Here is a 54638-nt window from a genome sequence, read left to right as displayed (position 1 = left end):
TCCCGTCCGGCCCGGCGGCGATACCGGTCGGGAGGCTGGCAATGTTCGGCAGGGTGTACTGGGTGATGACCCCGGCCGTGGTGATCTTCCCGATCCGGTTGCCGCTGACCTCGGTGAACCACAGGTTCCCGTCCGGCCCGGCGGTGATGAAGGCCACCGCGCTGTTCGCGTTGGGCAGGGGGTACTCCGTGATGGCCCCGGCCGTGGTGATCTTGCCGATCCGGTTGCCCATGTTCTCGGCGAACCACATGTTCCCGTCGGGCCCGGCAGTGATACCGACCGGCCTGCTGTTCGCGTTGGGCAGGGGGTACTCGGTGATGGCCCCGGCCGTGGTGATCTTCCCGATCCGGTTGCCGTCCTGCTCGGTGAACCACAGGTTCCCGTCGGGCCCGGCCGCCACGTCGATCGGCGTGCTGTTCAGGTTGGGCAGGACGTACTCCGTGATGTCTCCGACCGCGGCCCGGGCAGGGGCCACGGCCATGGACAGGCCGATCAGGGCGCCGACGAGAACGGAAGCCAGTCGGCGTGCCAGGCGGGGGCGGGGCCATCGGCGTGGAAGCGTTCCTGGCAGGGGATCGCGCAGCGTGGTCACGGGCATGGCAGCGGCACCTTCCGGGAGGACAGGGAGGACGTGGGCCGCGGACGGGGTGGCGGATCCGAGCACAGCCCGGGCATCGCCAAGCGACCCGCGGTCGTGGCAGTGGGGGCCGCGTGCGACGCTCGTGCAGCCATGACAGTCGTACCAAATCCCTGACGAACCATCAGCTCTCGGCGCGGGAGTCCGGCACACGCCCCGGCCATCTTCCGTCGTCCGGCGTACTCGCGTGCGCGCCACGCGTCCGGCTGCGGGCGGCCACGTGTCGCTGGGTTGCGGGGGCATCGGCCACCGTTGGGACACGGCGGCGACATGCGGGCCCAGGCCGAGCTCTTCACCGGCCAGGTCGACCTCGACGACGAGGGCTACATCAAGGTGGAATCCCTCTCCGCCCGTACCGACATCCCAGCGGCTTCGCCGCCGGGGACGTCGTCGGCCAACACCTACCGCCAGGCCCTCACCGCCGCTGCCAGCGACTGCCGGGCGGCACTGGACACCGAACGTCAGCCGGCTGCGCCGGCACGCGAAGCAGTGTCGGCAAAGGTGTGACACTCAGCGGGGAGACCGTGCCACAACGTGCCAGTAGAGGCGGTAAACACGGTCAACAAGGGTGAGTCAGAGGTGCCCGGAAGTGGGCCCTCAATAGGCGTTCTTGCAGGTCAGATGCCATACGCAGGCCCAAGTACCGGGTGATTCCCAAGCTTATAGCGCGGGTTCGATTCCCGTCATCCGCTCTTCTACGAAGCCCCAGGTCAGTGACCTGGGGCTTCGTCGTTTCCCGGATACCTCGCCTACTTCGCTGGGTGGAAGACCACGACCTGGGCCATGATCCGGTGCGTCGGGTCACCGGACCGGGCGGCGATGGACGGCGCGGCGCATGCGCACGGCGATGTAGACGAGGTCCGCCACGAGCAGCAGGATGCCGATGATCAGCAGGTAGAGCAGTCCGTCGGCGGTGGCACCGATGATGCCCAGCACCATCGCGATGATGATCAGGGTCAGGAAGAGTGTCATGAGACTGCCCCCTCGCTCGGTTCTGGGGGTTCAGCGGCGGGCCAGCTGCCTCTCACCGTTCGCCCCGGGCTGGTACGGGAGGTCGTAGTGCCGGAAGACCGCCTCTTCGTCCCCGGCGGGAAGTACGTCGTCGGTACCGAGCGAAGGGCACCGCTTCACCAGCGCCTTGTCGTGGGCGACCTTCACGTAGCCCGGTCCCGCCGTCGCGCCGTCCAGAGGAACGAACACCAGACGGTGTCGGGTGGGTAGGCCGACGCGGACCGTGGCCATGGCCGGCTCGTCGGTGCTGGTGTCGACGTAGACCGCTTCCAGCTCACCGATCCTGCGGCCCCGCGCGTCCACCACGTCATGGGTTCGCCACTCACGGATGTCCGCCATGTGGATCATGTCGGCTCCTGGCGGTCCGCCGCTCGTCCGGGAAGCGCGGCGACGAGGATCTCGTCCCGAAGCTTCTGAGGAGTGGGAGCGTCACATACGGCCATGGTGGTCCGCCTGCCTACGCGGGGACGCCGACACCTCATGGTCGGCGAGATACCGCCGTGGTCTCACGGTACTCCGCGCCTGCGGTCATGCCCGACTCCGCGCGCACTCGCCGGCCTCTCGGGCCGCGCCCGGTGACCTCGTTCACGTGACCTCACCGCCGAACTTCCGCCCCGGGCCGACGCGCTGGAGGAGTACGGACCTGACCCCCCGTCGCCTGGGAACCAGGCAAGCACACCCGCGATGGTCTCCCTCACCCCCAGGGAATCGGGCGCATGGAGGCCGACGAAGAACGCGGCTGAGCCGGAATGCCGGATGGGTCTGCTGGTCCGCTCGCGTCATGTCGCCGGCCGGTGCTGGTGACCCACCTCGCGCGCGAGGTCCAGTCCGAGGACGCGGTCGAGAAATGCGAACGTCTCGAACTTGGCACCGGCCGGTACGTCGGCGCGCGTCGCCACGGTGGCCAGCGCATCCAGGACGGCGGGGACGCCGAGATCATCAGCCAGCGCGGCATGAGCATGTCGCAGCACATCGGCAGGGATCGGCCTGGACGGCTCTTGTGCCCAGTCGGCCACCAGCTGCCGCCAGTGTCCCAGCGTCCGCCGGGCCTCTTCGAGCGCAGCACCGGTGACCGTGACCGGCGTGCGGTAAGCGTGGCCGAGCATCAGCACCCTCACAGCCAGCGGATCGGTCCCCTCCGGGACGACGGCGTCCAGGAGCCCCGGGGCCAGGAGGTGGGCACGGCCCGGGACGCCCCTCACCCGGGATGCCGGGCCGACCTGGCCCACCTCGATGCCGACCCCGGCGACGGCGTCTTGTGCCGCGGTCCCGTACGCGTAGACGTGCACGTCGGCAGCGGCGCAGAGCGTTCCGTTCGGATGGTGGACATCGACGGCGGCGGGCGGGTGGACGCCAAGAGCGGACATGGCGCGATCAAGCGCCTGGGCCTGCTCAAGCGGCAGGTCCGGCGTGGTGAGGAACGTGCGGGACGGCAGGCCGTGCAGCTCCGCTGTGCGCGCCAGTACGTCACCGATCAGGAGCGTCCTCAGATCCACCATGCCGATCCCGGCGTCGCTGACCGGCAGGTGGACGCAGATGCTCAGCAGATGGCGGTGGACGGAGGGAATCTCCACGAAGTGGCCGGTACGGGCATCGACGATACGCAGCATGATGCGGAGGCTAGTCGTGGAAACCTCGGGCACCGGGGAGGACCTGACCGGTCGCTCGACATCGGCAAGGCAGCGGGCGCGTGCCCCATCCGTGCCCTCAGCAGCGGTGAACAGCGGTCGATACGGGCGCGGCAGAAGCCTCGCCACGAGTCCCCTGACTGGCGATATGCGCAGGTCAGACGTCATATCAATGCCCTGGGCGGCGGTGGTTCCCAAGCGTGTGACGCGGGTTCGATTCCCGTCGTCCGCTCTTCCACGAAGCCGAAGGCCCAGGTCAGTGACCTGGGCCTTCGTCGTTGTCCAGACCTGCCTGAGCGTCTTGCACCGCCTCTGCACTGGCATGACCTTCTCGGCCGCCGAGGCGTCCCGGGCCTTCCGCCCGGGTTGTGCGGCGGGCGGGCTTTCCGGCGGGCTTCCATGCTGGAGGGAAGTTCTGTCGATGGCACCGCGGAGTCAGCGGTCGGAACCTGCTGGAGGCCGGAATGCGCCGAACCGTGGACGTCTCGGCCCGGAGGGCGGAGCGTCGCGAGCATGCCGACTACACCGGCGCCGTCTACGGGTCCATGCTCGCGGCCTCCGTGATCGTCGGTGCCGGCAGCCTGGGCCGATTTCCGCGCCTGGAGCTCATCGCGCTCCTTCTGCTCACCGGCGCGGTGTTCTGGATCGCGCACGTGCACGCGACGCTGTTCGGGGAGCGGCTGGCGCAGCGGTCCCCGACCCGCCGGATCGTGCTGCGCGCCTGCCGCGACGAGTGGCCGATCCTCAAGGCGGCGGTCCCGCCCGCCGTGGCAGTGGCCGTCAGTCCGCTCCTGGGTCTGGACATGGCCGGCACCCTCTGGCTGGCGCTCGGAGTCGCGATCGCCGGTCAGATCGGCTGGTCCGCGGCAGCCGCCCACCGGGTCGGAGCCTCATGGCGCCAGGTATCCGTCACCGCCACGGTCAACTTGCTGCTCGGCCTGCTGATCGTCGCCTTCAAGCTGCTGCTGAAGCACTGACGCCGACTGGGACCCGATCGAGCGCACTGTGCCAAGCGGCGAGCCGGTGCACATCTCCCGCAACGCCTCACACTCGGTGGTGCCTCCCATGCCGACGGAGTGGTGGTTGCGGCCGGTCAGCAGCGCCGCGCGGCTCGGCGAACACAGGGCGGTCGTGTGGAAGCGGGTGCAGCGCAGGCCATTCTGCGCAAGACGGTCGGAGACGGGGGTCGCTCAGGGGTCGCCGAAGGTGCTCGTGGCACCGCTTCCCCCTCCCTCCAGACTGGGACCGGGGGCGCGCATCAGCAGCACAGGGAACGTCGGTCGTGCCGGCCGGGAGCGGTCGTGCCGCTACATTCCGCAACGAGGACGCACTCGGAAGCCCAGTGGTCGTGGGGCTGATCGGCATGGGTCGATTGAGCCCATCGGCCCCCTGATTCGTCCTTCCGGCATCTGCGGCCCCGAGTGCGCCGGCGGAAACCCCGGGTCGGACGGCTCGGACTTCCAAGCGGACACCGGCCCTGGCGGCTGGATCCTGTTCGGCACCTTGATCTTTGCAAGCGGAGCCATTTACCACTTGGTGTCCGGTGCCAGGACGGTCGCCAAGGAGATCGTGCACGTAACGGCCCGGTGACCGGGCCCGACTCGACGCGGGCGACACGAAGCCCGGAAAGCCTCGCGCCCGAGTACGGCCGGATCACCACCAGGCCGCCGATGAGAGCGTTCTCCCAGGTCAAATAGCTGACGACCCCACCGAGCAACGGTGATTCCGAAGCTTATAGCGCGGGTTCGATTCCCGTCATCCGCTCTTGAACGAAGCCCCGGGTCAGAGACCTGGGGCTTCGTCGTTGTCCGGGCCTCTCGGAGGTCGCGCGCCATGTGCGCCCTTACCGCGCATCAGGTCAAAGGGCGCGTCACCTCCGACTGGCGACGCTCCGGGCAGTGACGGTCATCGGTCCTGGAGAGCCGGGGCGGCGTGACGTCCTCTGTCCCGCAGCTCGCGGCGGCGTACGTACCACCAGACCGGGGGCAGTAGAACGAGCCAGAGAGCCAGCTGTAGCGAGACACCGATGAGACCGCCCACGATCGCGGCGGGCAGTGCGCACAGCATCGCGCCGAACGCCGCCTTGCCGTGGACCACGAGGAGCCGGGGCAGTCCTCGTTCCCCGTAGCGGCGCGCCCGGATGAGCACCCGGCCTCCGACGTACGCGGTGAAGACACCGGCCGACAGCAGTACCGACCCCACCGCAGTGGCGAACTGCGGCTCACCCAGGGGGGTGTCGAGCGTCTCCTGGGACAGGCCGTCCTTGGCCACGGCGACCACGTAGTCCTGCCACAGCGTGACGGTCACGACATCGCCCGGCCGCAGGTCCTTCAGCAGGGGGTCGGGCGCGCCCATCTCGACATCGCCCGAGACCTCGCGCGGACCCCTGAGACGTACCGAGAACTCGTCGTACTTGATCTCGTCCTTGATCACCGTGCTCACGACGGTCGCCGTAACGTCACGGATGCAGTCCTCGGACGCCTCGGCGGAAGCGGGACACGCAGACGCGGCGGCGAACGCCCGCTCGTCGTCGATCAGTTCCGGTACCACGCCCAGGAGAATTGCCCCCGCCAGAAGCGTCATAGTGATTCCCATAAGCGCCGCGCACGACCCCCAAGCCCGATGCCAGAGCGTGCGCCGGCGCACGGAGGCTGAAGACACGTGCAGGCTGAGACGCTGCGGACCGTCAGACATTCCCTCTCCTCTCCCGGACCGTCCTCGCACGGGCCACCACCATGAAGACCACGACCGCCACCGCAGCAGCCAGCCCGGCGGCGAGCGAGTCCGCCACGGCCCGCCCCATCACCGGTCGCAGGAGCTCCACGGCGCCGAGGACGACGACGGAACCCGCGCAACCGGCGAACACACCTGCCACCCAGTCCGGACGCCGGCTGAACCAGTGCACCAGCACGAGCACCACCAGGAAGGCGACCGGCGGCGACAGTTCGCCGGCGAGGGACAGCAGTGCCCCTCCCAGGCCGCACACCACCCAACACGCCACGAGCACCCGCCCCGCCTCACGCCACGTGGCCGTTCTGCGGACCGTCATCGTCCCGGACCTTCCTCCGCCCCGTCGGCCGCGGCGGAAACAGCCGGCCGCCTTTCACCGCGCCGCCGCGACCCGTGGACGGAGGAGCGCCAGAAGACGAGGAGGTAGAGCATCGGGCCGACGGCACGGCAGAAGCCGACCACCTCGGGCTCCGGAAGTCCGGTCAAGCCGTACACCCCACTGCTCCCCGTGCCGATCCCCAGAAGAACGAAGCCCGCCGTCCAGCAGCGCACCACCCACCGCCCACCACGGTCCACCCACTCAGGAGCCTGCTCGGGGTGACCCCACCACTCCCAGGCGGTCCACGCCATCAAGGGCCCGAAGCCCAGCAGGAAGACATCGCCGAGCACGCCCCACAGCCGGTCCATGCTCCCCTCCCTCGGTTACGTACAGCTCGAACTGCAATGCCACGGGGAAACGCCATCGTCACGCCGCCGGGCCACGAGAAGAGGCCCAAAACTGCCCGTCCTGCGGCGGCCGTCAGGAGGGATGCGCTGATCGACACGCTGGAAGACGCGAGGCCACCTCGCTCCGCGACCTCGCCGCAGCGCACCCCCTCCGCCCGCTGCGGCGCAAGAGCGAGCATGGCATCTCACGCCCGGCGAAACATTGCCTGGATCCGGCAGTATCGGCACGCCCAGACAGCGCAGCCCCTGAGGCGCATCCCCCGACCTCACTCTCGCCTGCACGGCGACCAGGTCGGCCAATGCCGGAAGGCCCCCGGGTGCCACCCTCCGGAAGAGAGCCGTTCCTTTGTCGGCCCCTGAACGGAAGCCCGTGCCACAACGTGCCAATAGGGGCGGTGAACAGCGGTCAACACAGGGGCCGCCAGAACCAACCGCCACAACTCGGCTGGGGAGATTTCCGCAGGTCAGACCCCATACGTAGGCCCAAGTGCCGGGTGATTCCCAAGCTTATAGCGCGGGTTCGATTCCCGTCATCCGCTCTTCTACGAAAGGCCCAGGTCGCTGACCTGGGGCTTTCGTCTTGAACGGGATGCCGGAAGGTCAGGGCGCTCCGAGCAGGCCGTGCTGGTGGGCCAGGGCCAGTCATGCGGGCGATCAGCCAACATGGCCGGCCACAGCCATCACTGACCGCGCCACGGAGCGCTGTCCAGCTGTGCCACGAGCCGACCCGGCCGACCCGGCCGCCCGCCCTGAAGCGACAGGGAACACCTCGGTGACATCGCGGATGCTCCATGCCCACGGCCTGGACTTACCGTGACAACGGCCGGAGTAAGTGTGTCCGTGGCGGAGTTGGAGGAGTACCGGGAAGAGCTGACCGGATACTGCTACCGGATGCTGGGGTCGTACGCGGAGGCCGAGGACGCCGTGCAGCAGGCCCTGGTCCGGGCCTGGCAGAACTCCGAGCGCTTCGAGGGCAGGTCCTCCTTGCGGTCGTGGGTGTACCGCATCGCCACCAACGCGTGCCTTGACGCTCTCGCCGCCGGGAGACGGCGGGCGTTGCCGATGGACCTGGCCGGGCCGGCGGACGGTGCCATGCCGCCGGGGACGCCGGCGGACGACGCGCTGTGGATCGGCCCCCTGCCCGGCACCGATCCGGGGGACGCGGTGTCGGCGGCCGAGTCGGTGCGGCTGGCGTTCGTCGCCGCGCTCCAGCACCTGCCGCCCAAGCAGCGAGCCACGCTGATCCTGCGGAGCGTCCTGGGCTTCTCGGCCCGCGAGGTCGCCGACCTGCACGGCTCCACCGTCGCCTCCGTCAACAGCGCCCTCCAGCGGGCCCGCGCCACACTGGCCGATCGCCGGGAGGGGGTCGACGGGCTCGGCTCCCCGGCACCCGAGGGCGTCCGGAGGGCCCTGGCCGAGCGGTACGCGGCGGCCTTCTCCCGTTACGACATGAAGGAGTTGAACCTCCTGCTCCATGTCGACGCCACCTTGTCCCTGCCGCCGTACACGACGTGGATGCGCGGGGTCGCCGACATCGAGTCGTGGCTGACCGGGCCGGCCGTCGGCTGCCGCGGCTCGCGGCTCGTCCCCACCATGGCGAACGGCTCCCCCGCCTTCGGCCAGTACCGGCCCCGTACCGACGGAACCGGGTACGAGCCCTGGGCGCTCCAGGTCGTCGAGTTCTCCAGCGACCGCATCGCGAACATCACGGCCTTTCGCGACACCGCCCGTCTCTTCCCACTGTTCGGCCTGCCGGGACGCCTGGGTGAGGAGGCCGACCCCGGCGCTCCTTCCTGATCACTTGCCCCTGCTCACTTGCCGGTGTCCTCGGCGAGGGTGTGGGCGACGAGGGCGTTGGCATGGCCGTGGCCGAGGCCGTGCTCGGACTTGAGCCAGTTGACCAGCTCCATGTGCTTGGTCAGCGGGGAGGTGCGGATGAGGTCCTTCCACTCGGCGATCGGACGGCCGTACTTCTTCTCGATGGAGGGGAAGTAGCCGGCAGGACCCTTCACGGCGTCGGTCATGGATGCCCCCGTTTCGTATCGTGATGATCTTGGCCGTATCGATGAAGCCCACCGGAGCGGTGGTCGGCTAGCGGTCGGCCAGACGGGCCGTCAGCGCGCCCAGCCACAGCAGGCCGAGGCCCGCGCCACCGGCCACGGACCACCGCGCGGCGGATCGCGACGCGGGCGCGGCGGAAAGGACGTGGCGGGGCGCGGTGAGCGTGTCGGTCATGGCGGGGCCTTCCTCGCTTCGTTGTGGTCGCCTGTATGACCGACAAGGAGGCGAAGAGTCATCGCTCCCACCGATGTGCACTGGATCACATGCCAGTCGGGGCGGCATCGCCTCGCGCGGCTCGCGTCTGCTCACCTGCCCCCGGGCAGCAGTGCCTCCGCGGCGGCCGTCGCGACTGCCTCGGCGACCGAGGACAGGGCGGGGGAGTCCAGCTTCCACTGCTGCCAGTACAGCGGGACGTCCATGGGCCGGCCGGGGGCGAGTTCCACCAGGCCGCCGGTGTGCAGGAGCGGCGTGGCCTGTGGTTCGGGGACCAGGCCCCAGCCGAGGCCCGCGGCCACCGCGTCCCGGAAGCCGTCCGAGGCCGGCACCATGTGCCGGATCCGTCCGGCCCCCGAACGGCCCCGGGTCAGGGAGCGGACGAAGGCGTCCTGGAGTTCGTCGCGCCGGTCGAACACCACGGTGGGGGCCTCGCTCAGGTCCTCGGCCAGCGAGCCGGTCAGGTGCCGGGCCGCGAACTCCGGGGTGGCCACGGCCAGGTAGCGGGCGAGCCCCAGCAGACGGACCGTGCAGCCGGCCACCGGATCGGGCGAGGAGGTGACGGCCGCCATCACCTGCCCCTCCCTCAGCAGGGCGGTGGTGTGGGACTCGTCCTCCCGGTAGAGCTCGAAGCAGACCGGAGGATCCTGCGGCACGCGGGTGAGCGCGGGCAGGAACCAGGTGGCCAGGGAGTCCGCGTTGACCGCCACCGGGACCCGTGCGGGCCCCCGCTCCGCCGCGAGACCCAGTTCGGCGCGGGCGTCCCGCTCCAGCCGCGCCAGCTGCCGGGCGAAGCGGACCACCACCTCCCCGGACTCGGTGGCCCGTACCGGCTTGGTACGGATCAACAGGACCCGCCCGGTGCGCTGCTCCAGGGCCTTGACCCGCTGGCTGACGGCGGAAGGGGTCACATGCAGAGCGGCCGCCGCGGCGTCGAAGGTGCCCTCGTCGACCACCGCGAGCAGGGTCCTGACCTGGTCCAGAGGAAGCTCGTCCATAAGCATGGCTAAGGGTACGTAAGAATCCTTAGCTGTACTCATTCCCGGGTGCTTCGTACGGTCGACGACATGACCAGCAGCATCGCCGCCGCCGTACTCGCCGGATTCGGTACGGGCCTCTCCCTCATCGTGGCCATCGGGGCCCAGAACGCCTTCGTCCTGCGCCAGGGCGTCCGCCGCCACGCCGTCCTCGCCGTCGTCGCCATCTGCGCCGTCTCGGACGCGGTGCTGATCGCGCTCGGCGTCGCCGGGGTGGGCGCGGTGGTCACGGCCTGGCCGGCGGCGCTGACCGCGGTCGGTCTCGCGGGCGGGGCGTTCCTGCTCTGCTACGGGTTCCTGGCCGCCCGGCGGGTGCTGCGGCCGGACCCGGCGGCCGCGCTCGCGGCCGGCGGCCCGGACGCGGGGTCCGCCCGGCGAGCGGTCCTGACCTGCCTGGCCATGACGTGGCTGAACCCGCACGTGTACCTGGACACCGTCCTCCTGGTGGGCTCGCTCGCCTCCGACCGCGGCGACCTGCGCTGGGCCTTCGGCACGGGCGCGGCCCTGGCCAGCCTGGGCTGGTTCTTCGCCCTGGGCTTCGGCGCCCGCCTGCTCTCCGGCGTACTGTCCCGCCCCAAGGCATGGCGGGTGCTGGACGGCCTGGTCGCCACGACCATGCTGGCGATGGGCGCGATGCTGGTCGCGGGGGCGTAGACCGGGCGCCCGCCGGGGGGTTTGTTTCCGGGGCTTTGTCCGGGGGCTTTGTATCCGGGGTGTATCGGGTGGCGCTCGGGTGCGTGTCGGAACCTGAGGGGCGGGTGGCGGGCGCCGTGGGCTGTCCGCTGTCTGCCGTATCGTTCCGATTGCGGCGTGGTCGCCCGCACGTCGGGGACGTGAAGCCGGGCCGCCCCCCTCCGCCGTCCGAACAGGAGCCGTCCTCTTGTCCTCGCCCGACTCCCCCGCGTCCACCGCGCGCGTGCTGCTGGTCGAGGACGACGATCTGATGCGCCGGTCCTTCTCCGTCGCCCTGGAGCGCTACGGCTACGAGGTGCAGGCAGCCGCCGACGGCCTCACCGGGCTCGAGATCTTCCGCGAGAACGACTTCGACCTGCTGATCCTCGACGTGATGCTGCCCGGCCTCGACGGGATCGGCCTGTGCCGCAGGGTCCGGGAGACCAGCCTGGTGCCGGTCCTGATGATGTCCGCCCGCGGCGACGGGCTCGACGTGGTCGCCGGCCTCGAGGCCGGGGCGGACGACTACGTCGTCAAGCCGGTGGAGACGTACGTCCTGGTGGCCCGCATGCGTTCGCTGCTGCGGCGCGCCACGTACGCGCCCGCCCCCCAGAGCGGCCCGGAGCCGGGCGAGGGCCGTCCGGCCGAGGGCGACGTGCTGGAGTTCGGGGACCTGAGGATCGACACCGCCGGGATGGAGGTGTTCGTCTCCGGTCGCCCGGTCGCGCTGACCCCGACGGAGCTCAAGCTCCTCCTGGAGTTCGCCGCCCACCCCGGGGTCGTACGGGAGCGGCACACCCTCCTGCGGGACGTGTGGGAGTACGGCTGGGACGGCGACAGCCGCGTCGTCGACCTGTGTGTGCAGCGGCTGCGCCGGAAGCTGGGCCGGGACCGGATCGAGACGGTCCGGGGCTTCGGATACAAGCTCAGGCGGTGACCGTGCGCCCCGCCCCCCGGCCCGGTCCTGGCCGGCGCGCCCCGCTGCGCCGGAAGATCGCCGCGCTCGCCGCGGCCACGGCCCTGCTCGTGGTGGCGGCGGTCGGCGTCCTGGTGCACCTGTGGACCGCCCAGGACATCCGCAGCCGAGGCGAGGCCCGGGCGTTGAACACCCTGTACGCGGCCATGGACGTCCACCGGCGCACCGGCGTCCTCACGGACGGCGCCGAGCTCGACCCCGACGACCTGCCGGCCGCGCTGCGCGCCCCGGCCGACGGCGAACGGCACCAGGTCTACGACGGGCACGTCGAGGGAAACGTCGGGCCGAGCGTCTGGGCCGCCCAGCGCACCGGCGGTCCCGGCAGCCCCGTCCTCGCCGTCCAGATCAACCTCAGCCCGGACCACGCCAACCTGTCACGCCTCGACGTGGCCATGGCGGTCGCCTCGCTCCTCGCGCTCGCGGCCGCCGTCCCCCTGGCCTACTACGGCGCCGGGCTCCTGGCCCGACGGCTGGGCCGGGTCGCCGAGACGGCGGCCCGGATCTCCGCGGGGGACCTGGACGCCCGCTCGGGGCCCACGAAGGGCCGCGACGAGGTCGCGGACATCGCCGCGACCGTCGACCGGATGGCCGACAGCCTCGCCCGACGGCTCCGCACCGAGCGCCGGTTCACCGCGGACGTGGCCCACGAGCTGCGTACCCCCGTCGGAGGACTGCTCGCCGCCGCCGACCTCCTGCCGCCCGGTGAGACCGAGGACCTGCTGCGGGCCCGGGTGCGTGACCTGCGCGCCCTGGTCGAGGACCTCCTGGAGATCTCCCGCCTGGACGCCGGGGCCGAGGAACCGGTCCGTGTCCGGGTGCCGCTCGGCGCCGTGGTCGCCGAGGCGGTCTCCCGTACCGGACTCGACACCGAGATCACCGGAGCCATCAAGGTCACCGAAGCCTCCGAGGTCACCCAAGCCACCCAGGTCACCCAAGCCACCGACGACGAGCCGGTGCAGACCGTGGAGACCGACCCGCGCCGCCTGGAACGGATCGTCGGCAACCTCGTCGTCAACGCGCACCGGCACGGCGCCACCCCGGTCCACGTCACCGTCGCCGGACGAACCGTCGTCGTCCGCGACCACGGCCCCGGCTTCCCGCCCGACCTGCTGCTCCACGGCCCGCGCCGCTTCCACACCGGCGCACGCGAACGCGGCACGGGCCACGGCCTGGGGCTCACCATCGCCTTCGGCCAGGCACAGGTCCTCGGCGCCGAACTGCTGCTCGCCAACGCCCCGGACGGAGGAGCGGTCGCCACCCTCCGGCTGCCCGCGTGACGGACCGCCGTACGGTCGGTACACGGTGGAGCGGGCACTGATACACGGCTGCCCAGGCCCCGATACGTTCCCCGGACACCCTTCTCGTGCGCTTTCCGTACGAGAAGAGGAGCCCCATGACCGCCGACCTCCTGTCGCCGTATCCGACGACCGGCATCGCGGCCGCCACCACCGACCTGTCGAAGGTCTACGGCAGCGGCGACACCCGGGTCGTCGCCCTCGACCGGGTCAGCATCGCCTTCCGCGAGGGCGAGTTCACCGCGATCATGGGGCCGTCGGGCTGCGGCAAGTCCACCCTGATGCACTGCGCCGCCGGACTCGACTCGCCCACCTCCGGGTCCGTACGCGTCGGCACCACCGAACTCGGCGGCCTCCGGGACCGGCAGCTCACGCAACTGCGCCGGGACCGGATCGGGTTCGTCTTCCAGGCGTTCAACCTGCTGCCGACCCTGACCGCGCTCGAGAACATCACGCTGCCGATGGACATCGCCGGACGGCGCCCCGACCGCGAGTGGCTGGACCGGGTCGTGTCCATGGTCGGCCTCTCCGAGCGCCTCGCCCACCGTCCCGCCCAGCTGTCCGGCGGACAGCAGCAACGCGTCGCCGTGGCCCGGGCCCTGGCCTCCCGCCCGGCGATCGTCTTCGGCGACGAGCCCACCGGCAACCTCGACTCGCGCGCCGGGGCCGAAGTCCTCGGCTTCCTGCGCGACTCGGTGCGCGAGCTGGGCCAGACCGTCGTCATGGTCACCCACGACCCCGTGGCCGCCGGCTACGCCGACCGCGTCGTGTTCCTCTCCGACGGACGCCTCGTCGAGGAGATGGCCCGGCCCACCCCGGACCGCGTCCTCGACCTGATGAAGAGCCTGGGCTCCCCCTCCCACGCCGGCTGAGCCGCACCGCCGCCGCCCGTTCCGTACCGCCTCTCGGAAAGCCCCGGAAGCCCCATGTTGAAAACAGCCCTGCGCAACCTCCTGGCCCACAGGGCCCGGCTGGCCATGACCGTCCTCGCCGTCTGCCTGGGCGTCGCGTTCGTCAGCGGCACCCTCGTCTTCGCGGACTCCACCGCCGCCGCCCACCGGGCCGCCGCGTCGGAGAACTTCGCCGGGATCGACGTCACCGTGACCGAGAAGGCCCCCGAGCCCGGTGCCGCGGCCGGGGCGCGGGGCGCCGTGCTCGACGACGCGCTCGCCGCGCAGCTGGCCCAGGTGCCCGGGGTCGCCGCCGTACGCCCCTCGGTCGACGGCTCGGCCACCCTGAACGCGGCGGACGGCACCCCGCTGCGGGCCGACCGGGCCTGGTCCCACCTGGCCGGCGCGTACGTACCGGGCAAGGACGGCAAGGACAGCCGCCACCCGCTGACCGAGGGCCGCGCCCCCGCGAACAGCGGCGAGATCGCCGTCGACAGCACCACCGCCGCCGCCGGCCGCTTCCGCATCGGCGACACGATCACCCTGGCCACGGACGGCCCGGTCATGACCGAGCGGCTCGTCGGCATCGTCACCACCGACGACACCCGCGTGACCGCCGGCGGCACCCTCGTCCTCTTCGACCGGGCGACCGCGCAGAAGCTGTTCTCCACCCCCGGCCACTACACCGGCATCGACCTGACCGCCGCCGCCGGCACCACCGCGTACGAACTCGCCGACCGGGTCGGGGCCGTGCTCCCCGCCGACCGCGCCGAGGCCACCACGGGCCGGGCCCAGGCGGCCCAGCAGGCCCTCCTCGTCGACACCCTGACCCGCGGCTACGAGAAGGTGCCGATGGTCTTCGCCGGGGTCTCCCTCTTCATCGGCTCGTTCCTCATCGTCAACACCTTCACGATGCTCGTGAAGCGGCGCTCCCGGGAGACCGCGCTGCTCCGGGCGATCGGCGCCTCGCGCCGCCAGGTGTCGCGCGCCGTCCTCCTGGAGGCCCTCGTCGTCGGTCTGGCCGCCTCGGTGACCGGCTTCCTGCTCGGGCTCGGCATCGCCGCGGTACTGCCCGACGTCCTCGGCGCCGACGGCACCGCCCTGCCGAGCGGCCCCCTCGTGATCGGCCCCCGCTCGGTCGTGGCGGCGCTCGGCGTGGGCGTCGGCGTCACCGTGCTCGCCGCGTGGCTGCCCTCCCGCCTGGCCGCGAGGACCGCACCCGTCGAGGCGCTGCGCACGGCCGAACAGCCGCCCTCGGCCCAGCGGTTCCGACTGCGGGGCGTGGTCGGTCTCGGCCTCCTCGTGCTCGGCGCCGGCCTGCTGGTGTCGCTGAGCGACGCCAAGGACGCCTCGGAGGAGAACCTGCGCGACGCGATGGCCGGCTGCGGCCTGTTCGCCGCCGCCCTGATCGTGCTCGCGCCGCTGCTCGCCGCCCCGGTGATCCGGCTGACCGGGCGGCTGACCGGGCGCTTCGGCATCACCGGCCGCCTCGCCCGCGAGAACGCCCTGCGCGACCCGCGCCGCACCGCGGCCACCGCCGCCACCCTGCTGATCAGCACCGGTCTCGTCACCGGGCTCGCCGTCATCGGGCACTCCACCGGACAGGCCCTCGACCGCCAGGCCGCGGCCGGGCTCGGCGCCGACTACGTCGTCAGCACCCGCTCCACCATGACGGGCATCGACCCCGGCGCCGTACGACGGCTGGCCGACACCAGCGGGGTCCGCACCGCCACCGCGATCACGGACTCCACCCTGTTCACCGGCGGCGGCGTACGGCAGATCTCCGGCGTCGACCCCGCCACCGTGCGCGACACCATGAAACTCGACTTCGTCTCCGGCTCCGCCGAGAACCTGGCCCCGGGCCGGATCGCCCTCTCCAGCACCCTCGCCCGGGAACGCGGGGTGACCACCGGCGGCCTGCTGAACGTCCGGATGGGCCGCGCCGGGAAGTTCACCGCGTACAAGGTCGTGGGCGTCTACAAGGACAACCCGGTCGCCCGTGACGCGCTCGGCTCCCGCGCCGAGGTCGCGAAGAACAGCTTCCTGCCCGGCTCCGTCCAGCGCGTCCTGCTGCGCACCGACGACGGCTCGGGGACGGCGGCCCTGGAGGGCCGGCTGCGTACCGCCGTGGACAACAACCCGCTGCTCAAGGTGCAGGACCGGGACCAGCTCGTCCGCGAGGCCGCGGGCACCATGGCCGACCTGCTGGACGTGATGTACGGAATGCTCGGAATCGGCGTCGTCATCAGCGCGCTCGGCGTCGTGAACACGCTGGCCATGTCGGTCGCCGAACGCACCCGTGAGATCGGCGCGTTGCGCGCGCTCGGCATGGACCGCGCCGGCGTCCGACGGATGATCCGCCTGGAGGCGCTGACCGTCACGGGCTTCGGGACCCTCCTCGGCCTTGCGGGCGGACTCTTCGGCGCCTGGGCGGTCGGCTCCCTCGCCAACGGCGCGATCGACCAGTACACCCTGGCCCTCCCCTGGGGCACCCTGCTCCTCGTCTGCCTCCTCTCCCTCGCGATCGGCGTCCTCGCGGCCGCCGTCCCGGCCCGCCGGGCAGCCGCACTGAGCCCCCTGGAGGCGGTCGCGGACGCCTGACGCGCGTCCTCGCCGCCACCGGGGCCCGAGGTCGGTGCCTGGTCACGCGGGCGGTGCGGGCCTTGTCATCCAGACGGTGCGGGCCTTGTCACGCAGGTGGAGCGGGCCTTGCCACGCGGGCGGTGCGGGCCTTGTCACGCAGGCGGTGCGGCGCCGACGAGTTCCCTGACGAGCTCCTTGGTGTCGGTGGCGAGATGGTGGATCGCGCTGCCCGCGAGGAGCAGCACGGCGAACAGGATCCAGCCGCCGCGTCCGCTCACCGGACCCGCTGCCGCGTCACCCTGCGGCCCGAGGCCGGCCTCGGGCTGCGCGCGCAGCATGTCCCGGGCTATGTGCGCGACACCCGCGACCGCGTGGACGGCCGCGGAGGCGGCGATGGCGGCGACACCGAGGGCCAACCAGCTGGTGGGTGCGATCTCTGTCATCGGTCCTTCCCCTCTGGTCGGGCGAGGCGCCGATGAAGGACTGTGCCTCGCGTCTGTTCTCGATCGTCGCCGCGGCGGAGTCGGGCTGCCAGGGCCGGGTGGGCCGCGGCTGGGGGCCGCATGGCCCCATGAGGGCCCTTGGAGGTCCGGCCCCGGCCGGTTCACGGGAGAAATCACTGATTGTCACGAATGACGCCTCTACTGTGTCCTGCGTGCCGGGATCCGGGTCCGAACCCGGGGCCTCCGGCATTCCGCCGCGCCGGGCGCCGAGGGCAGGGAGTGACGATGAGCGACACCTCGTGGGCGGCTGCCGCCGTGGCCGGTGTGACCGCCGCGTACGCGCTCGTGTCGCAGCGGCTGGCCGCCACCCCGCTCACCTCCGGGATCGTGTTCACCGGGGCGGGCGTCGCACTCGGCCCGGTGGGGCTCGGCCTCGTCGAGCTCCGGGACCAGGGCGGCGGTCTGCTCACGCTGCTGGAGGCCGCGCTGACGCTGCTCCTGTTCACCGATGCCATGACCGTCCGGCTGAGCGATCTACGCGGGGGCGGCTTCCTGCCGGGCCGGCTGCTGGGGATCGGGCTGGTGCTGACCGTCGGAGCGGGCTGGCTGCTGGCCTGGCCGCTGCTGCCGGGGCTCACCGTCTGGGAGCTCGCGCTGGTCGGCGCGGTGCTCGCCCCGACCGACGCGGCCCTGGGCAAGGGGGCGATCTCCGATCCGCGGGTGCCCTCCCTGGTCCGGCAGGGCCTCAACGTCGAGAGCGGCCTGAACGACGGCATGGTGCTCCCGCTGTTCGTGCTGTTCCTGGCGGCCGTACCGGGCACCTCGTACGCCGAGGAGGGGGTGGCCGGGACGTTCTGGCGGGCGCTGGTGCTCAGCACGGCGCTCGGTCTGGCCGTGGGCTGGATCGGCGGCCGGCTGCTGCACTGGTCGCACGCGCGTGACTGGGTCACCCGCGAGTGGCGGCAGGTGTACGCCCTGGCGGTCGCGGTGGCGGCGTACGTGCCGGCCGTGGTCACCGACGGCAGCGGCTTCATCGCCGCCTGGGTCGCGGGATTCGCCTTCGGGCGGGCCCTGCGCACACGAGGTGAGGCCGAAGCGGTGAGCGGCCACGACCGTACGGCGGACCTCACCGAGAACCTGGGCAATCTCCTGGCCATGCTGAGCCTGCTGGTCTTCGGCGCGGTCGTCCTCGGCCCGGCGCTGGAACATCTCAGCTGGCGCGTCGTCCTGTACGCCGTGCTCAGCCTGACCGTGGTCCGCATGGTTCCGGTCGCCCTCGCGCTGCTCGGCAGCGGACTGCGACCGCCGACCGTCGCCTACGTCGGCTGGTTCGGCCCCCGCGGGCTCGCCTCGGTCGTCCTGGGCCTTCTGGTCGTGGAACAGCACGTGCCCGGGGTCGAGGCGATCGGCCGGGTGGTCGGGATCACCGTGGGTCTCAGCGTGCTGCTGCACGGCATCTCGGCCGTGCCCCTCGCCCTCCGGTACGGCCGCTGGTACGAGAAGCAGCGGGCCGCGAACGTCCCGGGGCTGCGGGAGAGCACGCCCGCACCGGAGCCCGTCCTGCGGCGCGAGCTCGCTCCTGTGCCACGCCCCGAGACCTGAGAGGGACCGCCGGCCGAGGCCGTCTCGCGCCGTGGGAGGGGTCGTGCGGGGCGCAGCCGGCCTTTGGGGCTGCCCGTCACCCGGACAGCTCCCGTCGGCCGTGTTGTCGGTGCGCCGCCGTCGACCCGGTCCCAGATTCGGGCGAAGCGCACCTTCTCGTGTGCGCATGCCGCCGCCCACCGTCGCCGGTGAGCGCCGATCACGCCGAGGACCGGTGGTCATGACGCGTCGTCCCAACATCCTGCTGATCGTCACCGACGAGGAGCGGCTGGAAGACCTCATCGACGAGGAGGTCGGCCGGGACACCCACGCCTGGGTCACCGAACGCCCCCGCCTGCTCGGCTGGCCCATCTGGCACGGAGACACCGACCAGCCCGCATCTGCCGGAGCCGCCTCCCGGTGACGGCTCCGGCCCCGTGCCCCGGCCGTGCCCCTCGAAGGGAACGCCGTGGCCTCGCCGGTGTCACAGGAGCGGAGGCCCCCACCAGGTCGAGGGCGCCGCGACGGTGTACCCCAGCGACTCGTACAGCGGCCTGCCCAACTTCGAAGCGGTGAGGGTGACCGGCAGCTCCGCCAGGTGCGCGAGGGAGCCGAGCATGACGGCCCGCCCCACGCCACGCGAGCGGAAGGCCGGCGACGTGCCGACCCAGTAGTGGCTGCCGATCCCGTCGTCCACGACCGTGAGGCCGGCTCCCGCGGGCACCCCGTCGCACGAGGCGACGAACACGTCCACGCCCGGCTGCTCGATCAGCGCCTCCGGGAACAGCTCGCCGGGGCGGTAGGGCGTGAATCCGTCCAGCTCGAAGCCCTCGATCGAGATCCGCTCGGCCGCCTGGAGGTCCTCGGGCCGCCGTACCCGGACGACGTCGAGCGACGGTTCGCCGACGGGCCCGGGCAGGCGCAGCATGACCGGCATCTGCCAGCTGCGCAGGCCCAGGTGGCTCAGGTCGGTCGAGCTGAACGGATCCTCGGCGTTCACCGGGCCCGCGGCGCGGCGCACCAGCTCGCTCAACTCGGCCAGCTCACCCGGGTCGAGGTCGGACTCCTGGATCAATACCCGCAGGCCGGCGCGCTCGTCGCCGTCGACCGCGACGAATCCGCGACGTCGGACGACCTCATGTCCCCGGGACCGGCCGATCGCGGTCCAGGTAGCGGCGGAGTTACGGGCCTGAAGCGTCGGCGCCTCGGCGAGGGCCACGGACCTGGGCCGGTCGGCCGAAGTTGATCTTGTTGTCATTGGGCCTACGCTACTGCTCAACTGGCCCCTCACACAGGCCAATTCGACGCGATCCGACTGGGCCACCTTCGGGCGGGACCACCTGGCAAGCACAAGCAGCTCGTGTTCCGCGGCGGCGCCGGGCGACGAACGAGCCTGCGGTCACCACGACGCCGGGCGGCGAACGCTCCTGCGGTCAGCCCGACGCCGGGCGACGAACGAGCCTGCGGTCACCACGACGCCGGGCGGCGAACGCTCCTGCGGTCAGCCCAGGGCGAGCCAGCGGATGCCGAGTCGCTCGACCTGCGCGGCCTCCGCCTCCTCCAGCGGCTCCCGGCCGGTGGCCTTGCGCAGGAAGCGGGGGCGGCTCCACTCCAGCTCGCCGACAGCCGCGGTCTGCTCCGTGCCGAGGAGCAGCTCCGTCACGGCGTCACCGGCCGCCGGGGTGAGCCAGGCCTCGCGGCCGAGCGCGTCGGCCACGTCGAGGCCGTGGACGGCGACTTCCACGACGCGGGTGAGGAGGAACTCCGACAGGAGCATGGCGTCGCCATGGCGCGTCCGCACGGTCCGGCCGCCCTGCTGGGCCCGGCACAGACGGGCGGCTCGCCGCCAGGTCGCGGCGAAGTCCTCGGCGAAGTCCTCGGCGAAGCCGGCACCGTCGGCCGGCCCCGCCGCGCGGTCCTGGGCCAGGGCGATCCGCTTGCCGTTGGTCTCGGGCGAGAAGCGGTCGTCCGGGCGGTAGTACTCCACCGCGGAGATCTCCGCCTCGTCGGGCGCGGGCACGTCCAGCATGGCCGGAAGCCAGTCGATCACCACGCAGACGTGCCCGAGCAGCTCGCGTACGGTCCAGGGAGTGCAGCGCGTCGGCAGGTTCCACTCGGCCTCGGACAGTCCGGCCACGGCGTCGCCGAGGGCCCCGCATTCCCGCTCGAACGCTTCGAGCACCCGATCCTGATCCACGCCGCCTCGTCCCCCGCCCCGCACTGTTCGTTCTCACTCCTGAAGATCGACACGCGCGGCGGGCGGTCCCGGTTGCAGACCGCTGGAAAGTGCGTCCGGTTCGCGTCCGGTCGCGTTCGTCCCGGTGCTGCGCCGCGGACACCTGACCTGTCACCCCTGCACCCGGCCCAGGGCGCTGCCGCATAATCCTCGCGTGTCCCAGACTCCCGTGCCGATATCGGCAGGCTCCGCTTCCGAAGCCGTTCCTGACTGGCTGTCCGCAGACGCGGCGGCCTGGGCGAGCATCCGACCGGCCCCGTGGGCGAGGCCGCTGTGGTCCGTCCTGGCGCTACTGGTGACCGTGGCCGCCGCGATCGCCGTGGAGCCGCTCCCCGTGTGCAGCGACGCCGCCCCGTGCCGTCCGGACTGGATCGGCCTGGTGCAGACGGGCCTGGCCCTCGGCTTGCTGTACTGGTACGCCAAGCTCCCCGAACTCGCCCTTGTCGCCGCGCCGGTGCTGGCGGCCGTCGTGGCCTGGGAGGAGCTGCCCGCCGCCGACTGGGCGTCCCGGGCGGCGAATCCGGCGGTCATCGCGGCCCTCGGTCTCGGCTGGGCGGCGGCACGCGCCAGGCTGACCGCCCGGCAGCGGCAGCGACAGCTCGTCGACCGGGCCGCCACCGCAGGGCACCGACGGTGGGAGTCGACCGGTCCGCTGCGACGGGGGCTGATCCCGATCGCCGCCGGACTGGCGCTGTGCGCCGTGGCCGTCGGCGCGATCGCCCTCGGCCTGCTCGGCGTGCACGCGGACGAGCAGCGGGCCGCTCGGGCGATCCGTACCGAGGCCGAGGTCACCGGACGTACGGACATCACGCTGCTGGTGCGCACGCGTGACGGGCGTGACCTCACCGTCGACGCCGTCCTCCCCGAGGACTACGGCCTCCACAGCACCGTCACGGTGCTGGAGGACGCATCGGGGCCGCGCCTGGTCGCCGAGCCGTACGACGCGTTCGGCTGGCAGTTGCTGGCCCTGGCCGGCGGAGTGCCCGGGCTCTCCCTGCTGACGGCAGGGCTTCTGAGCCGTCGACGTCTCACGGCGCTGCGCCTCGGACCGGTGCCGGCCCTGAGGGTGCTGGAGCGCGTGGACCCCGCGGGCCGGACCTGGGTCTACGCCGCCGATGACGCGGCGGCGCGTACGCCTCTGTTCACCTGCACCCGCGCACCCGGCCTGAAGGCCGGCGTCGGTGGCATCCACGACGTCACGTTCGCCGGCACCGGGCTTCGCTGGGCCGTCATGCTCGGCGCTCCGTACGAAGGCGGCGAGCTGGCCTTCCTCACCACCGATGCCGCCGGGACTCCCATGGTGACCCACACCGCCAAACCCGTCCGGATGACCCGGCCCGTCGCCACCTGAGCCGGTGCCGGCATCGCCGGGGCGCGTCCGAAGGGCGGTCACCGGGATCGCGGCGGCGGCGGGGTCGGCTACGCTCCCCGGCGTTTCGACGCGAGACGGCGGTGCGGGGGGTTTGACGGTGGAGTACCAGGGCTGGGCCGGCGCGGGGCAGGTGCCCCCGGAGAGCGGACCCGAGGCCGTCGACGCGGATCGGACCGAAGTCCTTCCGCGCCCGGCAGCGGCCCTTCCGATGCCCCTGCCCGCTCCCCCGCCCGAGCCGGCGACGTCGACCAGGCCCCTGCCCCGGGTCGACGCCCCCTCCCCCACTCGGCCCCGTCCCGCCCGGCGCCGGCGGCTGCCCGCCGGGGTGCTGTTGACGGGCGTCGTGGTGATCGTCTGCGCGGGTGCGGGTCTGTCCGTCGGCGCTCTCCTCTCCGCCCGCGAGGGCTCGGACGCACGCGAGGGCTCGGACGCACGCTCCGTCGGCGCACCGGCCCCGACGACGTCCCCGCGCCCGCAAGCCGCCCCTGCCACGGCCGCGGGCGAGGGGAAGTACACGATCACCATCAAGACCGCGCCCGTGTCCGGGGCCGGCACGGACAGCGAGATACAGGGCCGCCTGACGGACTCCGAGGGCCGGACGTCTCCGTGGACCGTCCTCGACACGGTCGACCACGACGACTTCGAGGCCGGAGGCACCGGCACGTACACCATCGACGTGCCCGGGGACTTCGGCTCACCGGCCACGCTCCAGCTGTGGAAGGGGGACGGCGACGACTGGGCTCCGTACTCTCTCGTCGGCATCACCGGCCCCGGCGGCTACGTGGGCATGTGGGGCGCCGACAGCGACTCCGCGCGCTACTGGATCACGGACGGCCCCCCACCGGCGGGCGAGTCCGGGGGCGAGGACATCCCGCACTACGACCACTACAGCCCGGCGTGGCCGGTGACCTGACGCCCTGCTCCTCTCCGGGAAGGGCGGCCGTCCGCCTCGGCGACGGACTTCGGTGAGGCGGTCAGCCCCGGCCGCCCGGCCGCCGCCGCGGTGTACCAGGTCAGCCGGCCGCCTGTGCGATGAGGGACGCGATGCGCTTCTCCGTCGTCGGGGTCAGGGACGTCAGGGCGTACGAGGTGGGCCACATGGTGTCCTCGTCGAGGGAGGCCTGGTCGCTGAAGCCGAGGGTGGCGTAGCGGGACTTGAACTTCTGGGCGCTCTGGAAGAAGCAGACGACCTTGCCGTCCCGGGCGTACGCCGGCATGCCGTACCAGAGCTTGGCGGTCAGGTTCGGGGCGTTCTCCTTGACGAGGGCGTGGACGCGCTCGGCGAGGACGCGGTCCGCGTCGTCCATCTCGGCGATCTTCGCGAGCACCTCGGGCTCGACGTCCGCCTTCGCCCCGCGTCGCTTCGTCGCCTTCATCTCCTTGGCGTGCTCCTTCATCGCGGCCCGCTCGTCGTCCGTGAAGCCGTCGTAGGACTTGTCGTTCGCGGTCATGATGGGTTCCCCTCGTCGAAGTTCGGTGGTCAGGAGCCGGCGCCGTGCAGCCGCAGCGTCCTCGCGCGCTCGGCGCGGCGGGTCAGGAGGTAGTCGTACGGCGCGCTTCCGTACGCCAGCCGGAACTGGCGGGTCAGGAGGGCGGGCGGCAGGTTCGCGTCGCGGGCCAGCTCCAGGACGTCCAGCGGGCGCGCGTACTCCCGGTCGATGCGGTCACGGACGCGGCGCATCCGGGTGAAGTCGCGCAGGCGCAGATCCGTGACGCGCGCCAGCGCCCACCCCGGGCGGCACATCTAGCGGAGTTCCTGGATGCGGATCAGGTTGCCCGCCGGGTCCCGGAAGGCACAGTCCCGGATGCCGTACGGCTGCTCCGTGGGCTCCTGGACGACCTCGGCGTCCGCCGCCCGGACCTTCGCGAAGACGGCGTCGAGGTCCTTGGTGGCCAGGAGGATCCAGCCGTACGTGCCCTTGGCCATCATCTCGGCGATCGTGCGGCGCTCGTCCTCGGTGATGCCCGGGTCGACCGCCGGCGGCGCGAGCAGGATCGAGGTGTCCGGCTGCCCCGCCGGGCCGACCGTGATCCACCGCATCCTGCCCTGGCCGACGTCGCTGCGGACCTCGAAGCCGAGGGCGTCCCGGTAGAAGGCGAGGGAGGCGTCCGGGTCGTCGTGCGGAAGGGCGCTGGTGTGAATCGTGATGTCCATGCCCTTCACGCTAGTTGGGCGCCCCGGGTCCGCGCTTCTCGAATCCTGATCGGTGTCGGGAGAGGACCTTTCAGTGGTGGAAGCCCGCGCGCTCGGCGTCCGACGGCACGCCCTTCGCCAGGCGTTCCAGGGAGTGGCGCATGTCCTGGACCAGGAGGTCCACCTCGTCGCGGCCGATGCCGTGACGGATCATGACGCGCTGGATGACGGTCTCCTCGCGGTCGGGGGGCAGCGGGTAGGACGGCACCTGCCAGCCGCGCATCCGGAGCTGGTCGGAGAGGTCGTACAGGCTGAAGCCCGCGCCCGCCGGGTCGGTGAGCGTGTACGAGACGGCCGGCAGCGCGCCCTGCCCGTTGTAGAGCAGCGTGAACGGACCCATCGCCTCGATCTTCTCGGCGAGGTACTGGGCGGTCAGCGCGCAGGCCTCCTGGACGCGCCGGTAGCCGGCCCGCCCCAGGCGCAGGAAGTTGTAGTACTGCGCGACGATCTCGCCGCCGGGGCGGGAGAAGTTCAGGGCGAAGGTCGGCATGTCGCCGCCCAGGTAGCTCACCCGGAAGACGAGGTCCTCCGGCAGGTGCTCGGCGGTGCGCCAGACCGCCCAGCCCACGCCGAGGGGCGCGAGGCCGAACTTGTGGCCGGAGGCGTTGATGGAGGACACCCTCGGCAGCCGGAAGTCCCACACGAGGTCCCGGTGGAGGAACGGGGCGACGAAGGCGCCGCTCGCCCCGTCGACGTGGATCGGGATGTCGAGCCCCGACTCCTGCTGGATCCGGTCGAGTTCGGCGGCGAGCTCGGCGACCGGCTCGTAGTCGCAGGTGTAGGTGACGCCGAGGATCGCGACGACACCGATCGTGTTCTCGTCGACGTACTCCTTCAGCTGGTGCGGGCGGAGCCCGGTGGCGCCCGGCTCCACCGGGACCTGGCGCAGCTCGACGTCGAAGTAGCGGGCGAACTTGTCCCAGCAGATCTGCACGGGCCCGGTGACGATGTTCGGCCGGTCGGTCGGCTTGCCCTCGGCCTGGCGCCGCTTCCGCCACCGCCACTTCAGGGCGAGTCCGCCGAGCATGGCGGCCTCGCTGGAGCCGGTGGTGGAGCAGCCGATCGCGGTGCCCTCGCCGGTCGCGCTGCCGGGGGCGTTCCACAGATCGGCCAGGATGTTCACGCACCGCGACTCGATCTCGGCGGTCTGCGGGTACTCGTCCTTGTCGATCATGTTCTTGTCGAGGCACTCGTCCATCAGCCGGCGGACCTCGTCGTCCGTCCAGGTCGTGCAGAAGGTCGCCAGGTTCTGCGCGGAGTTGCCATCGAGAAGCAGCTCGTTGTGGAGCATCGCGTAGACGACCCCGGGAAGGTTCGGCTCCTCGGGCATCCGGTGCTTCGGCAGGACGCGCTCGCTCAGTGCGGAGGCGAACACATCGGTGGCCGCATCGGCACTCTGCGGGGCCTTCATCTCATGGAGCGCCACAGTTTCCCCTTCGATCAGCGGACTCGTCGACAGTCCTCTCATCAACCCATGGGTCCGGGCGGGTCGCCCGGCAGCGGCCACGCTCGTTGACCCACCCGGGTGAGGGGGCCGCCGCGGCCCTGTCCTGCGGCTTCCCCGACCAGTACGTTCCGGACGAAGTGGATCATCACCGGAAGGCACCACCTCATGACCCCTCACGCCATCGACTGCCTCGACCAGCAGGACGCCGACACCTTCGCCGACGCCTTCGACTCCTACGACGACCTCCCCGAGCGCCTCATCGGCTACCCGGCCGTCTTCCACGCCCTCGGCATCGGCTCCTGTGCCGTCCGTACGGTCCTGGACTACGGCTGCGGGCCCGGCAAGGTCGCCACCCGTGTCGTCGAGGCCTCCGACGCGCGCGTGGTGGCCGTCGACGTCGCACCGCGCATGCTGGAGATCGCCCGCACGCGGCGCCCGCACCCGCGGATCGACTACCGGCAGAGCGACGACGGCGGTCTCGGGTTCCTCGCCGACGGCTCCGTCGACGCCGCGATGGCCTGCTTCGTCTTCACCACCGCGGGAGACATCGCCGACCTGCACGACATCGCCGCCGAGGCGCACCGGGTGCTGCGCCCCGGCGGCCGGTTCGCCGTCCTGGACGCCAACCCGCGCACCGCGGGCATCCGGTTCTCCACCTTCCGCAGCGGCGAGCCCGGCCGCGTCTACACCAAGGGCGAGCGGCGGCGGTCGCGCCGGGAGCTGCCCGGTGGCGGCGCGCCGCTGGAGCTGGTCGACCACCACTGGCCGTGCCAGACGTACCTCGACGTGCTCGGCAAGGCCGGGTTCACGGACCTGGACGTCCACGAGCCGGTCCTCACCCACCGCTCGGCGCAGCTGGGGGGCGATCCGGCGGAGGCCGGGCACCCGCCGTTCCTCGTGGTCTCCGGCGTCAGGTGACGGGCGGGGCCGTCAGCTGTCCGAGTAGCTGAAGTCCCCGATGGTCCAGGCGCTGACGTCCGCGATCGCGACGCGGTACATCCCGCCGGTCTCGGGCATGCCCACCGTCCCCTGCAGGATGCGGGCGAGGTGGAAGTGGAGGTGGGTGGGGGGCTCCACGGTCTTCATCTCCTCCCGTACGGGGGAGAAGACGCCGGAGAACTCGCTGAGCCGGGCCGAGTCCGTGAGGACCTCCGACACCCGCTGTCTCCACAGGGCTTCCGGCGCGAGCCGCCCGGTGATGACCACTCCCCCCGCGACCACGGTGAGGGACATCTGGTTGCTCCGCCCGGATTCCACGGTGGCGGCGACGTCGACGAGCAGCTCGTCAGGGATCGACATGGAAGCCCATTCTAAGCGCGGGGGCCGCTCGGGAAGGGGTCTTCTAGCGCGGCGCGGTGTCGTCCGCGGGGAAGGCGGGGCCGTGGCCTGGGACGATGACGTCGGCCGCGGCGAGCACGCGGAGGCGCGAGGAGCGCAGCAGTGCCTGGTCCGGGGCGACCGGGTCCGCGACGGGGCCGTTCGGCCGCCACCAGAGGTCGCCCACGAAGGCGACGACGCCCTCGGCGGTGCCCGCGAGGAGGGTGATGTCCTCGGCGCTGTGCCCGGGGGTGCGGATCAGCCGCAGGGACGGGGCGAGTGCGTACCCTTCGGCGTCGCGGTCGGTCCACTGGTCGTTCTCGTAGATCGCCTTGTGGTCGTGGACGCGGGCCCGGCCGAAGAGGCCGACGTTCATGGTGTTGTCGGGGTGGTGGTGGCTCAGCACGACGTCGGTGATGTCGTCGGGGCCGAGCCCCAGCTCGGCGAGCGGCCCCAGGATCCGGTCGCGGCCGGCCACCATCCCGGGGTCGACGATCACGTGCCGGTCGCCGTCGCGGACGTACGAGACGGTGGCGGCGACCCCGGGTCCGGTGGAGAGGGTGTAGCCGGTGGTCAGGATCGTGTGGGCGGCGGTGCGGGTGAGGGGAGCGTCGCCGTGGATGTTCTTCGTCGTCGTCATGCCCCAAGTCTTCTGTGGGGCACGGGCCTTCACGAGTGGCCGTGCTGCCACTGATCGCGGGAATCGTGCCATCCCTTGTGGCACACTCCCCGGATGCCGCCGTTCCTGACCGTCGCCGCCTACGCCCCGCCCGGTGTCGGCATGCTCGGCGCCGGGATCGTCTCCGAGGTGTTCGACGCGCGCGGACAGGGCCTGCCCGCCTTCGACTTCGCGCTCTGCACCGACCGGCCCGGCCGGGTCCGTACCGATGTCGGGCTCCCGCTGGTGGTCGACCACGGCCTGGACCGGCTGGCCGGCGCCGATCTGGTGATCGCCCTGCCGTGGGCGGAGTTCCGTACGCCTCCGGGGCCGGCCGTGCGCGAGGCCCTGACCGCCGCGCACGCGCGCGGGGCGCTGGTCGCGGCCCACTGCGTCGGGGCCTTCGCGCTCGCCGCGGCGGGGCTGCTCGACGGGCGGCGGGCCACCACCCACTGGCGGTTCGCCGGGCTCCTGGCCGAACGGCACCCGGAGGTCACCGTCGAACCCGACGCCCTCTACGTCGACGAGGGCACGGTCGTCACCGGCGCGGGCGCCGCCGCCGGCTTCGACCTGTGCCTGCACCTGCTGCGGCGGGAGTACGGCGCGACCACGGCCAACGCCATCGCTCGGGACCTGGTGCTGCCGTCCCACCGCGACGGCGGCCAGGCCCAGTACCTGGCGACGCCCGTGCCCGAGGACAGCCGGGACGAGCGGCTCGGCGACGTCCTCGCCTGGGCCCGGGAGAACCTCCACGAGCCGCTGCCCGTCGCCGAGCTGGCCCGCAGGGCCCTGATGAGCCGGCGTTCCTTCGCCCGCCGTTTCGCGGCCTCGACCGGCACCACCCCGCACGCCTGGCTGCTCGGCCTGCGCCTCAGCCGCGCCGAGGAGCTCCTGGAGACGACGGAGCTCCCGGTCGAGGAGATCGCCCGCGCGGTCGGCTTCGGCAGCGCGGCGGTGCTCCGCGCCCAGTTCGTCCGCCGCCGAGGGGTGCCCCCGCGCGCGTACCGCCGCGCCTTCAGCCGTACGCCCTGACGCACGGGCGGCCCTGACACACGGTCGGCCCTGACGCATGTACGGCCCTGACCCGCATGCCGCCCTGACCCGCGTGCTGCCCTGACGCACGTACGGCCCTGACCCGCGTACGGCCCCGCCCCGCGTACGCCCTGGCGGTCCGAGGAGGCGGTCCCCGGGCCGTCCCTCGTACGGCCGATCCCGCTTGCCGGGCCCATCGGGCCGTTCAAGGCTGAACCGACGTCCTACGTACGGGAGGGCCCCCTTGAGCAGCATCGACACCCCGGCCGAAGTACCCAGACCGCGGGCAGCGGCGCAGGCCGCCGCGCCCGGCACCATGACCTGGGTGACGCTCGCCCTGATGACGACCGCGTCGGTCGCGAGTCTGCGGGCCGCGCCCACGATGGCCATCTACGGTCTGGCCTGCGTGTTCCTCTACCTCGTCCCGGCGATCGTGTTCCTGCTGCCGACCGCTCTGGTCTCCGCGGAGCTCGCCTCCGGCTGGAACGGCGGCGTCTACCGCTGGGTCGCCGAGGGCTTGTCCAAGCCGCTCGGATTCCTCGCGGTCTGGTGCCAGTTCGCGATGACGATCTTCTACTACCCGAGCCTGCTGGCCTTCGTGGCCTCGACCATCGCGTACGTCATCGACCCGTCCCTCGCGTCGAACGGCGTCTACACGGCGATCGTCATCATGGTCCTGTACTGGACCGGCGTCTGGGTCTCCTCGCGCGGCACCAAGGCCCTGGCCGGACTGTCGAGTTGGGGCCTCATCATCGGCACGCTCGTACCGGGCACGATCCTCGTCGTCCTCGGCATGGTCTTCCTCGGCCAGGGCAACCCGTCCGCCGCCCCGATGGACAGCAGTCACCTGCTGCCGGAGTGGACCGGACTCGCCAGCCTCGTGCTGATCGTCAACAACTTCCTGTCGTACTCCGGCATGGAGATGAACGCGGTCCACGTCTCCTCGCTGAAGGATCCGGCGAAGGAGTACCCGAAGTCGATGTTCCTGGCGATGGGCCTCGTCCTGCTGATCTTCATCCTGCCCGCCCTGGCCATCAGCTGGGTCGTGCCGGCCGATCAGCTCAGTCTCACCGCCGGTGTGATGCAGGCCTTCGACGCCTTCTTCTCGTACTTCGACATCGGCTGGATGACCCCGATCGCGGCCGTCATGCTGATCTCCGCCTCCCTGGCCGGCATGCTGACCTGGCTCGCCGGGCCGTCCAAGGGCCTCCTGGAGATCTCCCGCCAGGAGGGCTACCTGCCGCCGTTCCTGCAGAAGCTCAACAAGTTCGGCATCCAGCAGAACATCCTGGTCACCCAGGGCGTCGTGACCTCGATCATCGCCCTGATGTACGCGCTCATCCCGAACGTGTCGAGCGTCTACTGGATCTTCTCCACGATCACCACGCAGGTGTACCTCATCGTGTACCTGCTGATGTTCGCCGCCGCGATGCGCCTGCGGAAGACCCATCCCGACCATCCCCGCGGCTACCGGGTGCCCGCCCTGGGCCTGGTGTGCACGGTGGGCCTGCTCTCCTCGCTCGCGGCGCTCGGCATCGGATTCGTACCGCCCTCCCAGTTCGGCGGCGGAAGCGTCTGGTCGTACGTCCTCTTCATCGGCTGCGGCCTGCTCGTCCTCGGCTTCCTGGTCCCGTGGCTCTTCCTGAGGTTCCGCAAGCCGAGCTGGCGCACCGCCGCCGCCGGCACCTTGAGCGAAGGAGACCGGGGATGAGTCCCACCCGCTTCGCCTCCGAGCACAAGTGGATCTACTGGGGCGCGATCGCGCTCCTCGTCGGCCTCGCCATCACGGGCCTCATCCGCTACGAGAGCGTGAAGAGGAACAACGAGACGCTCACCAAGGCCGACCAGCTCCAGGAGGAGCTGGTGAAGGCCGGATATCCCTCTCCCGACACCGACACCGTCCAGCAGCTGCTCGGCACCGACGGCGGCCCGGTCTGCGAGGACCCGGCCAGTGCCCTCAACACGGCGCTGTGGAAGATCCAGCAGGCCAACGGCGCCACGGGCCCCGGCATGCGGCCGGTCATCGCCGACACCAAGGCCGTCCAGGTCGAGCGGATCGTCCTCCAGGTGTACTGCCCGGACAAGGTCGACGAGTTCGACGACGCGGTGAAGGAACTCAAGACCGACGACACCGTCCGCCGGTGAGGCACAGTCCCCCAGCGCACGACCCCGACGCCCTCCACGACTTCCTCCGCGAACTGACCCGGTTCATGCTGACGTTCAGCGGAGAAGGCGCGGAGGGCGTCGACCGCGTCGTCCGGGGCGTCGCCCGGACCTACGGCGGGCAGGCCGAGACGGTGCTCGTCGCGGACGGCGCCGTGCTCTCCGTGACCGCTGCCGGCCGCACCCTCACCTCGACCGTCACCGCCTTCCCCGACGTCGCCCGGCTCGACCGGGCCGTCGCCCTCAAGGAGTTCGTCGAGCGCGTACGGGACACCCGGCCGCCCCTGTCCGAGGCGGCGGCCGGCCTGCGGCAGGTCGAGACCCTGCCCGGCGGCGTGCCGCGCTGGGCGCGGGGCGTCGGCATCGTGCTGTTCTCCGTCGGCTTCGCGCCCGCCGTCCAGCCGACCTGGTACGAGATCGGCACCACCGCCCTCCTCGCCACCCTGGTCGCGACGCCGACCGTCCTGGCGGACCGGCGGCCGCGCCTCGCGCGCGTGCTGCCGCTGCTCGCTGCCGTCCTGGTCTCCCTGGTGACCCTGGGCCTGCTCCAGCCGGGCGACAGCCACGGCGGCCCGGTGCTGATCATGCTTCCGGCGCTGTTCTTCTTCGTGCCCGGCGACCTGCTCAGCGCGGCCACCGTCGAACTCGTCGGCGGCTTCCTGACGACCGGCGCCGTCCGTCTCGTTACGCCCTCGTCCTGCTGCTCCAGCTGTACGTGGGCGTGCTGATCGGCGTGGCCGTCACGGGCACGCCGACGAGCGCGCTCTTCGACACCGCGCAGCACGCCGACCTGTCCCGGTGGGTGCTGGTCGGCAGCTGGGCCGTGTTCACGGTGGGCCTGATCCTCGCCTTCGCGGTGCCGTGGCGGGCCGCGGGCTGGGTGACGGGCCTGGTCTACCTGGCGCTCGGCGTCCAGGCGGCGGGCACGGCCCTGATCGGGGAGGTGGCCGGGACCTTCGTCGCCGCCATGGCCCTGGCCGCGGCCGCCGACCTGCTGTCCCGGCCCACCGGGCGGCCGCCCAGGCTCGTCCTCTTTCCTGGGCGGCTTCTTCACCCTCACCGTCGGCTCGCTGGGCCTGCGGGCGCTGACCTCCCTCGCGGGCGGTCACGTCCTGCACGGCTTCCACGACCTCATGGACTTCGTCACGATCGTCACGACGATCGCGGTCGGGCTCCTCGCGGGCGCGGCGCTCGTACCGGGGCGGGGCTATCAGGCCTGAGCCGCGCCCCCGGTCGCGTCGGGTTTCTCCGCCTCGGCGGGTGCCTCCGCGAGGAAGGCCACCACCGCGAGCGCGAAGACCAGGGCGAGGGTGAGGCCGACGATGACCCAGGCGGTGGGGTGGGGCCAGAAGATGACGCCGGCGGCCGCCGCGGCGACGAGGATCCAGGTGATCCAGGTGCGGTAGCGGAGGACGAACGGGCCCACCGGGCCGAGGCGCATGCCCGCGTGGTCGGCGGTGGCGCGGGTGGCGGTGATGCCGGAGTGCCAGAGGCCCCGGACGAGGACGGCGGGGCGGCTCGGGCCGGAGAGCCAGGCGGCGAGGGCGATCAGGATGCCGAGGGCCGCGTACGCCCGTACCGAGGTGCGGAGGAAGCGGATCAGGGTGTCGTAGACGGAGCTCGCCGCGCCCGGGGAGACGGTGGCGGGCAGGGCGTTCAGATAGACCGTACGGAAGATGCTGAGGGCCACGCCGAGGACGATCGCCGCGACGGCGACGCCGAGGGCCGCGGCCACCAGGGTGCGGCGACGGTGCACGGCGAGCAGCACACCGCCGACGACGAGCAGGATCGCGATGACCGGCAGCCACACGCCCATCGCCTGGAGCAGCGCGAAGCCGGTCTTCACCTTGCCGATGTCCTCGGACTTGACCACCGTGAAGTCGGTGTGGATCTCGGGGATCTTGGCCGCGACGTCGAGGCCCGAGGCGACGAGCCGTTCCTTCACGCGCTCGATCACGGGCGCCAGGTCGATGGTGACCGTGTTCGTCTCGATCTTCACGGCGCCCTCGTCGTTGCCGGTCAGGGCGCGGTCGAGGGAGGTGTGGATCGCCCGGTTGGCGTCGGTCCAGATCGTCTGGAACGCCGGGGAGGCGACGACGTCCTGGGCCCGTTCGTGGACGAAGCTGCCGACCGCGCTCTCCAGGGAGCCGCCGAGCTTGCCGAGGGCCTTGGCCGCCAGGGGCCGCTGGTCGGGCGCGACGCCCTCCAGGAGGGAGGCCAGGTCGATGTGCTCCATGACGGCGTTCGTCACCCGGGTCGCGACGGCCGCCTGGATGTCCGGGTCCGAGGCGAGCGGCTCGACCGTCTGCACGTACCGGTCGGTGTCGCCGACGAGGTCCGAGGTCCAGGTGGCGACGATGCCGAGCGGGACGAGGACGCAGCCGATGACGATCAGCAGGGCGGCGAAGAAGGAGCGGACGCGATGGTGGCGCGGTGGGGCGGCCGCCTTCTCCGCTTCCAGGGCGGCCACCCGGGCCCGGAGTACGGCGAGTTCGTCACCACTGCCACCGGCCGCTTCGCTCATGACCACCACTCCTCATCGCGGGACAATCCAGGGCAATTCTCCGAGAGGGTGGTGGTCCTGTCGCTCTGGGCAGCGCACAAGGGTGTACGCGATCATGCGGTCATGAAGCTGCGCTGCGCCGTACTCGACGACTACCAGGGCGTCGCCCTCGCCTCCGCCGACTGGAGACCGCTCGCGGACCGCGTGGACGTCCGCGTGCTGCGCGAGCACCTGACGGACCGGGACGCGCTCGTCGCCGCCGTCGAGGACTGCGAGGTCCTCGTGGTGATGCGGGAGCGGACCCCGGTCGACGCGGAGCTCCTCGCCCGCCTCCCCCGGCTCCGGCTGCTGATCACCTCCGGCATGCGCAACGCCTCGATCGACCTCGCCGCGTGCCGGGAGCGTGGCATCACCGTCTGCGGCACGGCCAGCAGCCCCGCGCCGCCCACCGAACTGACCTGGGCCCTCCTCCTGGGCCTGGCCCGCCACGTACCGGCGGAGGCGCGGGCCGTACGGGAGGGCGGGCCGTGGCAGTCGACGGTCGGCGCCGACCTGGCGGGCCGGACGCTCGGCCTCGTCGGCCTCGGCAAGATCGGCGCCCGGGTGGCCCGGATCGGCCTCGCCTTCGGTATGGACGTGGCCGCGTGGAGCCCGAACCTGACGGAGGAGCGGGCCGCGGAGCACGGCGTACGGCTCGCGAAGGACCGGCGGGACCTGCTCGCGGGCAGCGACTTCGTCTCGCTGCACCTGGTGCTCTCCGACCGCACCCGGGGCCTGATCGGGGAGCCCGAACTGCGGGCGATGCGCCCGTCCGCGTACCTCGTCAACACCTCCCGGGCGGGTCTCGTCGACGGCGCGGCGCTGGTACGGGCGCTGCGCGAGGGGTGGATCGCGGGGGCGGGCCTCGACGTGTACGAGACGGAGCCGCTGCCCGCGGACGACCCCCTGCGGACGCTGCCGAACGTCCTGGCGCTGCCCCATCTGGGCTATGTGACGGAGGGGAACTACGGGCGGTACTTCGGCGAGGCGGTGGAGGACATCGAGGCGTTCCTGGCGGGGGCGGCGGTGCGGGAACTGGACTGAGGGGCCGCCGGGGCGGCGTGGGTGCCGTGGGTACTGTGCGAGGCTTCCGCGACACCCCCGCCGTGGGTGCTGCGCGGGGCTCCGCGACACCCCCGCCGCGGGTGCGGTGCGAGGCTTCCGCGACACCCCCGCCGCGGGTGCCGTGCGGAGCTTCCGCCGCAACACCCCCTACCCCAGGCTCGTACGCGCCAGGTCCAGGAACTCCGTTTCCGTCAGGCCCAGTTCGCGGGCCTCTGCCGCCGCCTCCCGGAGGCGGGCGATCAGGCGGGCGCGGTCGGGGGCCGTGGCGCCGGGGACGATCAGGGCGCCGCGGCCGCGCCGGAGTTCGATGAGGCCCTCCTCGCGGAGCCGCTGGTAGCCGCGGAGGACGGTGTGGACGTTGACGCCGAGGGAGTCGGCGAGTTCCCGGGCGGCCGGGAGCCGTTCGCCGGGGGCGGCGGAACCGTCGGCGAGGGCCCCGCGGACGCAGGCGGCGATCTGATCGCCGAGGGGGACGGCGGAGGCCGGGTCGACACGGAAGAGCACGGTCAGACCTTCCCATGCCGTTCGGCGAGGGTGTTGAGGAGGGCGGCGGCGGTCCGCGCGTCGGGCACGGTGACGGCGAACTCGCGGCCGCCGGCCCGCCGTACGACGAGGGCCTCCCCGGACCGCAGCACGACGCCCGTCCGGTGCGCCCGGACCCGGTAGCCCCAGCCGCCGAAGTCGGCGACGGCGTCGACGTCCCGGACGTCGGCTCCGGCGACCTCGGCGAGCGGCACCCGGATCCGGGGCCGGGGGGTGAGGAACGGCCGGATCGTGAGGCCGCGGCGGTCGACCGTGACCCTGACCCGCGCCAGGGCGAGACCCGGCACGCCGACGACCGGGCCGAGGAGGCCGAGCAGCGCGGCCGGCCACGGGGCGAGGAGCAGGACGACCGGCGTGGCGGCGAGGGCGAGCACCGCGAGGGCGGTGAGCGGCCGGGAGGCGGTGGCGCGGGTCCAGCCGGCGACCTCGCTCGCGCCGAGCGGGAGGCGCGGGCCGTCCGTCGTACCGACTTCGGCCTCCTCCTCGGGGACGAGCCGGGTCAGGGCCCGTCCCACGGCCGCGAAGAGGGCCGCGACGGCTGCCGCGACGGTGAGGTTGGCGAGGGGCGAGGCGACCCCGGCCGCGTCGACGGCGTCCAGGTTGTCCCGTACGAGCAGGACGAGGAGCGCGCCGGTGAAGCCGGCCGTCGCCCAGGCCCCCCACAGCGCGCCGCGGCGGACGAGGAGCGTCCAGCCGGCGCCGAGACCGAGGAGCAGGGTCGCGCTGACGGCGGTGAACGCGGCGCGGCCGGTGAAGCCGTCGACTTCGCCCGCGGCGCCGAAGTGGGTGGCCAGAGGGTCCGGGAGCCGGTCGTACGCGAGGGCGAGCACCACCAGGTGGGCGGCGAGCGCGAGGACGAAGGGCAGCGCGGCGAGCGCGCGGAGACGAGGCGTGGCACGGTTCATGAAAACCTCCATTGTTTGCACTCTACTAGAACAATGGACGCGCACGCCAACAGCAAGGGCGCGGTCGTCGTCGCCGCCGCGGGCAACGACTCCACCGCCCTCCAGCCGTACGAGGTCACCACCCCGGTCCTCGTGGTCGACGCCGCCGACGCGAGCGGGAATCCCGCCTCCTTCACCGACTTCGGCGCGCAGAACGCCGTGTCGGCCCCGGGCGTCGACATCCTCTCGACCCTCCCGACGTACACGACGAAGGAGACCCTGAAGAACTCCTCGAGGTACGGGAGGCTGTCCGGCACCTCGATGGCCTCGCCGTACGTCTCCGCCGTGGCCGCGCTCCTGCACCACGAGGGCCTGGACGCGGCCGCGATCATGCGGACGATCCGCGACACGGCCGCCGATCCGGGCCGGGTCCTCAAGCTGGGCCTCGGAAACGTCGACGCGGCGGCGGCCGTGCAGGCCGCCGCCGCGAAGAAGTAGCGCCGCCCGTCAGCCCCGGTCGTCCGCGAGCGCGGCCCGCAGCGCCTCGGCGAACTCCGCCGGGGCGCCGTGCTGTCCGAACTCGCCGCCCAGGAAGCCGCCGTGGTGGCTCGGGAACACGGTGACCGGGGTGCCGAGCCCCTCGGCGACACCGACCGCCGCCCGCGCGGCGAGCGTGCCCTCGGACTCCTTGCCGGCGGCGACGACGATCCGGGTCGGCGCGGCGCGCAGGGCGGTGAAGTCGGGACGGTAGGAGGTGCAGCCGCGCATGTTCTGCCCGAGCAGCGGGTCGTCGCGCGAGCCGTCGTCCTCGGCCGGCAGACCGAACGCGGCCGGGTCGGGCGCGGGCTCCGCCGCCCAGTCGGCCGGGAACTCGCCCTGTCGCATCGTCAGCGCGAGGAACTTGGCCATCGCGGGACCCCAGCCCTCCCGCAGATAGGTCGCGTGGACGTCCGCGCAGACCCCGAGGGCCGCCTCCCGGTCCGGGACGACCTGGGCCGTCGGCGGCTCGTGCGCGACGAGGGTGTGCACCAGGTCGCCGCGCGCGGCCACCAGCGCGAGGGCGTTGACCGCGCCGCCGCTGCTCGCGAAGACGTCGACGGGCCCGGCGCCGAGCGCCTCGATCAGCCGGGCCAGGTCGTCGGCGTGCTCCTCGGGCAGCGCCTCCGCGGCGCCGTCGGTGCGCTCGCTGCGGGCCACCCCGCGCGGGTCGTACGTCACGACGGTCCGGTCGGCGAAGTGGGAGGCGAGCGTGGTGAAGCCGCTCGCGTCCATGGGGGAGCCGATCAGCAGCAGGGGACGCTCGTCGGTCCCGGTGCCGGGGCGCACGTCGTAGCGCAGGGTCGCGCCGGTGGTGTCCAGCGTCCGGGTGTCGGTCTCGGCCATGGTGATCTCCTCGGTGGTGGGCCTTTCAGGGGGTGGACCCCCGGCACCACCGGAACTCATCGGTCGCGGACCGGCCATCGGGCGGGCTTTCTACCCGGCGCCGCAGTCGTGCTCGGCGGGGTCGACGACGACCCGGTTCAACAGACCGCGCAGCAGGGTCTGTTCGGCCTCGGTGAGGTCGCCGAAGAGTTCGCGCTCGGCCGCGCTCACCGCCGCGTCGACCCGCTCCAGGGCCTCCAGACCGGCGGGGGTGATCTCCACGATGTGGCGGCGCCGGTCGGCCGGGTCGCGGCGGCGCTCGGCGAGGCCCGCCGTCTCCAGCTCGTTGAGGATCGCGACCAGTTGGCTCGGGTCGACCTCCATCGCGGCGGCCAGCTCGCGCTGGCTCGTGGCGCCGGTGGCGAGCCGCATGAGCGTCATCGCGTTGCGCGGGTGCAGCCCGGCGACGCCCAGGGCCGCGCGGATGCGCGCGGCGGTGATCTCCCCGCGGAAGGAGAGCAGGAAGCCGAGGCGGTCGGTCGGTTGAGCTGCCATGGCGTCCACCGTAACAACAACTCAATTGTGGAGCTCGAATAATCGTTGATACTGTTCAACGGTTGTCGTCTCCGGATCGTTGGAGCTCCACCATGTTCATCGCCTATGCCGTCATCGCCGTGCTGCTCACCCTCGCAGCCTCCGCCTCCGCCTTCCTGACCTTCACCCGCAATCCGCAGATCACGGGGAACATGACCAAGCTGGGCGTGCCGGACTCATGGCTGAACTGGCTGGGGGCGGCGAAGGCGGCGGGGGCCTTGGGCCTGCTCGCGGGTCTCGCCGTCGCGCCGCTCGGTGCCGCCGCGGCCGCAGGCCTGGCCCTCTACTTCCTCGGCGCCGTGATCACGCACCTGCGCGTGAAGGACTTCGAGGTCGCGCCGGCGGTGGTCCTCACGGGGCTTTCGGTGGCCGCACTGGTCCTGCGCATAGCCTCCGCCTGACTCCCGAGCGAGACGAGACGAACCGTCTTGCCAATCGACAGGCCGCGCCGTACGCTCGTCGAGTCGAGACGATCCGTCTCGTCTTCCTCGACGGCAGGAGGTCGCCCTTGTTCCGTGCGCAACTCACCGACGTCACCAAGCGCTACGACGACCGGTACGTGCAGAACCGGACCGTGCTCGACCGGGTCTCCCTCACCGTCCGCGCCGGCGAACGCCTCGGCGTCGTCGGCGACAACGGCTCCGGGAAGTCCACCCTCCTCCGGCTCCTCGCCGGCCTGGAGACCCCCGACAACGGCACCGTGACCGTCGACGCCCCCGGCGGCCTCGGCCACCTCGCCCAGACCCTCGACCTCCCCGCGGACGCGACCGTCGGCGACGCCGTCGACCACGCGCTCACGGAGCTCCGCGAGCTGGAGCGGGCCATCCGTACGGCCGAGGCGGAACTCACCGCCACCGGCGACCTCACCGAATACGCCGGGCTGCTCGCCGCCTACGAGGCCCGGGGCGGCGCCGGGGCCGACCGGCGCGTCGACACCACCCTGCGACGGCTCGGCGAGCCCGGCCCGCTCGACCGCGACCGGCCGCTCGGAACGCTCTCCGGCGGACAGCGCTCCCGGCTCGCCCTCGCCGCCGTCCTCGCCGCCGAGCCCGAACTCCTCCTGCTCGACGAGCCGACCAACGACCTCGACGACGAGGCCGTCACCTGGCTGGAGGAGCGGCTGCGCGCCCACCGGGGCACCGTCGTGGCCGTCTCCCACGACCGGGTCTTCCTCGACCGGGTCACCACCGCCGTCCTGGAGGTCGACGAGGACCGCCACACCGTGCGGCGGTACGGCGACGGCTACGCCGGCTACCTCACGGGCCGCGCCGCCGAACGGGCCCGCAGACAGCGGGAGCACGAGGAGTGGAAGGCCGAACTCGCCCGCTACCGGGCCCTCGCCGACACCCACATCGACCGCTTCTCCGCGATCCCCCGCAAGGCCCCCGCCGCGTTCAGCGGCGCGGGCGCCTTCCGGGCCCGGTCACGGGCGCACGGCGCGATGAGCCGCATCCGCTCCGCCCGCGAGAGACTCTCCCGGCTCACCACCCACCCCGTCCCCGCGCCGCCGGAACCGCTCCGGTTCCGCACGGACATCGCCGGGGAAGGCGCGGCCGTCGACCTCACCGGGATCCGCGTCGACGGCCGGCTCCACCTCGACGCGCTCCACCTCGACCCGGGCGAACGCCTCCTGCTCACCGGGCCCAACGGCGCGGGAAAAACCACCCTCCTCCGGGTCCTGGCGGGCGAACTCGCCCCGGACGCGGGCACGGTGACCGTGCCCGACCGGGTCGGGCTGCTCCGCCAGGACACGGCCCCACCCCTCGACCCCCGTACGGTGGGCGAGGCCTTCGGAGAGGGCCGCGAGGACGAACTGCTCGCCCTCGGGCTCTTCGCGGCCCGGGATCTGACGACCCCGGTCCGCCTGCTTTCTGCGGGCCAGCGCCGCAAGCTGGAACTGGCCCGTCTGGTGACCTCCCCCGCCGATCTGCTCCTCCTCGACGAGCCGACCAACCACCTGGCCCCGGGCCTGGTGGAGGAGATCGAGGCCGCGCTGGCCCCCTACGCGGGCACGCTGGTGATCGTCAGCCACGACCGGCGGCTGAGGGAGGGACACCGGGGCCGCGTCCTGGAACTGGCCCCGGCCCTGGCGAGGGTCTAGTCCTCGCCCGCAGTGTCCTCGATGTCGCCCTCCGTCTCCAGGAACACCTGGCGCAGGGCGGCCAGGGTCTCCGGGTCCGGCTTCTCCCACATGCCGCGCGACTCGGCTTCGAGGAGCCGCTCGGCGATGCCGTGCAGGGCCCAGGGGTTGGCCTCCTTGAGGAAGGCCTGGTTCGTCTCGTCGAGGACGTACTCCTGCGTGAGCTTGTCGTACATCCAGTCGGCGACGACACCCGTCGTCGCGTCGTACCCGAAGAGGTAGTCGACGGTCGCCGCCAGCTCGAACGCGCCCTTGTAGCCGTGGCGGCGCATCGCCTCGATCCAGCGCGGGTTGACCACCCGGGCCCGGAAGACCCGGGAGGTCTCCTCGACGAGCGTGCGGGTGCGGACGGTCTCCGGGCGGGTCGAGTCGCCGATGTACGCCTCGGGGGCCGTGCCCGTGAGCGCGCGGACGGTCGCGACCATGCCGCCGTGGTACTGGAAGTAGTCGTCGGAGTCGGCGATGTCGTGCTCGCGGGTGTCCGTGTTCTTCGCGGCGACCGCGATCCGCTTGTACGCGGTCTCCATCTCCTCCCGGGCCGGGCGGCCTTCGAGCCCACGCCCGTACGCGTACCCGCCCCACACCGTGTACACCTCGGCGAGGTCGGCGTCCGTGCGCCAGTCGCGCGAGTCGATCAGCTGGAGGATGCCCGCGCCGTACGTGCCGGGACGCGAGCCGAAGATACGGGTGGTGGCGCGCCGCTCGTCGCCGTGCTCGGCGAGGTCGGCCTGCGCGTGCGCCCGGACGTAGTTGTCCTCGGCGGACTCGCCCTCCAGGCCCGCGACGAGCCGTACGGCGTCGTCGAGGAGGCCGATGACGTGCGGGAACGCGTCGCGGAAGAAGCCCGAGATGCGCAGCGTCACATCGACGCGAGGGCGGCCGAGCTCGGCGAGCGGGATCGGCTCCAGGCCGTTCACGCGGCGCGAGGCCTCGTCCCACAGCGGGCGCACGCCGAGCAGGGCGAGCGCCTCGGCGACGTCGTCGCCGGCGGTGCGCATCGCGCTCGTCCCCCACAGGGAGAGACCCACGGAGGTCGGCCACGCGCCGTTGTCGTCGCGGTAGCGGGTGAGCAGGGAGTCGGCGAGCGCCTGGCCGGTCTCCCAGGCGAGCCGGGACGGCACGGCCTTCGGGTCGACGGAGTAGAAGTTGCGGCCGGTCGGCAGGACGTTGACGAGGCCGCGCAGCGGGGAGCCGGAAGGACCGGCCGGCACGAAGCCGCCGTTCAGGGCGTGCACGGCGTGGGCGAGCTCGTCGGTGGTGGCGGCGAGACGCGGCACGACCTGCTCGCAGGCGAAGCGGAGGACGGCGTGGACCTCGGCGCCGTGGGCGGCGGCGACCGTCGGGATCGCCTCCACGTCCCAGCCGGCGGCCTCCATCGCCTCGACCAGCGCGCGGGCCTTCGCCTCCGCCTCGTCGGCGGTGGTGCGGGTCGCGGCCGACTCGTCCAGGCCCAGCGCCTCGCGCAGGCCCGGCAGTGCCTGCGTACCGCCCCAGATCTGGCGGGCGCGCAGGATGGAGAGGACCAGGTTGACCCGGGCCTCGCCCTCCGGGGCGCCGCCCAGGACGTGCAGGCCGTCGCGGATCTGGGCGTCCTTGACCTCGCACAGCCAGCCGTCGACGTGCAGCAGGAAGTCGTCGAAGCCGTCGTCCTCCGGGCGCTCCTCCAGACCGAGGTCGTGGTCGAGCTTGGCGGCCTGGATCAGCGTCCAGATCTGGGCGCGGATGGCCGGGAGCTTCGCCGGGTCCATCGAGCTGATCTGCGCGTACTCGTCGAGCAGCTGCTCCAGGCGCGCGATGTCGCCGTACGAGTCGGCGCGGGCCATCGGCGGCACCAGGTGGTCGACGAGGGTCGCGTGGACGCGCCGCTTGGCCTGGGTGCCCTCGCCCGGGTCGTTGACGAGGAACGGGTAGATCAGCGGGATGTCGCCGAGGGCCGCGTCGGGGCCGCAGGCGGCGGACAGGCCGGCGTTCTTGCCGGGCAGCCACTCCAGGTTGCCGTGCTTGCCCAGGTGGACCATGGCGTCGGCGCCGAAGCCGCCGTCCTCGGCGCGGGCGGCGATCCAGCGGTAGGCGGCCAGGTAGTGGTGGGACGGCGGGAGATCGGGGTCGTGGTAGATCGCGATCGGGTTCTCGCCGAAGCCGCGCGGCGGCTGGATGAGGACCAGGAGGTTCCCGCGGCGCAGGGCGGCGAGGACGATGTCGCCCTCCGGGTTGCGGGAGCGGTCGAGGAACATCTCGCCGGGCGCCGGGCCCCAGTGCTCCTCGACCTGCTCGCGGAGCTCGGCGGGCAGGGTCGCGTACCAGCGCTTGTAGTCGGCGGCCGGGATGCGGACCGGGTTCTTCGCGAGCTGCTCCTCGGTCAGCCAGTCCTGGTCGTGGCCGCCGGCCTCGATGAGGGCGTAGATCAGCTCGTCGCCGTCGCCGGAGACGATGCCGGGGAGGTCCTCGGCGGGCCCGAAGTCGTACCCCTCCTCGATCAGCCGGCGCAGGAGGGAGACGGCGGAGGCGGGGGTGTCCAGACCGACGGCGTTGCCGATGCGGGAGTGCTTGGTGGGGTACGCGGAGAGGACGAGCGCCAGCTTCTTCTCGGCGTTCGGGATGTGGCGGAGCCGGGCGTGCCGGACGGCGATCCCGGCGACGCGGGCCGCGCGCTCGGCGTCGGCGACGTACGCGGGCAGGCCGTCGGCGTCGATCTCCTTGAAGGAGAAGGGGACGGTGATGAGCCGGCCGTCGAACTCGGGCACGGCGACCTGGCTGGCGGCGTCCAGCGGGGAGAGGCCCTCGCCGTTCTCCTCCCACGCGGACCGCGAGCCCGTCAGGCACAGGGCCTGGAGGATCGGCACGTCGAGCGCGGCGAGCGCACCCGCGTCCCAGGCCTCCTCGTCGCCGCCGGCCTGCGCCTCGGCGGGCTTCGTACCGCCGGCGGCGAGGACGGTCGTGACGATCGCGTCGGCTCCCCGCAGCACGGAGATCAGCTCCGCCTCGGGGGCGCGCAGGGACGCCACGTACAGCGGGAGGGCCCGCGCGCCGGCGTCCTCGATCGCGCCGCACAGGGCGTCGACGAAGGCGGTGTTCCCGCTCATGTGGTGGGCGCGGTAGTAGAGCACGGCGACGGTCGGGCCGGTGTCGTTCTTCGCGACCCGGTCGAGCGGGCCCCAGGTGGGGGCGGCGGCCGGGGCCTCGAAGCCGTGGCCGGTGAGCAGGACGGTGTCGGAGAGGAAGCGGGCCAGCTGCTCCAGGTTGGCCGGGCCGCCGTGCGCCAGATAGGCGTGCGCCTCGGTGGCGACGCCAATGGGGACGGTGGAGGCCTCCATCAGCTGGGCGTCGGGGGCCTGTTCGCCGCTGAGCACGACGACCGGCTTTCCGGCGGCGCGGATCGCGTCGAGGCCCTCCTGCCAGGAGCGGACGCCGCCGAGGAGCCGGACGACGACCAGGTCGGCGCCGTCGAGCAGGCCGGGGAGGTCGGCGAGGGGGAGGCGGGAGGGGTTGGCGAAGCGGTACTCCACCGGCCCGCCGGCCGCGCGGGCGCTGAGCAGGTCGGTGTCGGAGTGCGACAGCAGCAGGAGCATGGCGAGCTCAGGCCTTCCTCGGGGTTGTCCGCGCCCCGGGTGGTCGTATGGGTTGGGGCCTCCCCTGCTCGAGCGAAGCCTAGAGCTTGGGGAAGGGAGTTCCTGACTCACCCGTCCCCTCACGGGTACGGGCTCACAGTGGCGGGACCGCGCCGGATTCTCACCGGGCTTCCTCCCCGGGGTCCTGGGACCCCATGCCGGTCTGCATCCTAGATCGTGCCGCCGACGGGCCCCAGTGAGCGAGGGGGTCGACCGGATCACACCGGCCGGAAGGAGCCGGGAGTCGCCCGGATCACAGTCGGTGGTCAGCCGGTTCCCCGTGGGTATGCTCGCCGCCATGCCGCCCACCCCGCCCCCGACGCCCGAACCGGGCGAAGCTCGCATACGGGACCGTGGCGACGCCTGCCCCGGGGCGCTGCGCCTGCACCCCGCCGACGACGGTCGCCTGGCCCGACTGCGCCTGCCCGCCGGGCGTTTGACGGCCCATCAGGCCAAGGTCCTGGCCCGGGCCGCCGAGACCCTCGGTGACGGGCGGATCAGCATCACCTCGCGCGGCAACGCGGAGCTGCGCGGCCTCGGCGAGGGCTGCGGGGCGGAACTGGCCGACCTCCTGGCCGGGGCGGGCCTGCTGCCCTCGCCCACCCACGAGCGCGTCCGCAACATCGTGGCCTCGCCCGGCGCCGGACTCGACGGACTCGGGTATACGGACGTGCAGTTGTGGGCGCGCGCACTGGACACCGCCCTGTGCGCCGAGCCCCGGGCCGCGTCCCTTTCGGGACGGTTCCTGTTCGTCCTGGACGACGGGCGCGGGGACGTCGCCGGACTCGGCGGCGATGTGAGCTTGATCGCAGGGCCGGAGGGATCGGTCCTGCTGCGGCTCGGCCCGGAGGTCTTCCGCCTCGCCGCCGCCGACGCCGTCCGGGCCGCCCTCACCGCCGCCCTCGCGTTCCTGGAAGCCGCCGAGGCCGCCGGGAACGGGGCCTGGCGGCCCCGCGAGCTGCCCGAGGAGCACGTGCCCGACTGGGCCGGGGCCCTCGCGCGGGCCGGGATCGCGGCGGAGCCCGTACCCGTACCGCCGCTTCCCGTGTCCCCGCCGCCCGCGCCCGGCCCGCTCGGCGCGCACGCCCTGCACGTCCTCGCCCCGCTCGGCCGCCTGACGGCCGCCCAGCTGCGGGCCCTGGCCGACGGGGCGGCCGAGCTGCGGCTCACGCCCTGGCGTGGCGTGGTCGCCGTCGGGGCCCGCGCCGGCCGGCTGCCCGACCTGGAGACGTACGGCCTGGTCACCCGGCCCGACCTGCCCTCGGTCGGGGTCAGCGCCTGCACCGGGCGGCCCGGCTGCGCCAAGTCCCTCGCCGACGTACGGACGGACGCCGGCCTCGTCCACCGCGGGGGCCTGCCCGTCCACTACTCCGGGTGCGAGCGCCGCTGCGGCCACCCGCACGGCACCTGGGTCGACGTCCTCGCCACCGGCGACGACACCTACCTGGTGGACGGCGTCCCCACCCCCCGTACCTCCCTGCCCGAAGCAGTGACCACGGCCCGCACGACGAGATGAGCGAGAGCACCAGGATGTTCGACTACGAGAAGGACGGGACGGAGATCTACCGCCGGTCCTTTGCCACCATCCGCGCCGAGGCGGACCTCGCGGGCCTGCCCGCCGACGTCGCCCAGGTGGCGGTCCGGATGATCCACGCCTGCGGCATGACCGACCTCGTGCAGGACATCGCGTACTCGCCGCAGGTCGTCGCGAACGCCCGCGCCGCCCTCCGGGCCGGCGCCCCCATCCTCTGCGACGCGCAGATGGTCGCCAGCGGCGTCACCCGCAAGCGACTGCCCGCCGACAACGAGGTGCTCTGCGCCCTCTCCGACCCGGCCGTCCCCGGCCTCGCCGCCGAGCTCGGCACCACCCGCTCGGCCGCCGCCCTCGAACTGTGGCGGGACCGCCTCGAAGGCTCCGTCGTCGCCATCGGCAACGCGCCGACCGCCCTCTTCCACCTCCTGGAGATGGTCGCGAAGGGCGCCGGGAAGCCCGCCGCCGTCCTCGGCATCCCGGTCGGCTTCATCGGCGCCGCCGAGTCCAAGGACGCGCTGGCCGAGAACACCCTCGGCCTCGACTACCTGGTCGTACGGGGCCGGCGCGGCGGCAGCGCGATGACGGCCGCCGCGATCAACGCCCTCGCCCACGAAGCGGAGATCCAGGCATGAGCACCGTGACCGGAAAGCTGTACGGGGTCGGCCTCGGCCCCGGCGACCCGAACCTGATGACGGTCGCCGCCGTGAAGGCCATCGCCTCCGCCGACGTGATCGCGTACCACTCGGCCCGCCACGGCCGCTCGATAGCCCGCTCCATCGCCGCCGAGCACATCCGCGAGGACCACATCGAGGAGCGGCTGATGTACCCGCTCACGGTGGAGACCACGGACCACCCGGGCGGCTACCGGGGCGCCCTGAACGACTTCTACGAGGAGGCCTCGGCCCGCCTCGCCGCCCACCTCGACGCCGGCCGCACCGTCGCCGTCCTCGCCGAGGGCGACCCGCTGTTCTACGGCTCGTACCAGCACATGCACAAGCGGCTCGCCGACCGCTACGACACGACCGTCATCCCCGGCGTGACCTCGGTCAGCGCCGCCGCCGCCCGGCTCGGCGAGCCGCTGTGCGAGGCGGAGGAGGTCCTCACGATCATCCCCGGCACCCTGCCGGAGGACGAGCTGACGGCCCGCCTCGCGGGCACCGACTCGGCGGTCGTGATGAAGCTCGGCCGCACCTTCCCGACGGTGAAGCGGGCGCTGGAGCGGGCGGGCCGCCTGGACGACGCGCGGTACGTGGAGCGCGCGTTCATGACGGGCGAGCGCACGGAGCAGCTCACGGACGTGGACCCCGACTCCGTCCCGTACTTCTCGGTGGCGGTCCTCCCCTCCCGTATCGACCAGGAGCCTGCCGTACGGGAGACGGGCGAGGTCACCGTCGTCGGCACCGGCCCGGCCGGGGCACCCTGGCTCACCCCCGAGTCGCGCGGCGCGCTCGTCAACGCCGACGTCCTCGTCGGCTACACCACCTACCTCGACCGGGTGCCGGTCCTCCGCCCCGGCCAGATCCGGCACGGCTCCGACAACAAGGTCGAGTCCGAGCGCGCCGAGTTCGCCCTCGACCTGGCCCGGCGCGGCCGGAAGGTCGCGGTCGTCTCCGGCGGCGACCCGGGCGTCTTCGCCATGGCGACGGCGGTCCTGGAGGTGGCCTGCGAACCGGAGTACGCGGACGTGCCCGTACGGGTCCTCCCGGGGGTGACGGCGGCGAACGCGGCCGCCGCCGCGGCGGGCGCCCCGCTGGGCCACGACTACGCCACCCTCTCCCTCTCCGACCGCCTCAAGCCCTGGGACGTCATCGAGGCCCGCCTCCGCGCGGCCGCCTCCGCGGACCTGGTCATCGCCCTCTACAACCCGGGCTCCAAGTCCCGCACCCACCAGGTGGCCGCCGCCCGCGACCTCCTCCTCGAACTCCGCGCCCCGGAAACCCCGGTGGTCGTCGCCCGCGACGTGGGCGGCCCGGAGCAGTCGGTCCGGATCCTCACCCTGAAGACCCTGGACCCCTCGGAGGTCGACATGCGCACCCTCCTCCTGATCGGCTCCTCGCAGACGCGGGTGGCCGAACGGGGCGACGGCCGCACGATCACGTGGACGCCGCGGCGGTACGGCTGAGCGATCCCGCCGAACAGGCGGTCCCACGAGGCGGGGCGAGGGGGCAACCCTCCCCCCGCCTCGCGAGTCATACGGGAGTTCCCGTGTTCCACACGCACCGCACCGGTCCGGAAAGGGCCCTCCCCCTGTGATGACTCGTACCCGGCTGAGCGCCCTGGCCGTCACGGCCGCGCTCGCCGCCTCCGGCGGTCTCCTGACCGCCACCCCGGCCGCCGCGGCCGTCAGTTGCGCGGCTCCGGTGTGGAAGGCGGAGTACTTCGCCAACCCCACCTTCACCGGCACGCCCAGGCTGACCACCTGCGACAGCGCGATCGCCGAGAACTACGGCTACGGCGACCCGGCCGGCGTCACCCTCCCCCAGGACAACTTCTCCGTCCGCTGGTCGGTGACCCGCGACTTCGGCTCCGGCGGCCCGTTCACCTTCACCGCCGCGGCCCAGGACGGCATCCGCGTCAACCTCGACGGCGTCCGCAGGATCGACCTGTGGAGGAACGTCTCCACCACCCAGACGAAGACGGTCAACCTCTCCATTCCGTCCGGCCGCCACACCATCACCGTGTACTACGCGGCCTGGACCGGCGCCGCGAACGTCAAGTTCGCCTACACGCCGGTCACTTCGGCCACCGTCGACAAGGTCCGCCCGCTCGCGCCGACCGGCGCGACCGTCGCGTACGACAGGACCCTGAACAAGGCCACCCTGAAGTGGGCGGCCAACAAGGAGATGGACCTCGCCGGCTACCGCGTCTACCGGCGGCTCAGCACCTCCACCACCTGGACGAAGGTCAGCAGTGCCACGGCCCTGGTCACGGGCACCGGCTACGTCACCTACCCGCCCGCGACCGGCCAGACGTACCTGTACGAGCTCCGCGCCGTCGACAAGGCCGGCAACGAGTCCCCGGGCGGCGCCGACCTGACCGTCGTGTCCGTGGACAGGACCCCGACCGCCGCCCCGACGGGCGTGGCCGCGTCCGACGGCTACACCGGCGTCGTCCTGGCGTGGCAGCCGGTCAGCGGCGCGGCGACGTACACCGTCCACCGGCAGCGCACCGGCACCACCGACCCCGTCGCCCAGGTCGCGACCGGCGTCACGGCCACCACCTGGAAGGACACCACCGCCACCGAGCGGACCGGCTACACCTACTGGATCTCGGCCGTCGACGCCGCCGGCAACACCTCGGCCCGCACCGCCGTCACCGCCACGCGCGGCGACTACGCGCCCGGGGCTCCGAAGGACCTGACGGCCGTGGACACCGGCAGCCACATCCGGAGCTTCGCCCTGAGCTGGACCGCCCCGGCGGACACCGACGTGGCCTCCTACCGCGTCTACCGCGGCGGCTCCCTCCTCGGCACCACGTCCACCCCCTCGTACACCGACCAGAACGGCCTCTGGCACGGCACGACGTACCGGTACACGGTCACGGCGGTGGACCGGGCCGGCCACGAGTCCCCGGCCTCCGCCGAGGCCGTGGTCACGACCGAGGGCGACCTGATCGCCCCGGCGCCCGTCACCGGCGTCAAGGCGACGCCGCGCGAGGACGGCGTGCTGATCGAGTGGGACGCGAGCACGGAGCCCGACCTCAAGCGGTACGAGGTCTACCGGGCCGAGAAGTACGACGACGGCGACGGCGGCACCATCTGGCTCGCCCACCGCGTCCAGTACCTCTCCGCGACCGCCACCTCGTACCTGCACCCGAGCGACGCGGACGGCGAGACCGTGATGTACACCGTGATCGCCGTGGACCAGTGGGAGAACATGCTCATGGCCGACGACCCGAGCCTGAACTGGGCCGAGGTCACCGAACTCGGCACGCCCATCAGCAGCTAGCCACCCAGGCGGCGGCCTCCTCCGGGGTCGCCGCCTCCTGGATCCCGGAGGGGACCGGGGGGCGGCGGACGACCACGACCGGGAGGCCCGCCTCGCGGGCCGCGGTCAGTTTCGGGGACGTCGCCGCGCCGCCGCTGTCCTTCGTCACCACGACGTCGATCCGGTGCCGGGCGAGGAGCTCCCGCTCGCCGTCCAGGGTGAACGGCCCCCGGTCGAGGAGGATCTCGGTGCGGGCCGGCATCGGGGCGTCCGGGGCGTCCACCGAGCGGACCAGGAACCACTGCGGGCAGCCGGCGAAGGCCGCGAGGCCCATGCGGCCCGTCGTCAGGAAGACCCGGTCGCCGAGGCCGTCCAGGGCCCGCGCCGCCTCCTCCAGGGACGTCACCGAGCGCCAGTCGTCGCCCTCCACCGGGCCCCAGCCGGGGCGGCGCAGGGCCAGCAGGGGAACATGGGCGGTGGCGGCCGCCCGGGCCGCGTTGAAGCTGATCCGCTCGGCGAAGGGATGGGTGGCGTCGATGACCGCGTCCACGGCGTGCTCCCGCAGCCACGCGGCGAGCCCCTCCGGCCCGCCGAAGCCGCCGATCCGGACCTCCCCGGCCGGCAGCCGCGGGCTCGCCACCCGCCCCGCGAGGGAGCTGGTGACCCGGACCCGGCCGTGCAGCAGCCCGGCGAGGGCGCGGGCCTCGGTGGTCCCGCCGAGAATGAGTACGTGCACAGGAGCCTCTTCGTGAGTACAGGCGGCGGGCGTGAGGCCCAACTCAAGCACACCGGCCTCCGCCCGGGCTGGACGACCGGTGCGTGCGCGACGGCGGCCACCACCGCCGCGTACACCGCCCTGCTCACCGGCGACTTCCCCGACCCGGTGACGATCACCCTGCCGAAGGGCCAGACGCCGTCCTTCGCGCTGACCGCCGAGTCCCTGACGGGCGGCTCCGCCATGGCCGCCGTCGTCAAGGACGCGGGCGACGACCCCGACGTCACGCACGGGGCCGTGATCCGCTCGACGGTACGGCTCCTGCCGGCCGGCTCCGGCGTCGTCTTCCGCGCGGGCGAGGGCGTCGGGACCGTCACCCTGCCCGGCCTCCCCCTGGAGGTCGGCGAACCCGCCATCAACCCCGTCCCCCGGCAGCTCATGCGCGAGCACGTCGCGGAGGTCGCCGCCCGGCACGGAGGCGGCGGCGACGTCGAGATCACCGTCTCCGTCGACAACGGCGCCGAGATCGCCCGCTCCACCTGGAACCCCCGCATCGGCATCCTCGGCGGCCTGTCGATCCTCGGCACGACCGGCGTCGTCGTCCCGTACTCCTGCTCCGCCTGGATCGACTCCATCCGCCGGGGCGTCGACGTGGCCCGCGCGGGCGGCCTCACCCACGTCGCCGGCTGCACGGGCTCCACGTCCGAGCGCACGGTCACCGGCATCTACGACCTGCCGGAGATCGCCCTCCTCGACATGGGCGACTTCGCAGGCGCCGTCCTCAAGTACATCCGCCGCCACCCCGTCGACCGGCTCACGATCTGCGGCGGCTTCGCCAAGCTCTCCAAACTGGCCGCCGGCCACCTGGACCTCCACTCGGCCCGCTCCCAGGTCGACAAGGCCTTCCTCGCGGACCTGGCCCGCACGGGCGGCGCGCCGGACGCGCTGGCGTCGGAGATCGCCGAGGCCAACACCGGCCTCGCCGCCCTCCGCCTCTGCGAGGCCGCCGCCGTCCCCCTGGGCGACCTGGTCGCCACCCGGGCCCGCGACGAGGCCCTGGCCGTCCTGCGCGGCGCGCCCGTCGTGGTGGACGTGATCTGCATCGACCGCGCGGGGACGGTCGTGGGGCGCTCGTCGGTGGCGGGGCCGTAATCCGCGCGACAGCGCGACGGACGCCCGCCGAGAATCCGGGGATGACCGACTTCTCCCACAAGCCCACCCTCGTCGGCGACCTCGTCGCACTCCGTCCCGTCACCGAGGACGACGTGCCCGCGCTGCTGCCGTTCTTCGAGGACCCGGAGGTCACCCGGCTCACCGGCAGCCACACGTCGTTCGACGAGACGGCCCTGCGGAAGTGGTACGGCTCGCGGGCCGCGCAGGACGACCGGCTCGACCTCGCCGTCGTCGAGCGGGCGACCGGGCGGGTCGTCGGCGAGGCCGTCCTCAATGAATGGGACCCGCACAACGAGAGCTGCGCCTTCCGGATCGCCTTCGTCCCGGACGCCGTCGGCCGGGGCCTCGGCACGGAGGCGACCCGGCTGATCGTCGGCCACGGCTTCGGGGCGCTCGGCCTGTACCGGATCTGGCTGGAGGTGTACGCCTTCAACCCCCGCGCCCGCCGCGCCTACGAGAAGGCCGGCTTCCGCGCGGAGGGCGTGCTGCGGGGCGCGCTCCTGTGGGAGGGCGAGCGGGTGGACGCGACGGTGATGTCGATGCTCGCGCCGGAGTGGGGGGCGGGCGACCGTCAGGCCGTCAGACCTTGACGACGAGGATCCGGTCGGGGACCAACTTCTCCAGGTCGTCCACGTCCGACGTGAACACCATGACCTCGCCGGCCTGTCGGCATGCGACGACGGCGAGAACGGCGTCGATGGCGTACTTGTGCCCGCTCAGTCCCGCATCGGCCAGGAGCCGACGGGCCTGGCGGGCCTCTTCCTTGCCGATGTCCGCCACGCGGACGCGGGACAGCACCCAGTCCCAACGCTGCTCGGTCGTCCTGCCGTCGTACGCCTCGACGAGAGTCAGGGGCGACGTCACCACGTCGGCCTCCCCTCGGGAGGCCCGGGTGAGGCGGGCCATCATCGCGCGATCGCCCCGCACCGCGAGCGACAGCGCCTCGCTGTCCAGGACGAAGACCTGGAGCGGCCGGTCCGCCCGCCGCGTCACGCGGCCTCACCCACGCGCGCCTCCCGCGCCCGCCGACGACGTTCGTGTTCGGCGTGGAATTCGTCCATCTCCGCGCCGGCGGCAGCAAGCTCGTCCTCCGTCACCGGGCCGTACTCCTCCTCCAGCCAGTCGACCAGTTCCCGCAGCCGGTCGCGGTCGCGCCGCACGCGCAACGCCTCCGCGACGTAGGCCGACAGTCCTTGTTCGGCAGCCTCGGCACGGACCTCCTCCAGGAGGTCCTCCGGGATCGTCACTGTCACCTTCTTCGTGGCCATACACACGACCATACTCCCCGTACCCACCGCCGTACCGTTTCTCCACAGACCCGATCCGGATGCGACCTCCCGCACCCGAACCTAGGCTGGCCACGGCAGAGTTCCCCGTTCCCCGAGCGAGAGGGAGTACGTCCCATGGCGAAGCGCGGAAACAAGAAGCGGGCCCGTAAGAAGAAGAAGGCGAACCACGGCAAGCGGCCCAACGCCTGAGGCGTCGGGCCGGGGTCGGGACCGTCAGCAGGTGTGGCGGTCCCTCGCCGGGTCGTACAGGTGGCTGTCGCGGAACTCCGAGGCCGCGAGCGTGCGGCCGACGATGATCACCGCCGTCTTCGTGATGCCCGCCGTCCTCACCTGCTCCGCGATGTCGTCGAGGGTGCCGCGCAGGATCACCTCGTCCGGCCGGCTGGCCATCGCGACGACGGCGACCGGGCAGTCGGCGCCGTAGTGGGGGACCAGCTCGGAGACGATCCGGTCGACGTAGCGGGCGCCCAGGTGGAGCACGAGCAGGGCGCCGCTGCGGCCGAGGGTCGCGAGGTCCTCGCCCTCCGGCATCGGGGTGGCCTGCTGGGCGATGCGGGTGAGGATGACCGTCTGGCCGACGGTCGGGACCGTCAGTTCCCGCTTCAGCGCCGCCGCGGCCGCCGCGAACGCCGGGACGCCCGGCACGACCTCGTACGGGATGCCGGCCGTGTCCAGGCGGCGCATCTGCTCGGCGACCGCGCTGAAGACCGAGGGGTCGCCGGAGTGCAGCCGGGCCACGTCCTGGCCGGCCTCGTGGGCGGCAATGATCTCCGCGACGATCTCGTCCAGGTGCATCTTCGCCGTGTCGACGAGCTTCGCGTCCGGCGGGCACTCCGCGAGGAGCTCCGTGGGGACGAGCGAGCCCGCGTACAGGCAGACCCCGCACGCCGCGAGGGTCCGCGCGCCGCGCAGGGTGATGAGGTCGGCCGCGCCGGGGCCCGCGCCGATGAAGTAGACGGTCATGAGTCGGAAGAACCCTTCGTTACGGACCACTGCGTGACGGGCATGGCCTGGCGCCAGCCGGTGAAGCCGCCCACGGGCACGGCGGTGGAGACGGCGAGCCGGATCAGTTCGCCGCCGTGGGCGCCGTACCACTGAGCCAGCAGCGCCTCGGATTCCAGCGTCACGGTGTTCGCGACGAGCCGGCCGCCGGGCGGCAGGGCGTCCCAGCAGGTGTCGAGCAGGCCGGGGGCGGTGAGGCCGCCGCCGATGAAGATCGCGTCGGGGGTCTCCAGGCCGGCCAGGCCCGCCGGTGCGGCGGCCGTGACGACCTTCAGGCCCGGGACGCCCAGCGTGTCGGCGTTGCGGGCGATGCGGGCGGCCCGCTCCGGGGACCTCTCGACGGCGATCGCCCGACAGGAGCGGTGCGTCCGCATCCATTCGACGCCGATGGAGCCGGAGCCGCCGCCGACGTCCCAGAGGAGTTCGCCGGGGGCGGGGGCGAGGGCGGCGAGGGTGGCGGCACGCACGTACCGCTTGGTGAGCTGGCCGTCGTGCTCGTACGCCTCGTCCGGGAGTCCGGGCACGGCGCCGAGCCGGAGGGTGTCCGGGTCGCGTACGCAGTCGAGGGCGAGGACGTTGAGGGCGTCGGTCCGCTCGTGGGGCCAGTCGGCGGCGGTTCCGTCGAGGAGCCGCTCGGCGGGGCCGCCGAGCTGTTCGAGGACGCGGATCCGGGTGCCGCCCCAGCCGGTCGTCCGCAGCAGCTCCGCGACGCGGGCGGCCGTGTCGGCACCTTCGCTGAGGACGAGGAGGCGGCGGCCGTCGTGGAGGGCGGCGGAGAGCGTGGCGAGGGGGCGGGCGACGAGCGAGACCGTCTCGGTGGCCTCCAGCGGCCAGCCGAGGCGGGCGCAGGCGTACGAGACGGACGACGGGTGCGGGTGCACGTCGAGGGTGACGCGGCCGTCGGCGCCGGCGGTCTCCGCGAGGGTGCGGGCGATGCCGTGGAAGCTGGGGTCTCCGCTGGCGAGGACGGCGATCGCGCGGCCCTCGTGGGCGGCGAGCAGTCCGGGGACGGCGGGGCGGAGGGGGGAGGGCCAGGTGATCCGCTCGCCGGGGCAGTCGGCGGCGGAGAGGAGGCCCAGCTGGCGGGGGGCGCCGATGAGGACCTCGGCGGCGCGCAGGACGCGGCGGGAGCTCTCGGGGAGCCCGTCCCAGCCGTCCGCGCCGATTCCGACGACCGACACCACCGATATCGCAGCGTTCACGTCGGGGACTCTACGTGAGGGGCGCAGGTGGGCGGCACGTGGCGGCCCTCACTTCTGGGCGTTCTGCCCGACGTAGAAGAGCAGCCAGACGAAGCCGGCGAAGGCGTGCGTGGCGAAGACGTACACGAAGACGCGGAGCATCACGCCCCGCTCTTTC

Annotated in this window: 59 protein-coding genes, 1 pseudogene and 1 riboswitch (2 of these 61 cut by a window edge); of the genes and pseudogenes, 28 read left to right on the top strand and 32 right to left on the bottom strand. The window is 73.0% G+C overall.

Going from position 1 to position 54638, the window contains the following annotated elements; translation table 11 throughout:
- Positions 1–598, bottom strand: partial view of a virginiamycin B lyase family protein gene (locus AC07AW_RS24720; protein WP_478817619.1) — the beginning only. Its footprint begins 1196 nt before the window's first position; the window shows 598 of its 1794 coding nt (coding positions 1–598); it begins with the start codon at positions 596–598; its stop codon lies off the left edge, out of view.
- Between the two features lie 309 nt (positions 599–907).
- Here AC07AW_RS24720 and AC07AW_RS24715 point away from each other — a divergent pair, with 309 nt between their 5' ends.
- On the top strand, positions 908–1144 hold the full coding sequence (locus AC07AW_RS24715) for a hypothetical protein (protein WP_478817618.1): 237 nt from the start codon (positions 908–910) through the stop codon (positions 1142–1144).
- A gap of 294 nt (positions 1145–1438) precedes the next feature.
- Here the strand turns inward: AC07AW_RS24715 and AC07AW_RS24710 are convergent, their stop codons facing one another.
- The 3 genes from AC07AW_RS24710 to AC07AW_RS24700 all read right to left on the bottom strand — a co-directional run bounded on the left by AC07AW_RS24710 (position 1439) and on the right by AC07AW_RS24700 (position 3258).
- Entirely contained in the window at positions 1439–1609 is a 171-nt protein-coding gene (locus tag AC07AW_RS24710) for a hypothetical protein (protein WP_478817617.1), read from the bottom strand.
- A gap of 30 nt (positions 1610–1639) precedes the next feature.
- A complete protein-coding gene (locus AC07AW_RS24705; protein ID WP_478817616.1) occupies positions 1640–1996 on the bottom strand; it encodes a PRC-barrel domain-containing protein in 357 nt (118 codons plus the stop codon).
- A 431-nt stretch (positions 1997–2427) separates the two neighbouring features.
- Complete coding sequence (locus AC07AW_RS24700) at positions 2428–3258, bottom strand: hypothetical protein (protein ID WP_478817615.1); 831 nt, start codon at positions 3256–3258, stop codon at positions 2428–2430.
- A gap of 482 nt (positions 3259–3740) precedes the next feature.
- Between AC07AW_RS24700 and AC07AW_RS24695 the strand changes: the two genes are divergently transcribed.
- Positions 3741–4253: a hypothetical protein gene (locus AC07AW_RS24695; RefSeq protein ID WP_478817614.1), complete on the top strand. Its 513-nt coding sequence runs from the start codon at positions 3741–3743 to the stop codon at positions 4251–4253.
- Here AC07AW_RS24695 and AC07AW_RS24690 read toward each other — a convergent pair.
- The 4 genes and pseudogenes from AC07AW_RS24690 to AC07AW_RS24675 form a co-directional block, all read right to left on the bottom strand.
- Positions 4167–4451, bottom strand: a pseudogene (locus tag AC07AW_RS24690) (sulfatase-like hydrolase/transferase); the annotation flags it as partial. The gene AC07AW_RS24695 and the pseudogene AC07AW_RS24690 sit on opposite strands and share 87 nt — an antisense overlap.
- Positions 4452–5181: 730 nt before the next feature.
- On the bottom strand, positions 5182–5718 hold the full coding sequence (locus tag AC07AW_RS24685; protein ID WP_478817613.1) for a hypothetical protein: 537 nt from the start codon (positions 5716–5718) through the stop codon (positions 5182–5184).
- Positions 5719–5962: 244 nt separating this feature from the next.
- Positions 5963–6325: a hypothetical protein gene (locus AC07AW_RS24680; RefSeq protein ID WP_478817612.1), complete on the bottom strand. Its 363-nt coding sequence runs from the start codon at positions 6323–6325 to the stop codon at positions 5963–5965.
- Complete coding sequence (locus tag AC07AW_RS24675; protein WP_478817611.1) at positions 6322–6693, bottom strand: hypothetical protein; 372 nt, start codon at positions 6691–6693, stop codon at positions 6322–6324. The genes AC07AW_RS24680 and AC07AW_RS24675 overlap by 4 nt, the downstream gene beginning before the upstream one ends.
- Before the next feature lie 879 nt (positions 6694–7572).
- Here AC07AW_RS24675 and AC07AW_RS24670 point away from each other — a divergent pair.
- Positions 7573–8529: a sigma-70 family RNA polymerase sigma factor gene (locus AC07AW_RS24670; protein ID WP_478817610.1), complete on the top strand. Its 957-nt coding sequence runs from the start codon at positions 7573–7575 to the stop codon at positions 8527–8529.
- 14 nt (positions 8530–8543) lie between these two features.
- Here the strand turns inward: AC07AW_RS24670 and AC07AW_RS24665 are convergent, their stop codons facing one another.
- The 3 genes from AC07AW_RS24665 to AC07AW_RS24655 all read right to left on the bottom strand — a co-directional run bounded on the left by AC07AW_RS24665 (position 8544) and on the right by AC07AW_RS24655 (position 10004).
- Positions 8544–8756: a DUF4287 domain-containing protein gene (locus AC07AW_RS24665; protein ID WP_478817609.1), complete on the bottom strand. Its 213-nt coding sequence runs from the start codon at positions 8754–8756 to the stop codon at positions 8544–8546.
- 67 nt (positions 8757–8823) lie between these two features.
- Positions 8824–8967 (bottom strand): hypothetical protein, encoded by a 144-nt coding sequence (locus AC07AW_RS24660; RefSeq protein WP_478817608.1) that lies wholly within the window; start codon positions 8965–8967, stop codon positions 8824–8826.
- A 131-nt stretch (positions 8968–9098) separates the two neighbouring features.
- The gene (locus AC07AW_RS24655) at positions 9099–10004 is read right to left on the bottom strand and encodes a LysR family transcriptional regulator ArgP (RefSeq protein WP_478817860.1); all 906 of its coding nucleotides are present in this window, start codon (positions 10002–10004) and stop codon (positions 9099–9101) included.
- 69 nt (positions 10005–10073) lie between these two features.
- Here AC07AW_RS24655 and AC07AW_RS24650 point away from each other — a divergent pair, with 69 nt between their 5' ends.
- From AC07AW_RS24650 to AC07AW_RS24630, 5 genes are all read left to right on the top strand, one after another.
- A complete protein-coding gene (locus tag AC07AW_RS24650) occupies positions 10074–10697 on the top strand; it encodes a LysE/ArgO family amino acid transporter (RefSeq protein WP_478817607.1) in 624 nt (207 codons plus the stop codon).
- Between the two features lie 289 nt (positions 10698–10986).
- On the top strand, positions 10987–11652 hold the full coding sequence (gene cseB, locus AC07AW_RS24645) for a two-component system response regulator CseB (protein ID WP_478817859.1): 666 nt from the start codon (positions 10987–10989) through the stop codon (positions 11650–11652).
- A complete protein-coding gene (locus AC07AW_RS24640) occupies positions 11649–12968 on the top strand; it encodes a sensor histidine kinase (protein ID WP_478817606.1) in 1320 nt (439 codons plus the stop codon). The genes cseB and AC07AW_RS24640 overlap by 4 nt, the downstream gene beginning before the upstream one ends.
- A gap of 116 nt (positions 12969–13084) precedes the next feature.
- Entirely contained in the window at positions 13085–13858 is a 774-nt protein-coding gene (locus AC07AW_RS24635) for an ABC transporter ATP-binding protein (protein ID WP_478817605.1), read from the top strand.
- 54 nt (positions 13859–13912) lie between these two features.
- Complete coding sequence (locus AC07AW_RS24630) at positions 13913–16477, top strand: ABC transporter permease (RefSeq protein WP_478817604.1); 2565 nt, start codon at positions 13913–13915, stop codon at positions 16475–16477.
- Positions 16478–16611: 134 nt separating this feature from the next.
- Here AC07AW_RS24630 and AC07AW_RS24625 read toward each other — a convergent pair whose 3' ends face one another.
- Positions 16612–16902, bottom strand: coding sequence for a hypothetical protein (locus tag AC07AW_RS24625; protein ID WP_478817603.1), 291 nt, complete (start codon positions 16900–16902; stop codon positions 16612–16614).
- A 285-nt stretch (positions 16903–17187) separates the two neighbouring features.
- Here AC07AW_RS24625 and AC07AW_RS24620 point away from each other — a divergent pair, with 285 nt between their 5' ends.
- Positions 17188–18504 carry a cation:proton antiporter gene (locus AC07AW_RS24620; protein ID WP_478817602.1) on the top strand — a complete coding sequence of 439 codons (1317 nt, stop codon included), beginning with the start codon at positions 17188–17190 and terminating at the stop codon, positions 18502–18504.
- A gap of 220 nt (positions 18505–18724) precedes the next feature.
- Positions 18725–18907, top strand: coding sequence for a hypothetical protein (locus tag AC07AW_RS24615; RefSeq protein ID WP_478817601.1), 183 nt, complete (start codon positions 18725–18727; stop codon positions 18905–18907).
- A 60-nt stretch (positions 18908–18967) separates the two neighbouring features.
- Here AC07AW_RS24615 and AC07AW_RS24610 read toward each other — a convergent pair whose 3' ends face one another.
- Positions 18968–19741 carry a GNAT family N-acetyltransferase gene (locus AC07AW_RS24610; protein ID WP_478817600.1) on the bottom strand — a complete coding sequence of 258 codons (774 nt, stop codon included), beginning with the start codon at positions 19739–19741 and terminating at the stop codon, positions 18968–18970.
- 243 nt (positions 19742–19984) lie between these two features.
- Positions 19985–20680: a maleylpyruvate isomerase family mycothiol-dependent enzyme gene (locus tag AC07AW_RS24605; RefSeq protein WP_478817599.1), complete on the bottom strand. Its 696-nt coding sequence runs from the start codon at positions 20678–20680 to the stop codon at positions 19985–19987.
- A 193-nt stretch (positions 20681–20873) separates the two neighbouring features.
- Here AC07AW_RS24605 and AC07AW_RS24600 point away from each other — a divergent pair, with 193 nt between their 5' ends.
- Positions 20874–22070, top strand: a complete 1197-nt coding sequence (locus AC07AW_RS24600; RefSeq protein ID WP_478817598.1) for a hypothetical protein — start codon at positions 20874–20876, stop codon at positions 22068–22070.
- 118 nt (positions 22071–22188) lie between these two features.
- The gene (locus tag AC07AW_RS24595) at positions 22189–23004 is read left to right on the top strand and encodes a PLAT/LH2 domain-containing protein (RefSeq protein ID WP_478817858.1); all 816 of its coding nucleotides are present in this window, start codon (positions 22189–22191) and stop codon (positions 23002–23004) included.
- A gap of 100 nt (positions 23005–23104) precedes the next feature.
- Here the strand turns inward: AC07AW_RS24595 and AC07AW_RS24590 are convergent, their stop codons facing one another.
- From AC07AW_RS24590 to gad, 4 genes are all read right to left on the bottom strand, one after another.
- Entirely contained in the window at positions 23105–23542 is a 438-nt protein-coding gene (locus AC07AW_RS24590; protein WP_478817597.1) for an iron chaperone, read from the bottom strand.
- Positions 23543–23571: 29 nt separating this feature from the next.
- Positions 23572–23835: a hypothetical protein gene (locus tag AC07AW_RS24585; protein ID WP_478817596.1), complete on the bottom strand. Its 264-nt coding sequence runs from the start codon at positions 23833–23835 to the stop codon at positions 23572–23574.
- Entirely contained in the window at positions 23836–24246 is a 411-nt protein-coding gene (locus AC07AW_RS24580; protein ID WP_478817595.1) for a VOC family protein, read from the bottom strand. It abuts the gene before it with no gap.
- A gap of 70 nt (positions 24247–24316) precedes the next feature.
- Positions 24317–25711, bottom strand: a complete 1395-nt coding sequence (gene gad, locus AC07AW_RS24575) for a glutamate decarboxylase (RefSeq protein WP_478817594.1) — start codon at positions 25709–25711, stop codon at positions 24317–24319.
- Positions 25712–25897: 186 nt separating this feature from the next.
- Here gad and AC07AW_RS24570 point away from each other — a divergent pair, with 186 nt between their 5' ends.
- A complete protein-coding gene (locus AC07AW_RS24570) occupies positions 25898–26650 on the top strand; it encodes a class I SAM-dependent methyltransferase (RefSeq protein ID WP_478817593.1) in 753 nt (250 codons plus the stop codon).
- A gap of 12 nt (positions 26651–26662) precedes the next feature.
- On the opposite strand, the gene AC07AW_RS24565 is transcribed toward AC07AW_RS24570, so the two are convergent.
- Together AC07AW_RS24565 and AC07AW_RS24560 are read right to left on the bottom strand one after the other, a co-directional pair.
- Positions 26663–27031 carry a hypothetical protein gene (locus tag AC07AW_RS24565; protein WP_478817592.1) on the bottom strand — a complete coding sequence of 123 codons (369 nt, stop codon included), beginning with the start codon at positions 27029–27031 and terminating at the stop codon, positions 26663–26665.
- Positions 27032–27074: 43 nt separating this feature from the next.
- On the bottom strand, positions 27075–27689 hold the full coding sequence (locus tag AC07AW_RS24560; protein ID WP_478817591.1) for an MBL fold metallo-hydrolase: 615 nt from the start codon (positions 27687–27689) through the stop codon (positions 27075–27077).
- A gap of 93 nt (positions 27690–27782) precedes the next feature.
- Between AC07AW_RS24560 and AC07AW_RS24555 the strand changes: the two genes are divergently transcribed.
- The 4 genes from AC07AW_RS24555 to AC07AW_RS24540 all read left to right on the top strand — a co-directional run bounded on the left by AC07AW_RS24555 (position 27783) and on the right by AC07AW_RS24540 (position 31630).
- Positions 27783–28739, top strand: a complete 957-nt coding sequence (locus AC07AW_RS24555; RefSeq protein WP_478817590.1) for a GlxA family transcriptional regulator — start codon at positions 27783–27785, stop codon at positions 28737–28739.
- Between the two features lie 244 nt (positions 28740–28983).
- A complete protein-coding gene (gene gadC / locus AC07AW_RS24550) occupies positions 28984–30450 on the top strand; it encodes a glutamate/gamma-aminobutyrate antiporter GadC (RefSeq protein ID WP_478817589.1) in 1467 nt (488 codons plus the stop codon).
- A complete protein-coding gene (locus AC07AW_RS24545) occupies positions 30447–30884 on the top strand; it encodes a hypothetical protein (protein WP_478817588.1) in 438 nt (145 codons plus the stop codon). The genes gadC and AC07AW_RS24545 overlap by 4 nt, the downstream gene beginning before the upstream one ends.
- Positions 30881–31630, top strand: a complete 750-nt coding sequence (locus AC07AW_RS24540; protein ID WP_478817587.1) for a threonine/serine exporter family protein — start codon at positions 30881–30883, stop codon at positions 31628–31630. Before AC07AW_RS24545 ends, AC07AW_RS24540 begins: the two co-directional genes overlap by 4 nt.
- Before the next feature lie 482 nt (positions 31631–32112).
- Here AC07AW_RS24540 and AC07AW_RS24535 read toward each other — a convergent pair whose 3' ends face one another.
- Complete coding sequence (locus tag AC07AW_RS24535; RefSeq protein WP_478817586.1) at positions 32113–33426, bottom strand: hypothetical protein; 1314 nt, start codon at positions 33424–33426, stop codon at positions 32113–32115.
- A gap of 102 nt (positions 33427–33528) precedes the next feature.
- On the opposite strand from AC07AW_RS24535, the gene AC07AW_RS24530 reads away from it, so the two are divergent.
- A complete protein-coding gene (locus AC07AW_RS24530; protein WP_478817585.1) occupies positions 33529–34488 on the top strand; it encodes a D-2-hydroxyacid dehydrogenase family protein in 960 nt (319 codons plus the stop codon).
- A gap of 168 nt (positions 34489–34656) precedes the next feature.
- Here the strand turns inward: AC07AW_RS24530 and AC07AW_RS24525 are convergent, their stop codons facing one another.
- Both AC07AW_RS24525 and AC07AW_RS24520 read right to left on the bottom strand, forming a co-directional pair.
- Positions 34657–35013: a GntR family transcriptional regulator gene (locus AC07AW_RS24525; protein WP_392158912.1), complete on the bottom strand. Its 357-nt coding sequence runs from the start codon at positions 35011–35013 to the stop codon at positions 34657–34659.
- A 2-nt stretch (positions 35014–35015) separates the two neighbouring features.
- Positions 35016–35957 (bottom strand): DUF1648 domain-containing protein, encoded by a 942-nt coding sequence (locus tag AC07AW_RS24520; protein WP_478817584.1) that lies wholly within the window; start codon positions 35955–35957, stop codon positions 35016–35018.
- 33 nt (positions 35958–35990) lie between these two features.
- Here AC07AW_RS24520 and AC07AW_RS24515 point away from each other — a divergent pair, with 33 nt between their 5' ends.
- On the top strand, positions 35991–36434 hold the full coding sequence (locus AC07AW_RS24515; RefSeq protein WP_478817583.1) for a S8 family serine peptidase: 444 nt from the start codon (positions 35991–35993) through the stop codon (positions 36432–36434).
- A 9-nt stretch (positions 36435–36443) separates the two neighbouring features.
- Here AC07AW_RS24515 and AC07AW_RS24510 read toward each other — a convergent pair whose 3' ends face one another.
- Both AC07AW_RS24510 and AC07AW_RS24505 read right to left on the bottom strand, forming a co-directional pair.
- Positions 36444–37319, bottom strand: a complete 876-nt coding sequence (locus tag AC07AW_RS24510; protein WP_478817582.1) for an alpha/beta fold hydrolase — start codon at positions 37317–37319, stop codon at positions 36444–36446.
- Between the two features lie 90 nt (positions 37320–37409).
- Positions 37410–37853 (bottom strand): MarR family winged helix-turn-helix transcriptional regulator, encoded by a 444-nt coding sequence (locus AC07AW_RS24505; protein ID WP_478817581.1) that lies wholly within the window; start codon positions 37851–37853, stop codon positions 37410–37412.
- Between the two features lie 92 nt (positions 37854–37945).
- Here AC07AW_RS24505 and AC07AW_RS24500 point away from each other — a divergent pair, with 92 nt between their 5' ends.
- A complete protein-coding gene (locus tag AC07AW_RS24500; protein ID WP_478817580.1) occupies positions 37946–38293 on the top strand; it encodes a DoxX family protein in 348 nt (115 codons plus the stop codon).
- A gap of 107 nt (positions 38294–38400) precedes the next feature.
- Positions 38401–39993, top strand: a complete 1593-nt coding sequence (gene abc-f, locus AC07AW_RS24495; protein ID WP_478817579.1) for a ribosomal protection-like ABC-F family protein — start codon at positions 38401–38403, stop codon at positions 39991–39993.
- On the opposite strand, the gene cobN is transcribed toward abc-f, so the two are convergent.
- A complete protein-coding gene (cobN, locus tag AC07AW_RS24490; RefSeq protein ID WP_478817578.1) occupies positions 39990–43601 on the bottom strand; it encodes a cobaltochelatase subunit CobN in 3612 nt (1203 codons plus the stop codon). The genes abc-f and cobN overlap by 4 nt on opposite strands.
- A gap of 76 nt (positions 43602–43677) precedes the next feature.
- A riboswitch (cobalamin riboswitch) is annotated at positions 43678–43813 on the bottom strand.
- A gap of 113 nt (positions 43814–43926) precedes the next feature.
- Between cobN and AC07AW_RS24485 the strand changes: the two genes are divergently transcribed.
- The 4 genes from AC07AW_RS24485 (at position 43927) to AC07AW_RS24470 (ending at position 49121) form a co-directional block, all read left to right on the top strand.
- Positions 43927–45156: a cobalamin biosynthesis protein CobG gene (locus tag AC07AW_RS24485; protein ID WP_478817857.1), complete on the top strand. Its 1230-nt coding sequence runs from the start codon at positions 43927–43929 to the stop codon at positions 45154–45156.
- Positions 45157–45170: 14 nt separating this feature from the next.
- Positions 45171–45806 (top strand): precorrin-8X methylmutase, encoded by a 636-nt coding sequence (locus AC07AW_RS24480; RefSeq protein WP_478817856.1) that lies wholly within the window; start codon positions 45171–45173, stop codon positions 45804–45806.
- On the top strand, positions 45803–47296 hold the full coding sequence (locus AC07AW_RS24475; protein ID WP_478817577.1) for a precorrin-2 C(20)-methyltransferase: 1494 nt from the start codon (positions 45803–45805) through the stop codon (positions 47294–47296). The genes AC07AW_RS24480 and AC07AW_RS24475 overlap by 4 nt, the downstream gene beginning before the upstream one ends.
- 130 nt (positions 47297–47426) lie before the next feature.
- Positions 47427–49121, top strand: a complete 1695-nt coding sequence (locus AC07AW_RS24470) for a fibronectin type III domain-containing protein (protein WP_478817855.1) — start codon at positions 47427–47429, stop codon at positions 49119–49121.
- Here AC07AW_RS24470 and AC07AW_RS24465 read toward each other — a convergent pair.
- Entirely contained in the window at positions 49111–49836 is a 726-nt protein-coding gene (locus AC07AW_RS24465; protein WP_478817576.1) for a cobalt-precorrin-6A reductase, read from the bottom strand. The two genes, AC07AW_RS24470 and AC07AW_RS24465, sit on opposite strands and share 11 nt — an antisense overlap.
- Positions 49837–49848: 12 nt before the next feature.
- Between AC07AW_RS24465 and AC07AW_RS24460 the strand changes: the two genes are divergently transcribed.
- A complete protein-coding gene (locus AC07AW_RS24460) occupies positions 49849–50967 on the top strand; it encodes a cobalt-precorrin-5B (C(1))-methyltransferase (protein ID WP_478817575.1) in 1119 nt (372 codons plus the stop codon).
- 41 nt (positions 50968–51008) lie between these two features.
- Positions 51009–51578, top strand: a complete 570-nt coding sequence (locus AC07AW_RS24455; RefSeq protein WP_478817574.1) for a GNAT family N-acetyltransferase — start codon at positions 51009–51011, stop codon at positions 51576–51578.
- On the opposite strand, the gene AC07AW_RS24450 is transcribed toward AC07AW_RS24455, so the two are convergent.
- Together AC07AW_RS24450 and AC07AW_RS24445 are read right to left on the bottom strand one after the other, a co-directional pair.
- Positions 51568–51981, bottom strand: a complete 414-nt coding sequence (locus AC07AW_RS24450; protein WP_478817573.1) for a PIN domain-containing protein — start codon at positions 51979–51981, stop codon at positions 51568–51570. The two genes, AC07AW_RS24455 and AC07AW_RS24450, sit on opposite strands and share 11 nt — an antisense overlap.
- On the bottom strand, positions 51978–52256 hold the full coding sequence (locus AC07AW_RS24445; RefSeq protein ID WP_478817572.1) for a CopG family transcriptional regulator: 279 nt from the start codon (positions 52254–52256) through the stop codon (positions 51978–51980). Before AC07AW_RS24445 ends, AC07AW_RS24450 begins: the two co-directional genes overlap by 4 nt.
- Before the next feature lie 135 nt (positions 52257–52391).
- On the opposite strand from AC07AW_RS24445, the gene AC07AW_RS24440 reads away from it, so the two are divergent.
- Positions 52392–52466 carry a 50S ribosomal protein bL37 gene (locus tag AC07AW_RS24440; RefSeq protein ID WP_099895366.1) on the top strand — a complete coding sequence of 25 codons (75 nt, stop codon included), beginning with the start codon at positions 52392–52394 and terminating at the stop codon, positions 52464–52466.
- A gap of 24 nt (positions 52467–52490) precedes the next feature.
- Here the strand turns inward: AC07AW_RS24440 and cobM are convergent, their stop codons facing one another.
- The 3 genes in view from cobM to AC07AW_RS24425 are tightly spaced (at most 48 nt apart) and all read right to left on the bottom strand, a layout consistent with a single transcriptional unit that may run on beyond the window.
- Positions 52491–53240: a precorrin-4 C(11)-methyltransferase gene (gene cobM, locus AC07AW_RS24435; protein WP_478817571.1), complete on the bottom strand. Its 750-nt coding sequence runs from the start codon at positions 53238–53240 to the stop codon at positions 52491–52493.
- On the bottom strand, positions 53237–54481 hold the full coding sequence (gene cbiE, locus AC07AW_RS24430) for a precorrin-6y C5,15-methyltransferase (decarboxylating) subunit CbiE (protein ID WP_478817570.1): 1245 nt from the start codon (positions 54479–54481) through the stop codon (positions 53237–53239). Before cbiE ends, cobM begins: the two co-directional genes overlap by 4 nt.
- A gap of 48 nt (positions 54482–54529) precedes the next feature.
- Positions 54530–54638: the 3' portion of a DUF6126 family protein gene (locus tag AC07AW_RS24425; protein ID WP_392158894.1), read on the bottom strand. Its footprint extends 32 nt past the window's final position; 109 of the gene's 141 nt are visible here — the last part of the coding sequence; its start codon lies off the right edge, out of view; the stop codon is at positions 54530–54532.

It is taken from the genome of Streptomyces sp. NPDC044003, assembly GCF_056435185.1.
This window is presented reverse-complemented; position numbering and strand designations above follow the sequence as displayed.

Bases quoted from the DNA above. Each gene is read 5' to 3' on its own strand.
- AC07AW_RS24715 (WP_478817618.1), top strand. From the start codon at position 908: ATGCGGGCCCAGGCCGAGCTCTTCACCGGCCAGGTCGACCTCGACGAC.
- AC07AW_RS24710 (WP_478817617.1), bottom strand. From the start codon at position 1,609: ATGACACTCTTCCTGACCCTGATCATCATCGCGATGGTGCTGGGCATC.
- AC07AW_RS24705 (WP_478817616.1), bottom strand. From the start codon at position 1,996: ATGATCCACATGGCGGACATCCGTGAGTGGCGAACCCATGACGTGGTG.
- AC07AW_RS24700 (WP_478817615.1), bottom strand. From the start codon at position 3,258: ATGCTGCGTATCGTCGATGCCCGTACCGGCCACTTCGTGGAGATTCCC.
- AC07AW_RS24695 (WP_478817614.1), top strand. From the start codon at position 3,741: ATGCGCCGAACCGTGGACGTCTCGGCCCGGAGGGCGGAGCGTCGCGAG.
- AC07AW_RS24680 (WP_478817612.1), bottom strand. From the start codon at position 6,325: ATGACGGTCCGCAGAACGGCCACGTGGCGTGAGGCGGGGCGGGTGCTC.
- AC07AW_RS24675 (WP_478817611.1), bottom strand. From the start codon at position 6,693: ATGGACCGGCTGTGGGGCGTGCTCGGCGATGTCTTCCTGCTGGGCTTC.
- AC07AW_RS24665 (WP_478817609.1), bottom strand. From the start codon at position 8,756: ATGACCGACGCCGTGAAGGGTCCTGCCGGCTACTTCCCCTCCATCGAG.
- AC07AW_RS24660 (WP_478817608.1), bottom strand. From the start codon at position 8,967: ATGACCGACACGCTCACCGCGCCCCGCCACGTCCTTTCCGCCGCGCCC.
- AC07AW_RS24655 (WP_478817860.1), bottom strand. From the start codon at position 10,004: ATGGACGAGCTTCCTCTGGACCAGGTCAGGACCCTGCTCGCGGTGGTC.
- AC07AW_RS24650 (WP_478817607.1), top strand. From the start codon at position 10,074: ATGACCAGCAGCATCGCCGCCGCCGTACTCGCCGGATTCGGTACGGGC.
- cseB (WP_478817859.1), top strand. From the start codon at position 10,987: ATGCGCCGGTCCTTCTCCGTCGCCCTGGAGCGCTACGGCTACGAGGTG.
- AC07AW_RS24635 (WP_478817605.1), top strand. From the start codon at position 13,085: ATGACCGCCGACCTCCTGTCGCCGTATCCGACGACCGGCATCGCGGCC.
- AC07AW_RS24630 (WP_478817604.1), top strand. From the start codon at position 13,913: ATGTTGAAAACAGCCCTGCGCAACCTCCTGGCCCACAGGGCCCGGCTG.
- AC07AW_RS24625 (WP_478817603.1), bottom strand. From the start codon at position 16,902: ATGACAGAGATCGCACCCACCAGCTGGTTGGCCCTCGGTGTCGCCGCC.
- AC07AW_RS24620 (WP_478817602.1), top strand. From the start codon at position 17,188: ATGAGCGACACCTCGTGGGCGGCTGCCGCCGTGGCCGGTGTGACCGCC.
- AC07AW_RS24615 (WP_478817601.1), top strand. From the start codon at position 18,725: ATGACGCGTCGTCCCAACATCCTGCTGATCGTCACCGACGAGGAGCGG.
- AC07AW_RS24610 (WP_478817600.1), bottom strand. From the start codon at position 19,741: ATGACAACAAGATCAACTTCGGCCGACCGGCCCAGGTCCGTGGCCCTC.
- AC07AW_RS24590 (WP_478817597.1), bottom strand. From the start codon at position 23,542: ATGACCGCGAACGACAAGTCCTACGACGGCTTCACGGACGACGAGCGG.
- AC07AW_RS24585 (WP_478817596.1), bottom strand. From the start codon at position 23,835: ATGTGCCGCCCGGGGTGGGCGCTGGCGCGCGTCACGGATCTGCGCCTG.
- AC07AW_RS24580 (WP_478817595.1), bottom strand. From the start codon at position 24,246: ATGGACATCACGATTCACACCAGCGCCCTTCCGCACGACGACCCGGAC.
- AC07AW_RS24570 (WP_478817593.1), top strand. From the start codon at position 25,898: ATGACCCCTCACGCCATCGACTGCCTCGACCAGCAGGACGCCGACACC.
- AC07AW_RS24565 (WP_478817592.1), bottom strand. From the start codon at position 27,031: ATGTCGATCCCTGACGAGCTGCTCGTCGACGTCGCCGCCACCGTGGAA.
- AC07AW_RS24560 (WP_478817591.1), bottom strand. From the start codon at position 27,689: ATGACGACGACGAAGAACATCCACGGCGACGCTCCCCTCACCCGCACC.
- AC07AW_RS24555 (WP_478817590.1), top strand. From the start codon at position 27,783: ATGCCGCCGTTCCTGACCGTCGCCGCCTACGCCCCGCCCGGTGTCGGC.
- AC07AW_RS24545 (WP_478817588.1), top strand. From the start codon at position 30,447: ATGAGTCCCACCCGCTTCGCCTCCGAGCACAAGTGGATCTACTGGGGC.
- AC07AW_RS24535 (WP_478817586.1), bottom strand. From the start codon at position 33,426: ATGAGCGAAGCGGCCGGTGGCAGTGGTGACGAACTCGCCGTACTCCGG.
- AC07AW_RS24530 (WP_478817585.1), top strand. From the start codon at position 33,529: ATGAAGCTGCGCTGCGCCGTACTCGACGACTACCAGGGCGTCGCCCTC.
- AC07AW_RS24520 (WP_478817584.1), bottom strand. From the start codon at position 35,957: ATGAACCGTGCCACGCCTCGTCTCCGCGCGCTCGCCGCGCTGCCCTTC.
- AC07AW_RS24515 (WP_478817583.1), top strand. From the start codon at position 35,991: ATGGACGCGCACGCCAACAGCAAGGGCGCGGTCGTCGTCGCCGCCGCG.
- AC07AW_RS24510 (WP_478817582.1), bottom strand. From the start codon at position 37,319: ATGGCCGAGACCGACACCCGGACGCTGGACACCACCGGCGCGACCCTG.
- AC07AW_RS24505 (WP_478817581.1), bottom strand. From the start codon at position 37,853: ATGGCAGCTCAACCGACCGACCGCCTCGGCTTCCTGCTCTCCTTCCGC.
- AC07AW_RS24500 (WP_478817580.1), top strand. From the start codon at position 37,946: ATGTTCATCGCCTATGCCGTCATCGCCGTGCTGCTCACCCTCGCAGCC.
- cobN (WP_478817578.1), bottom strand. From the start codon at position 43,601: ATGCTCCTGCTGCTGTCGCACTCCGACACCGACCTGCTCAGCGCCCGC.
- AC07AW_RS24485 (WP_478817857.1), top strand. From the start codon at position 43,927: ATGCTCGCCGCCATGCCGCCCACCCCGCCCCCGACGCCCGAACCGGGC.
- AC07AW_RS24480 (WP_478817856.1), top strand. From the start codon at position 45,171: ATGTTCGACTACGAGAAGGACGGGACGGAGATCTACCGCCGGTCCTTT.
- AC07AW_RS24475 (WP_478817577.1), top strand. From the start codon at position 45,803: ATGAGCACCGTGACCGGAAAGCTGTACGGGGTCGGCCTCGGCCCCGGC.
- AC07AW_RS24470 (WP_478817855.1), top strand. From the start codon at position 47,427: ATGACTCGTACCCGGCTGAGCGCCCTGGCCGTCACGGCCGCGCTCGCC.
- AC07AW_RS24455 (WP_478817574.1), top strand. From the start codon at position 51,009: ATGACCGACTTCTCCCACAAGCCCACCCTCGTCGGCGACCTCGTCGCA.
- AC07AW_RS24445 (WP_478817572.1), bottom strand. From the start codon at position 52,256: ATGGCCACGAAGAAGGTGACAGTGACGATCCCGGAGGACCTCCTGGAG.
- cobM (WP_478817571.1), bottom strand. From the start codon at position 53,240: ATGACCGTCTACTTCATCGGCGCGGGCCCCGGCGCGGCCGACCTCATC.